The organism is Enterococcus sp. DIV0210g (assembly GCF_050559705.1).
Lineage (GTDB): Bacteria > Bacillota > Bacilli > Lactobacillales > Enterococcaceae > Enterococcus_B > Enterococcus_B faecalis_A.
Window position 1 is genome coordinate 2,287,501 of sequence record NZ_CP187903.1, and the last position, 57,671, is coordinate 2,345,171.

The 57,671-nt window shown below is 40.2% G+C and carries 40 protein-coding genes, 1 rRNA gene and 1 pseudogene (1 of these 42 running past the window's edge); 12 read left to right on the plus strand and 30 right to left on the minus strand.

Annotated elements, in window-relative coordinates:
- Window positions 1-100: 100 nt before the first annotated feature.
- From IGI64_RS10985 to IGI64_RS11035, 11 genes are all read right to left on the minus strand, one after another.
- Window positions 101-1,660: ribosomal RNA gene (locus tag IGI64_RS10985) — 16S ribosomal RNA — on the minus strand.
- A 625-nt stretch (window positions 1,661-2,285) separates the two neighbouring features.
- A complete protein-coding gene (locus IGI64_RS10990; protein WP_429940561.1) occupies window positions 2,286-3,701 on the minus strand; it encodes an MFS transporter in 1,416 nt (471 codons plus the stop codon).
- A 213-nt stretch (window positions 3,702-3,914) separates the two neighbouring features.
- Entirely contained in the window at window positions 3,915-5,477 is a 1,563-nt protein-coding gene (locus IGI64_RS10995; protein ID WP_429940562.1) for a glycoside hydrolase family 43 protein, read from the minus strand.
- Window positions 5,464-5,880, minus strand: coding sequence for a DUF4064 domain-containing protein (locus tag IGI64_RS11000; protein ID WP_429940563.1), 417 nt, complete (start codon window positions 5,878-5,880; stop codon window positions 5,464-5,466). Before IGI64_RS11000 ends, IGI64_RS10995 begins: the two co-directional genes overlap by 14 nt.
- Window position 5,881: 1 nt before the next feature.
- Window positions 5,882-6,775 (minus strand): pectinesterase family protein, encoded by an 894-nt coding sequence (locus tag IGI64_RS11005; RefSeq protein WP_429940564.1) that lies wholly within the window; start codon window positions 6,773-6,775, stop codon window positions 5,882-5,884.
- Between the two features lies 1 nt (window position 6,776).
- Window positions 6,777-7,655 carry a dienelactone hydrolase family protein gene (locus IGI64_RS11010; protein WP_429940780.1) on the minus strand — a complete coding sequence of 293 codons (879 nt, stop codon included), beginning with the start codon at window positions 7,653-7,655 and terminating at the stop codon, window positions 6,777-6,779.
- Window positions 7,642-8,973 (minus strand): glycoside hydrolase family 28 protein, encoded by a 1,332-nt coding sequence (locus IGI64_RS11015; RefSeq protein WP_429940565.1) that lies wholly within the window; start codon window positions 8,971-8,973, stop codon window positions 7,642-7,644. Before IGI64_RS11015 ends, IGI64_RS11010 begins: the two co-directional genes overlap by 14 nt.
- A gap of 2 nt (window positions 8,974-8,975) precedes the next feature.
- Window positions 8,976-10,079: a glycoside hydrolase family 88/105 protein gene (locus tag IGI64_RS11020; RefSeq protein ID WP_429940566.1), complete on the minus strand. Its 1,104-nt coding sequence runs from the start codon at window positions 10,077-10,079 to the stop codon at window positions 8,976-8,978.
- A 188-nt stretch (window positions 10,080-10,267) separates the two neighbouring features.
- Complete coding sequence (locus IGI64_RS11025) at window positions 10,268-11,776, minus strand: extracellular solute-binding protein (protein WP_429940567.1); 1,509 nt, start codon at window positions 11,774-11,776, stop codon at window positions 10,268-10,270.
- Window positions 11,742-12,431 carry a YesL family protein gene (locus tag IGI64_RS11030; protein WP_429940568.1) on the minus strand — a complete coding sequence of 230 codons (690 nt, stop codon included), beginning with the start codon at window positions 12,429-12,431 and terminating at the stop codon, window positions 11,742-11,744. The genes IGI64_RS11025 and IGI64_RS11030 overlap by 35 nt, the downstream gene beginning before the upstream one ends.
- Window positions 12,432-12,449: 18 nt before the next feature.
- A complete protein-coding gene (locus IGI64_RS11035) occupies window positions 12,450-13,421 on the minus strand; it encodes an ABC transporter permease (protein ID WP_016624945.1) in 972 nt (323 codons plus the stop codon).
- 290 nt (window positions 13,422-13,711) lie between these two features.
- Between IGI64_RS11035 and IGI64_RS11040 the strand changes: the two genes are divergently transcribed.
- Entirely contained in the window at window positions 13,712-14,581 is an 870-nt protein-coding gene (locus IGI64_RS11040) for a carbohydrate ABC transporter permease (protein WP_429940569.1), read from the plus strand.
- 138 nt (window positions 14,582-14,719) lie between these two features.
- On the opposite strand, the gene IGI64_RS11045 is transcribed toward IGI64_RS11040, so the two are convergent.
- Complete coding sequence (locus tag IGI64_RS11045; RefSeq protein WP_430596460.1) at window positions 14,720-16,918, minus strand: helix-turn-helix domain-containing protein; 2,199 nt, start codon at window positions 16,916-16,918, stop codon at window positions 14,720-14,722.
- A gap of 242 nt (window positions 16,919-17,160) precedes the next feature.
- Between IGI64_RS11045 and IGI64_RS11050 the strand changes: the two genes are divergently transcribed.
- The 7 genes from IGI64_RS11050 (at window position 17,161) to IGI64_RS11080 (ending at window position 26,100) form a co-directional block, all read left to right on the plus strand.
- Window positions 17,161-18,168: a LacI family DNA-binding transcriptional regulator gene (locus IGI64_RS11050; RefSeq protein WP_429940571.1), complete on the plus strand. Its 1,008-nt coding sequence runs from the start codon at window positions 17,161-17,163 to the stop codon at window positions 18,166-18,168.
- A 165-nt stretch (window positions 18,169-18,333) separates the two neighbouring features.
- Window positions 18,334-19,755, plus strand: a complete 1,422-nt coding sequence (locus IGI64_RS11055) for a tagaturonate reductase (RefSeq protein WP_429940572.1) — start codon at window positions 18,334-18,336, stop codon at window positions 19,753-19,755.
- Window positions 19,748-21,253 carry a UxaA family hydrolase gene (locus IGI64_RS11060; RefSeq protein WP_429940573.1) on the plus strand — a complete coding sequence of 502 codons (1,506 nt, stop codon included), beginning with the start codon at window positions 19,748-19,750 and terminating at the stop codon, window positions 21,251-21,253. Before IGI64_RS11055 ends, IGI64_RS11060 begins: the two co-directional genes overlap by 8 nt.
- 28 nt (window positions 21,254-21,281) lie before the next feature.
- On the plus strand, window positions 21,282-22,673 hold the full coding sequence (gene uxaC / locus IGI64_RS11065; RefSeq protein WP_429940574.1) for a glucuronate isomerase: 1,392 nt from the start codon (window positions 21,282-21,284) through the stop codon (window positions 22,671-22,673).
- Window positions 22,674-22,812: 139 nt separating this feature from the next.
- Complete coding sequence (locus tag IGI64_RS11070) at window positions 22,813-23,499, plus strand: rhamnogalacturonan acetylesterase (protein ID WP_429940781.1); 687 nt, start codon at window positions 22,813-22,815, stop codon at window positions 23,497-23,499.
- Window positions 23,496-24,332: a sugar phosphate isomerase/epimerase family protein gene (locus IGI64_RS11075; protein ID WP_429940575.1), complete on the plus strand. Its 837-nt coding sequence runs from the start codon at window positions 23,496-23,498 to the stop codon at window positions 24,330-24,332. Before IGI64_RS11070 ends, IGI64_RS11075 begins: the two co-directional genes overlap by 4 nt.
- A gap of 13 nt (window positions 24,333-24,345) precedes the next feature.
- The gene (locus IGI64_RS11080) at window positions 24,346-26,100 is read left to right on the plus strand and encodes an ABC transporter ATP-binding protein (RefSeq protein ID WP_429940576.1); all 1,755 of its coding nucleotides are present in this window, start codon (window positions 24,346-24,348) and stop codon (window positions 26,098-26,100) included.
- 62 nt (window positions 26,101-26,162) lie between these two features.
- Here IGI64_RS11080 and IGI64_RS11085 read toward each other — a convergent pair whose 3' ends face one another.
- From IGI64_RS11085 to IGI64_RS11110, 6 genes are all read right to left on the minus strand, one after another.
- Complete coding sequence (locus IGI64_RS11085; protein ID WP_429940577.1) at window positions 26,163-27,650, minus strand: Mur ligase family protein; 1,488 nt, start codon at window positions 27,648-27,650, stop codon at window positions 26,163-26,165.
- A 27-nt stretch (window positions 27,651-27,677) separates the two neighbouring features.
- A complete protein-coding gene (locus IGI64_RS11090; RefSeq protein ID WP_016624958.1) occupies window positions 27,678-27,917 on the minus strand; it encodes a hypothetical protein in 240 nt (79 codons plus the stop codon).
- Between the two features lie 5 nt (window positions 27,918-27,922).
- Window positions 27,923-29,599 (minus strand): hypothetical protein, encoded by a 1,677-nt coding sequence (locus IGI64_RS11095; protein ID WP_016624959.1) that lies wholly within the window; start codon window positions 29,597-29,599, stop codon window positions 27,923-27,925.
- Window positions 29,600-29,665: 66 nt separating this feature from the next.
- Window positions 29,666-32,695: an adhesive domain-containing protein gene (locus tag IGI64_RS11100; protein ID WP_429940578.1), complete on the minus strand. Its 3,030-nt coding sequence runs from the start codon at window positions 32,693-32,695 to the stop codon at window positions 29,666-29,668.
- Between the two features lie 550 nt (window positions 32,696-33,245).
- Entirely contained in the window at window positions 33,246-33,587 is a 342-nt protein-coding gene (locus IGI64_RS11105) for a YlbF family regulator (RefSeq protein ID WP_016624934.1), read from the minus strand.
- Window positions 33,588-33,654: 67 nt separating this feature from the next.
- Window positions 33,655-35,823 carry a PBP1A family penicillin-binding protein gene (locus IGI64_RS11110; RefSeq protein ID WP_429940579.1) on the minus strand — a complete coding sequence of 723 codons (2,169 nt, stop codon included), beginning with the start codon at window positions 35,821-35,823 and terminating at the stop codon, window positions 33,655-33,657.
- 199 nt (window positions 35,824-36,022) lie between these two features.
- Here IGI64_RS11110 and IGI64_RS11115 point away from each other — a divergent pair, with 199 nt between their 5' ends.
- Complete coding sequence (locus IGI64_RS11115) at window positions 36,023-36,877, plus strand: RluA family pseudouridine synthase (protein WP_429940580.1); 855 nt, start codon at window positions 36,023-36,025, stop codon at window positions 36,875-36,877.
- 74 nt (window positions 36,878-36,951) lie between these two features.
- On the opposite strand, the gene IGI64_RS11120 is transcribed toward IGI64_RS11115, so the two are convergent.
- From IGI64_RS11120 to IGI64_RS11130, 3 genes are read right to left on the minus strand one after another with little or no spacing between them, the layout of a single operon-like run.
- Window positions 36,952-37,824 (minus strand): ROK family protein, encoded by an 873-nt coding sequence (locus tag IGI64_RS11120; RefSeq protein WP_429940581.1) that lies wholly within the window; start codon window positions 37,822-37,824, stop codon window positions 36,952-36,954.
- Window positions 37,809-40,508: an alpha-mannosidase gene (locus IGI64_RS11125; protein WP_429940582.1), complete on the minus strand. Its 2,700-nt coding sequence runs from the start codon at window positions 40,506-40,508 to the stop codon at window positions 37,809-37,811. Before IGI64_RS11125 ends, IGI64_RS11120 begins: the two co-directional genes overlap by 16 nt.
- Before the next feature lie 11 nt (window positions 40,509-40,519).
- The gene (locus IGI64_RS11130; RefSeq protein ID WP_429940583.1) at window positions 40,520-41,809 is read right to left on the minus strand and encodes a glycoside hydrolase family 125 protein; all 1,290 of its coding nucleotides are present in this window, start codon (window positions 41,807-41,809) and stop codon (window positions 40,520-40,522) included.
- 150 nt (window positions 41,810-41,959) lie between these two features.
- On the opposite strand from IGI64_RS11130, the gene IGI64_RS11135 reads away from it, so the two are divergent.
- Together IGI64_RS11135 and IGI64_RS11140 are read left to right on the plus strand one after the other, a co-directional pair.
- Window positions 41,960-43,021, plus strand: a complete 1,062-nt coding sequence (locus IGI64_RS11135; RefSeq protein WP_429940584.1) for a GntR family transcriptional regulator — start codon at window positions 41,960-41,962, stop codon at window positions 43,019-43,021.
- The gene (locus tag IGI64_RS11140; protein WP_429940585.1) at window positions 43,002-45,155 is read left to right on the plus strand and encodes a GH92 family glycosyl hydrolase; all 2,154 of its coding nucleotides are present in this window, start codon (window positions 43,002-43,004) and stop codon (window positions 45,153-45,155) included. The genes IGI64_RS11135 and IGI64_RS11140 overlap by 20 nt, the downstream gene beginning before the upstream one ends.
- 81 nt (window positions 45,156-45,236) lie before the next feature.
- Here IGI64_RS11140 and IGI64_RS11145 read toward each other — a convergent pair whose 3' ends face one another.
- The 8 genes and pseudogenes from IGI64_RS11145 to IGI64_RS11180 form a co-directional block, all read right to left on the minus strand.
- Window positions 45,237-46,676: a response regulator transcription factor gene (locus tag IGI64_RS11145; RefSeq protein WP_429940586.1), complete on the minus strand. Its 1,440-nt coding sequence runs from the start codon at window positions 46,674-46,676 to the stop codon at window positions 45,237-45,239.
- Window positions 46,669-48,415 (minus strand): annotated as a pseudogene (locus IGI64_RS11150) (sensor histidine kinase). Before IGI64_RS11150 ends, IGI64_RS11145 begins: the two are co-directional and overlap by 8 nt.
- A complete protein-coding gene (locus IGI64_RS11155) occupies window positions 48,408-49,022 on the minus strand; it encodes a YesL family protein (protein ID WP_429940587.1) in 615 nt (204 codons plus the stop codon). The pseudogene IGI64_RS11150 and the gene IGI64_RS11155 overlap by 8 nt, the downstream one beginning before the upstream one ends.
- Before the next feature lie 124 nt (window positions 49,023-49,146).
- Window positions 49,147-50,607 (minus strand): ABC transporter substrate-binding protein, encoded by a 1,461-nt coding sequence (locus IGI64_RS11160; RefSeq protein ID WP_429940588.1) that lies wholly within the window; start codon window positions 50,605-50,607, stop codon window positions 49,147-49,149.
- A gap of 31 nt (window positions 50,608-50,638) precedes the next feature.
- Window positions 50,639-51,556 (minus strand): carbohydrate ABC transporter permease, encoded by a 918-nt coding sequence (locus IGI64_RS11165; RefSeq protein ID WP_016624922.1) that lies wholly within the window; start codon window positions 51,554-51,556, stop codon window positions 50,639-50,641.
- A gap of 11 nt (window positions 51,557-51,567) precedes the next feature.
- A complete protein-coding gene (locus tag IGI64_RS11170; protein ID WP_429940589.1) occupies window positions 51,568-52,509 on the minus strand; it encodes an ABC transporter permease in 942 nt (313 codons plus the stop codon).
- A 234-nt stretch (window positions 52,510-52,743) separates the two neighbouring features.
- Window positions 52,744-53,460, minus strand: coding sequence for a pseudouridine synthase (locus IGI64_RS11175; RefSeq protein ID WP_429940590.1), 717 nt, complete (start codon window positions 53,458-53,460; stop codon window positions 52,744-52,746).
- Window positions 53,461-53,470: 10 nt separating this feature from the next.
- Window positions 53,471-55,117, minus strand: a complete 1,647-nt coding sequence (locus IGI64_RS11180) for a polysaccharide biosynthesis protein (RefSeq protein ID WP_034862737.1) — start codon at window positions 55,115-55,117, stop codon at window positions 53,471-53,473.
- Window positions 55,118-55,367: 250 nt separating this feature from the next.
- On the opposite strand from IGI64_RS11180, the gene IGI64_RS11185 reads away from it, so the two are divergent.
- Window positions 55,368-56,876: a UDP-N-acetylmuramoyl-L-alanyl-D-glutamate--L-lysine ligase gene (locus IGI64_RS11185; protein ID WP_429940591.1), complete on the plus strand. Its 1,509-nt coding sequence runs from the start codon at window positions 55,368-55,370 to the stop codon at window positions 56,874-56,876.
- A 225-nt stretch (window positions 56,877-57,101) separates the two neighbouring features.
- Here the strand turns inward: IGI64_RS11185 and leuS are convergent, their stop codons facing one another.
- Window positions 57,102-57,671, minus strand: partial view of a leucine--tRNA ligase gene (gene leuS / locus IGI64_RS11190; RefSeq protein ID WP_429940592.1) — the end only. The gene runs 1,845 nt beyond the window's last position; 570 of the gene's 2,415 nt are visible here — the last part of the coding sequence; its start codon lies beyond the right edge, outside the window — the gene reads right to left on this strand; its stop codon occupies window positions 57,102-57,104.

The window sequence follows — 57,671 nt, forward strand, 5'->3', positions numbered from 1 at the left end:
TACTTCAATATCCAGTTTTCAATGAGCAAACATTTGAGAGTAAACCTCTCAAAACTGAACAAAGTATCGACGAATGTGTAGTCTCCGTAATATTCCTTAGAAAGGAGGTGATCCAGCCGCACCTTCCGATACGGCTACCTTGTTACGACTTCACCCCAATCATCTATCCCACCTTAGGCGGCTGGCTCCAAAAGGTTACCTCACCGACTTCGGGTGTTACAAACTCTCGTGGTGTGACGGGCGGTGTGTACAAGGCCCGGGAACGTATTCACCGCGGCGTGCTGATCCGCGATTACTAGCGATTCCGGCTTCATGTAGGCGAGTTGCAGCCTACAATCCGAACTGAGAGAAGCTTTAAGAGATTCGCTTAGCCTTGCGACTTCGCAACTCGTTGTACTTCCCATTGTAGCACGTGTGTAGCCCAGGTCATAAGGGGCATGATGATTTGACGTCATCCCCACCTTCCTCCGGTTTGTCACCGGCAGTCTTGCTAGAGTGCCCAACTAAATGATGGCAACTAACAATAAGGGTTGCGCTCGTTGCGGGACTTAACCCAACATCTCACGACACGAGCTGACGACAACCATGCACCACCTGTCACTTTGCCCCCGAAGGGGAAGCTCTATCTCTAGAGTGGTCAAAGGATGTCAAGACCTGGTAAGGTTCTTCGCGTTGCTTCGAATTAAACCACATGCTCCACCGCTTGTGCGGGCCCCCGTCAATTCCTTTGAGTTTCAACCTTGCGGTCGTACTCCCCAGGCGGAGTGCTTAATGCGTTAGCTGCAGCACTGAAGGGCGGAAACCCTCCAACACTTAGCACTCATCGTTTACGGCGTGGACTACCAGGGTATCTAATCCTGTTTGCTCCCCACGCTTTCGAGCCTCAGCGTCAGTTACAGACCAGAGAGCCGCCTTCGCCACTGGTGTTCCTCCATATATCTACGCATTTCACCGCTACACATGGAATTCCACTCTCCTCTTCTGCACTCAAGTCTCCCAGTTTCCAATGACCCTCCCCGGTTGAGCCGGGGGCTTTCACATCAGACTTAAGAAACCGCCTGCGCTCGCTTTACGCCCAATAAATCCGGACAACGCTTGCCACCTACGTATTACCGCGGCTGCTGGCACGTAGTTAGCCGTGGCTTTCTGGTTAGATACCGTCAAGGGATGAACAGTTACTCTCATCCTTGTTCTTCTCTAACAACAGAGTTTTACGATCCGAAAACCTTCTTCACTCACGCGGCGTTGCTCGGTCAGACTTTCGTCCATTGCCGAAGATTCCCTACTGCTGCCTCCCGTAGGAGTCTGGGCCGTGTCTCAGTCCCAGTGTGGCCGATCACCCTCTCAGGTCGGCTATGCATCGTTGCCTTGGTGAGCCGTTACCTCACCAACTAGCTAATGCACCGCGGGTCCATCCATCAGCGACACCCGAAAGCGCCTTTCAAATCGGAAACATGCGTTTCTGATTGTTATACGGTATTAGCACCTGTTTCCAAGTGTTATCCCCTTCTGATGGGCAGGTTACCCACGTGTTACTCACCCGTTCGCCACTCTTTTTCTTTCGGTGAAGCAAGCTTCGGTGAAAGAAAAAGCGTACGACTTGCATGTATTAGGCACGCCGCCAGCGTTCGTCCTGAGCCAGGATCAAACTCTCATAAAAAGTTCGAAACAATCTTGCGATTGTTAAGCTCAAAAATTGTTTGCTAGCATATTGCTTGCTTTTAAAAATGTTTGTTGTTCTTGATCGAATCAAGAACGCCCTACACATTTGGTTCGTCTTACTTTGTTCAGTTTTCAAAGGTCTACTTGAATTGCCGTAGCAACTTTTATATCTTAGCAAACATCAACTTCGATGTCAACACTTTTTTTAAAAAGTTTTTTTCGCTTGTTTCGCGAAGTGCTTTTAGCAACTCATTTATAATAACTTATCAGTTGTTATTTGTCAAGAAGTTTTTTCAAGTTTTTTATTGATGTATCAAGGAAAAACCAACTTCTCATTTAAACGACTTAGTTATCATAACATGTTGTTAACTACTCGTCAACACATATTTCAAGAAAATTTTCATTTAAATTTCTCTTGCGACAACGTTTGTTACTTTATCATGTATATCGCGCACCGTCAAGGATTTTAGGTGTATTTGTTTAAAATTGTCAAAAAAAACCGAAGAAAGCTTTTTCATTTCGCTTACATCCACCTTTTTCAGTTTCTAAATAGGAAAACGGACGGAATTTTCCCATTCCGTCCGTCTGATTATCTAAGATAAATGAAAATTTTTGCGTATCTATTATTGTGCATTTATTTTCCGCAATTCTTCTCCCATCGCTTTTGTTTTTTCTTTATTTAGCGGATAACCGAAAAGCAAGATCATTGCTGAAACGAATAAACAGAATGCTGGCAATAGATTTGCTAAAGCATAGATTCGGTTTTGGACAAGTAGTGTTTGTACGACTCCTCCGGTTGAAGAAGATTGATAGCCGATAAGCGCCAGCATGAAGCCGCCGATTGCTCCTGCACAAGCTTGCCCTAATTTTCGTGCAAAAGAATTCACACCATAGACTGTCCCATCTTCCCGTAATCCTGTCGTATATTGGTGAAAATCAATAACATCTGTGATAAATGCCCAAATCATCAAGTTGAATAAGCCAGCGCCTAATGTTGCGATAAACAAGAAAATCAAGTAGACCCACGCATTTGTCAAATGCATGAAGTACATCAAAAGATACATTGCTGAAGAAATCAACAGTGCCCAGACACTTGCTTCTTTTTTACCAAACCATTTTGTTAGAGATGTCGCAAAAGGTGCTAAGACAACTACTGTACCGTAAGTAAAAAGAAGTGCGATAGACATTGCTTCTTTATTATGGAAATAATCATTGAATAAATAAGTCATATTTGTTCCTGCTAAAATCTGGTTGATTACAATAAAAATATCTACTACAACTAAAATGATCAATGCTTGGTTAGAAATCAACCCTTTCATCAATTGAGCTGCAGGTACTTTTTCTGTTTTATCGACCCGTACTCTTTCTGTGGTTAAACGGCATGTCAGGATATATGCAGCAAATGCAATCGCAGCGCAAGCAATCGCAATCCAAAAGAAATGTTCTCCTGAAACGACTTGGCGTCCATCTTTAGCCGTTGTATACATAAGGATAGGAATAAAGAAACCTGTTGTAGATCCGCCGATTGCTGAACCGATACTGCGGAACGTAGATAATGACGCACGATCATCAGGGTTAGAACTGATTGCTGCAGCCATCGCCCCATAAGGAATATTGATTGTTGAAAGAAAAATACCGTAGACAATATAAGAAACAAAGATATAAATGATTTTTGCTGTCATTGGCAGATGCTGTACAAATGGAAGAAAAATAATTACTGTAATCAAACAAAACGGATACTTCATTTTTTGGATCCATGGACTAAAGCGCCCAACATCAGTCAATTTTGAAACATCACATAAACGGCCAACTAATACATCTGCAAACGCATCCAAAATCCTTGAAACTAAAAAAAGAATCCCGACAATTGCACCAGAAACACCTAAGACATTCGTGTAGTAGATCATCAAGAAACTATTGACTAATCCTAGAATAAAACAGTTCCCTAAATCTCCGAACATATAACCAATCTTATCAGACAGGCCAAATGACTTCGTTTTTGGTTTTATATTTTCCGTAAGTACATTTTGTGAAAGCATCTAAATCACTCCTCATCAATATTGTTAACGTTTTCAAAATTATAACTCCTTTTTATTTGTTTTTGTATTCACAATATTGACAGATAATTACACTATCTTGGTTCTTAAACATAACACTTGATAACTACCTTCTATCTTATCCTGCTTTAAATAAAAAAAGCTGAGACAGATGATCTGTCCCAACTTTCTTATTACATTTGAACTTTTTGTTTTTTAACGATCTTGTCCATGATAAAGGAAAAAGTCGAAATCTGCATAAGAACCGCCTTTTTTCATCAAATCATGCACAGCGATACCTATGAAATTCCCTGTAAATCCGCCAGAAAGCCCAAGAAGACTTTGTGGATCTCCTACTTGCTGCCAAGGATGGCGTTCATCTTCTCTAACAAAGAATTTCCCTGTAGGTCCGTCTGCTTCTATTTTTAGATACGTTTTCGCTTCTTTCAACGGAAGAATCTCTTTCTCTAGGGTAACTGTTCCATCCTCTGCTTTCAGCATGCGCAGACATTTTCCAGTTTCTTCTTCATAAGTCACATAACAATAAATATAATTTTTTTCATTGAGATATAACACTAACCCGGCCATTTGATTGTAATTTTCTGGTTCATATTCTAAAGCCGTTTGTGCTTCAAAATGAAAATCTGTTTGACGAACAGCTAGCATGTGATGATCAAAGACCGACTGGATCGATTCTCCTGAGATCAACCTTAAGTATCCTGGTCGGCTGGAAAGATCACACCATGAACTACTTGGCATGATTCTTCGTGCATTCCACCCAGCACACAATTCTCCATTGAAATCTTCATAGAAGTCAGAGTTGCTTTCTTGTTTCACTTCTTTTGACACAGAAATCTCTACGTATTGGGAAGGTCCGTTTCCTCCATCTTTTAACCTTAACCAGCTATCTTCTGACCAATAGACTTCTTGGATTGCTGTTTCTCGTCCAAGAATCGCTGCACCATTTAATGGTCTCGTACACAAGTAGACCATATACCACTGTCCTGATGGCGATTGGACAATACTTCCATGCCCTGAACATTGCAAAGGCGAATCTGGTTTATCACTGGCTGTCAACATTGGATACTCTGGGTCCACCTCATAAGGGCCAGTTACTTCTTTCGATCGGCAAACAGTAACAGAATGCCCGCTTCCTGTACCGCCTTCCGCTGTGATCAAGTAGTAATAACCGCCATGATAGTAAATGTGAGGTGCTTCAGTTTTAGCTAAAGAAGTACCGTCAAAAATCTTGTGGATAGATCCTACAAGTTCATTTTTTTCTGGATCAAATTCCTGCATCACGATCCCAGCAGATTTATTTGGCGTTTCTTTTCGGTAATCCCAGATTTCATTCAGAAACCATTTTTTCCCATTTGGATCATGGAACAATGATGGATCAAAGCCGCTGCTATTCAGATAAATCGGTTCTGACCAAGGTCCATCGATAGTTTCAGCAGTAATCATATAATTATGCGCATCTTTGAACGGGCGGTCGACACTTTTGACATCTGTGTAAATCAAATAGAACAACCCATCTGCATAGCTGATTTGCGGTGCCCAAATGCTGCCATTCGCAGGATTCCCTTGTAAAGAAACCTGATCTGTCAAAATATCTGTTTTATACCTCCAATTTACTAAATCTTTTGATTCGTATACTCTGACACCAGGAAGCCATTCAAAAGATGAAACCACGATGTAATAAGTATCTTCTGCTTTGACGATGTTTGGATCTGGGTTGAATCCTCTCAAAATTGGATTTTTGACTTTAGTTAAGTGCATATTCTTTGTCCCTTCTCTTTCGATAAATGCTTAAAACACCTGCTGCAAAATAGAAAAAGGCAAAAGGAAAAGCAATGAATTGCGTACCAAGAAGCAATACCGCACCCGCTATAAAATAGAGGATCGCAGCAGCAAGCAAATATTTTTCTTTCAGTGATAAAAAGACGGCTACGAGAAGAAAAATCAATGAGACAAATAAACTGACCGTAAATAATCCCGTCACATCTTTCAAACTTTCAAATACACTTTCTATAGAAGAAGTGTTTTCGATGCCTAATCTTTGGTAACTTTGCGAAAACTCCTGCAAAGACATATTGTTCAATGTGACGGATAGACCGCCAATGAACAGCATAGATAATAATCCGCCTGTGCCGCCTGTAAATACTTCCCATTTTCGTTTCATGTCACTCTCTCCTTTTGACCTTCACCCAATCTGGCCGCTGTTCTTTTTTGGTATAGTTCTCTATTTCTTGAAATAAAACTGTTTGCTCATTTTTTGGATTTCCCCAGTTGTCCCATCCATGAATATGGATATGTGCGCCGATTCGGCAATTTTTAAACACTATTTTTGCATAGGAACGCCAGGGACGTCCTAAGTAAACATCGGTTGTTCCTGCTTCTGAAGAAACCAAGCAGTTATTGAAAGAATAACCCGGCTGATTTTCGGGTGTAGAAGCTGCTGTGATAAATCCAGGCCCATCTTTTTTCCGGCTCCGCAGTTCACACTCTTCAAATCGCGCATCTGCACCGCCAAAAATAAAATCGATTGTTCCTTCAATCAAACATTGACAGTAGAATTGCTGACAATAATTCGGTGTTGTTTTTGCTGGTGTCACAAAAGGCGTTCCATCCTTTTGCAGTGCCGGAAGCGGACCTGTACATAACGTATCTTGATAGGCACTCAGCTTGCAGTTTTTCAAGGTCGTTCGATGCCCCATATTGAATAGTGCGACAGCCTGTCCGACTTTTTCGCCAGGTCCTGAACGATTTGTTATCCTGACATTTTCGATGGAGATATCTGTTCCTTCCAAGAAAACAGTTGCTGTGCGAAACGTGCCTCTTTGTTCGCCAGTTTCCATTTCTTGCCGAGCATATCGCATACCAGTAATTTCTGCATTTCCAAGACCGACCATTGTAAAATTAGATAACCGGCTTTCGATATATTCTTCGTAAACACCTTCCGCAATCATCATTTTTTTAGGGATATGTTCAGGAAATTGCGATAAATAGTCGATGCCCTTTTGAATAGAAGAAAAATCACAGGTTTCTTCTTTTCCTATCCAGATTTCTGTTTTCATTTTATAGATGCTCCTTTAAAAAGCTTTGCCATTTTTCTCGCATCTCTTGCGTTTCCATGTGTCCGCCTGTCAAGGATTCGGAACGAAAATACTGTGAAGCATCCTGCTTTTCGTAAATGGAATGGAGTTTTTTCGCTAGCTTCTGTACCCCTTTGTCTAAACACATCGTATCGTTTTTCCCGACCAAACTTAATCGAGGTCGCGGTGCGATTTGCGCCTGGATATCTGCTGTTGAATAATAGTTCAGAAGCTTCGGGATATAATAGTAATAGCCGTGATGATCCAGCCTTCGATGTTCCAGCAATGTTTCGATATCGACTTGCGCAGCAATATCGATGCACACGCGAATCCGAGGGTCCAATGCACTAAGCCACCAGCTCATCATCCCACCCATCGACATACCAATAACTGCTAAACGTTGACAATTGATATCTTTTCTTGTCTCTAAATAATCAATCAAGCGCAGACCATCAAACAGACGCATCCCCCAAAGTGTTTTGCCTGTTAAAAGAAATCCCTTGAACAATTCACTTTCGGAAATCCCGCTTCGCTCTTCAAATCCCCAAGCATCAATTGCCCAGACAGCGAAACCCATCCCTGTGATCGTTTCGGCAAAAGAGGGGGTACAAAGATAGTTGGCACCTTGGATCAATTCGCTTTTCCCTGTTGAAAAATCACCGCCGTGAGAATGGAAAAAGAGGACCGTTGGAAACGGTCCTTCGCCTGCGGGATGCGCATATAATGCGGGTACAGTTTCCAAACCATTCAAAACAAGTTGATGATGCTCTAGAATGTACCCCTCTCTCTTTTCGCTCCGCAGATGTTTTCCTGTTACTTTTTCCGCCGGAGCAGAATCACCGAGCAGATCAAACAACGACATTGGCTTTTTCATGGACAAGTTCATCCCATTCTTTTGTTTCAGTTGATCGAAGATTCGTGATTGTGATATCTTCGGTGTTTTCCAATAAGAAAGCAGTGCCTTCATGATTTTCGATCGACAATTGGTTGAAAATGATGTCTTTTGCAAAACCAATATAGAATCCTTGATTTTTCATATCTTCGATTCCAGTCATCATTGCTGGTTTTCCTGGTATCGCTTCTTTTGCCATAGAAATATCGACATTGTTGAAGGTAATCTCTGAAGCATATTGTTCTGCTAAGCCATAGATAAAACCAGCCGACGCATGAACATTCCGCGCAGTGATATTTGTAAAATGGATTCTTCTGAAAGCAGGCGTTCGTTCATCGATTGGATAAGCTTTCTTTTCCCAAACATATGCTTCTTTTCCTCTTGGCCCGCAGAAATAATATAAATTGATGATAAACGGACACATGACATTATCCATAATGATGTTATCGACACGGATATCTTCCACGATTCCTCCGCGGCCGCGTCTAGATTTCAAGCGAATCCCACGATCCGTATCTTGGAAGATACAGTTTGAGATCGTAACATTTCGGATACCGCCGCTCATCTCGCTGCCAAGTACTACGCCGCCATGTCCATGGACCATCGTACAATTTGTGATCGTGATATTTTCACATGGGATACGCTCCACTGTATCTTCTGTTCCAGCTTTGATTGCAATACAGTCATCGCCAACATCGATATGACAGTTGCTGATGCGGACGTTTTTACATGATTCTGGATCAATACCATCTGTATTTGGCGAATCAGCTGGATTAAGGATCGTTACGTTATCAACAGTCATGTTTTCGCATAAAATCGGGTTAACTGTCCAGCTTGGCGAATCGATCATTTTGATTCCTTGGATCGTGATTCGCTCACATTTGTGGAAACTAACTAACTTTGGACGCGGGTAATCAAGTTTTTCTCGCTGTTCTCTGAAAATCTTCCACCATTTCCGGCCGTTTCCATCTAATGTTCCGCTTCCTGTTACAGAAATATTTTCTGCATCTTGCGCATAGAGGCAAGAAGCATAGACTTTTCTGTGCACCCCTTCCCAACGTGAAGAAACAACAGGATAATCTTTCTGGTCATCTGAAAACTTCAAAATGCTGCCTGGTGACAAATGAAGTTCAACATTGCTTTTCAAAAAAAGAGCACCTGTCAAAAATTCGCCGCTAGGGACCCAAACCTGGCCGCCGCCATTTTGATGGGCAGCGTCGATTGCCGCTTGGATCGCTTGAGTGTTCAATTTATCTGTTTCTGCGCCAAAGTCTAAAATGTTGTACATTTCTATAATCCCTCCACTTCGACCAGCGCTTGCAGGAAGGCTCCGACTCCTTTTTGATCATTACAGATGATTGGTTCGCTGATGTAGTATGCATAAGAACCATCTCGTTGCTCTGCTCCCCCAAGTCCGGCTACTTGGCAGTTTTTGTTCAGATTGATCCAATTTTCTTTCGTGATAAGAACAAATTCGTCCAAAAGTCCTTGATGCGATTTTTTGATTTGCTCTAGCCAAGAATCATCTAAAATCCCTAAACGAACCGCTTTTGCCATTGCATACACGAACATGCTGCTCCCAGAAGCTTCTAAGTAATTGCCTTTTCTCTCTGTCTCTGTCGTTACTTGATACCACGTACCGCTTTCTTTTTCTTGATACGGCATCAAAGCAGTCAATGTCGTCGTAACGATTTCTTCCAACAATTCACGATTTGTGTCTGTGCCTTCTAAAAGTTCATACGTATCCACTGCAGCCATTAGATACCAGCCAATCGAACGACTCCAAAAATGATGAGATAATCCTGTTTCTGGGTCTGCCCAAGGTTGGACTTTCTTTTCGTCCCACGCATGGATCAGAAGGTTCGTTTTCGAATCGAACAAATGTCTGTAGCTGATTTCGAATTGACGCATTGGATCTGTGTAATCTTTGTTTTCATCAAATTCGCGGATAAATTCAGTGTAGAAAGGTGTTCCCATATATAAACCATCTAGCCAAATCTGATAGGGATAGATTTCTTTATGCCAGAAAGCACCTTCTGAAGTTCTTGGATGGTTTTCTAGTTGTTGGCGCAGCAGATACGCCGCTTTTTTGTATTTTTCTTCTTTTGTTTCTTTATATAGTAAAAAGAATAATTTCCCAGTGTTTACATGATCAATGTTAAATTCTTCTACACTATATCCGCGGATCGTTCCATCTTCTTGAACAAAATAATCCAAATTTTGTTTGATAAAATCAAAGTACTGCTGATTTTTTGTTTTTTCCCAAAGCAGCTGGAAGCCTTTCAGAACTACACCGTAATCATACGACCATTTGCCGTTGTACCATTTTTCTTCGTATAATCTCGGGGTTCTTTCCATAATCGATTTTGCTAATTGTTCCGACCAATTTTTCACGTGATTTTCTCCTTTGTTGTTAAAATCTTTTCTCAAAAAATGCGGCAGTTTTTTCTCTTAAATAAGCCGGAATATCACAAAAATTTGAGCGACAAATTTCGGATATCCCGGCTTTTATACAGCTTAATAAGAAGAAAACAAACTGCAGATCACATTTGTATCAAAACTGTAAACCAACTTCTGTTCTCTTATTCTTTTGCTGCCTTATAAGCTTCTTCATATTCTTCGACGATCCGATCTCCGCCTTGTGCACGCCAGTTTTCTACAGCTTGTTGGAATCCGTCTTCATCGATTTGGCCCATGATATATTGAACTGTGGCATCGACAATGATTTTCTCGATTTCTGATCCGACTTCATTGTTTGTTGCTGAATCCAATGGAACAGCTGGATTTAATACAGCGAACGCCTCATTTTCTTTGATCAATTGATTAGACAATTCTTTATCTTCGTCTGCATCTTTAAATGAGAATGAGATCTCGCTTGGACGTGAGCTAGACAATGGCTGTACATCTTGCTGCCAAAGATCCATGTCGATATATTCTAGTGCACCATCGTCTGTTAATTGATAATGCGTTCCTTCAATACCGCCAGTCATCAATTTGTAGCTTTCTTCATCTAAAAGATCGTCGATGAACTGCAAGACTCTTCTCAAATGGTCTTCGTCTTTAACTACAGATTTAGGGATCGCCAATAACCCGCCGATACCGTTTCCTTCTGACCATACGTGATAGTCGCCGCCTTCGCCATCAGAGATTTTGTTTACAGGAACAAGTTCCATCTCATCTTGGATACCTTCACCCATTACGCGCAAGTTTCTGATGTCCACCATTCCTGTATAGATACCAGCTCTTCCTTGAGCAAATTGCTGCTGCTGATCTGTTTTTTGCGTCACAGCAAAATCTTGGGCTAAATAACCGTTTTCAAAAAGATCTCTAGAGAAATTCAATGCTTTCATGTAGCCTTCTGTTTCAAATTCCGGCGTAAAGTTGCCATCATCATCTACCCCCCAAATATTTGGTGCCCCAAAGTAAGAAGTAAATAGTTTGAAACTTGTAAAGCGGATATCTGATGGTGCGCGGTCTACGATACCTGTCGTATCATCAACGCCGTTACCGTCAGGATCATTTTCTGTAAATTGTCTTGCTACTTCATATAATTCATCCATTGTTGTAGGAACTTCTAAGCCTAAGTTGTCTAACCAGTCTTTACGAATGACTAAACCGCCTCGTGCATAATCTCTTTGCATCGGTACGCCATATAAAGCACCATTGATACTTGCTGATTCGATTCGGTCTTCTGAGATTTTACTTAGATTATCAAATTCATCCAAATAATCTTTTACATCCCAGAACATCCCTGAAGTCAATGCACTGCGGACAGATGAGTTCTGCAGCATAGCCATCTGCAATGTTACGATGTCAGCTAATTCATCAGAAGCTAATGCAGTCGTCAAACGTTCTTCTTTTGAAGCATCGGGAATCCAGTTGAATGTCAATTCTGTGTTCGTTTTTTCTTCTAGCAGACTGACGATTGTATCTGTCGGCGGAGAAGGTGTGTGCAGGATGTTCATCCAAGTGATTTGCGCTTTTCCGTCTTCTGTTACACCGCCAGCTGAGTTGCTGTTGTTTCCGCAAGCGGCTAATGCAAATAAACCAGCAAAACTAAGACCTAACTTTACGAGCGTTGCTTTTTTCATGTAATTTCTCCTTCACTGTTTTTATGATTGATTTCTGTTTATTTTCTACTTCATAGGCATTTTTCACTTCTAGATTTCTAAAGACTTGATCTGCGACCCATGTCGTTGCATAAAAGTAGAAGCTGCTGCCCATGAAAATTAAAACCCCAGGTGTGACCCGCAAAAGCAATAGGTAGACGCCGGTAACTACCGTCATCAGTACTAATGAATAATGCAGTTGTGAAAAACCAAATAAGAACGCCATTTTGATTTTGAAAAAATAGCCTTTCCAATCATAGTGAGCCATGATTTGGAAGATGTAGATTGCTGAAAGCAAATAGAAGAACGCTGCCAGCAGCATGGCTGCTCTCAAATACCAATTTTGGATATACAGCAAATCAACAACCAAGATGATTCCTGCGATTCCGTAGATCCAACTCATCAATAACGATTCTTTATAACCAGATTTAAAGTAAGAAAAGTATGTCTTCGTTAAAGGGAAAATATCATCTGAACGCAGCCATTGTCTGATTACTGCAACCATTGCATAAGATGCTGGTCCAATCGTAAAGATCCCTAATCCTGCTATTACAAGCCCTCCCCATAAAAAATTGAGATACACGAGCTGCAACATACGATTAAGCACCCGATTCAATTTATCTACTGACTGCAACATGACGATTTCCCCTTTCTATTAATATACGCCGTCTTCGCCTAATTTTTTGGCTAGTTTATTTGCTAGAACAACCATGAATAAACCAACGACACCTTTAAATAATCCCATTGCTGTACTAAAACTCAATTGTCCGTTTTTCAGACCAGCTGTATAGATATACGTATCGAAAATCTCTGCTACATTACGGTTCAATGAGTTCAATAGAAGATACATGTGTTCAAAACCAAGATCCAGTGTTTGTCCGATACGCAAAATCAGCAATGTAATGATTACTGGACGGATCGCCGGCAATGTAACGTGCCAAATTTTTCTCAAACGTCCCGCTCCATCCATTTCTGCTGCTTCATATAACTGAGTATCTACTGCTGTGATCGCAGCTAGATAAATGATTGTCGACCAGCCCAATTCTTTCCAGATAACTTGTCCGATGTAAACGATTCTTGTCCATGCCGGATCTGTTAAGAAACTGATTCTGTCTCTGCCTATCGTTGCCAAGAATTCGTTGACTACCCCGCCATCCACACTTAAAAGTACGAAGGAGATAGAAACGATGATTACCCATGACATGAAATGCGGGATATACATGATTGTTTGGATCCCGTTTTTGAAATGCTTATTCTTTACTTCATTTAATAGAAGAGATAACACGATCGGCATTGGGAAGAAAACAAATATATTCAATCCGAACAAGACCAGTGTGTTTCTCAAAACCATAAAGAATGCTGGTTCTGTGAATAATCGGATAAAATGTTTGAATCCTACCCAAGGACTGCCCATAATTCCTAAAAATGGTTGGTAATCTTGAAAAGCGATCACTAACCCTCCCATAGGAAGATATCTGAAAATAACAAAATACAGGACTCCCGGCAAAATCATGAGATATAAGAACTTGTTTGTTTTGATTCCTGCTAATGTTTTTTTCCTTCTTTTGAGCCGTTCCTCTTTTTTCGATAGTTCAAATCGAAAAGGCTCCTTTTTTACACTTTCCATAAGCTCCTCCTTGCGCCTCTAAATTTTTGTGAATACATTCGCTTATGTATTCATCATAAATAGTTTCACAAATTACGTATATAATCATTTCCACAACACATTAAAAACGCTTACAAAAACCTAGGTTTCTATGAGATTTGTTTAACCATAGATTTTAATGCGTTTACAAAGCAGTTCACAAGTTTTTCTGCAACTAGAAAAATGATTATATACGTAATATTTTTCACATGATAGATTGAGTGTATAAGTTTTCTGTACACTAATTTAGAGATTTCAGGAGGTTAACAAAAATGAAAAAAGTTTCTGCAGGAGAACGAGTTTTTACCATACTTAATAGTACGTTTTTGATTTTATTGGCATTGATATGTATTCTTCCGTTTTTCAATATCATCGCTACTTCTTTTGCTTCTACTCAGGAAGTCGTATCAAATAGGTTCCTCTTATTTCCTACGACATTCTCATTAGATGCTTATCGTTTCATTCTATCAACACCGACGATTTTCCGTGCGATGATGGTCTCGGTAGGCGTTACAGCTGTCGGAACAGCCGTAAGTATGTTTGCTACTTCATTGATGGCTTACGGATTGTCTCGAAAGTATTTGTTTGGACGAGGCGCAATCAATTTTATGGTTGTTTTCTCTATGCTTTTCAGCGGCGGAATGATCCCAACATTCTTGGTCGTTCGTTCATTAGGACTGATCAATTCTTATTGGGCGATGATTTTACCAGTAGCAGTCAATGCGATGAACATGATCATCATGCGAAACTTCTTCCAAGCGCTGCCTAGCAGTTTAGAAGAATCTGCAAAAATGGACGGCTGTACAGACTTCGGCGTCTTCTTTAAAATCATGTTACCGCTCGCTTTGCCGTCAATTGCAACAATCTCACTTTTTTACGCAGTAACTTATTGGAACACTTACATGAGTGCAATCCTTTATATCAATGATTCAGCTAAGTGGCCGATCCAAATCCTGCTTCGCCAAATCGTTATCGTTTCCAGCGGCATGCAAGCAGACAGCAGTTCTGTTGATGTCATCCCTCCTGCACAAACGATCAAGATGGCTGTTATCGTTATTGCAACAGTACCAATGCTGATTGCTTATCCTTTTGTTCAGAAATACTTTGTTAAAGGTGCATTGGTTGGTTCTGTAAAAGGCTGATTTCTCATCAGCTATAATGAAAAAGTCACACTGTCTATCACCCCTCCCAAAAGAAACAGACAATTTCCACTGTCTGTTTCTTTTTCTTTTTAAGAAGCAGCTGGATCAAACATACATGTTCTGATCAGCTGCTTCTATTTATCTGTTCTTTTTGCGGTATTCTCCTGGGGTGCTTTCAACTTTCTTTTTGAAGAAACGGATAAAGTTCTGGGAGTTTCGATAACGCAGTTTTTCTGCAATTTCTTTCACGGACAAGTCAGTTTCTTTCAACCATTTTTTTGCTACTTCCAAACGGTAACTTTGGACAAAGTCACCAAAGTTCTCGCCCGTTTCTTTTTTGAACACACTGCTCAAATAATTGGGGTTATAATGAAGCCGGTCTGCAATTAAGTCTAATGAAAGATCTTGATCATATTCGGTATAAACAATATGGACCATTGCTTCAGAAAGCGACTTGAATTCTTGCTCTGTCAAAGCCTGCGAAGATTGTGAGATAGGCAGGACAAGCTGTTTGAGTATGATATCTTCTAATTCTTGCGGGTCGTAATTATTTAGCGCTTTAAAATAAATCTGTTTGATTTCCTTGAAGATAATAGTGTCTACGCCTAAAAGCTGGCCTAATTGAACGATTTCATTGATCAGCCGCATCGAAACAACTTCTACACTTAAGGGATTTTTGTTGTTCCTAAAAATCTCTACAATCAGTTCATGGACGATTGGTGCTAATTCTTTGTCGCCAGAACGAATGGCTTCGAACAAACGGTTTTGCTGTTCGATTGGATATTTGATCCTCGTTTTTTCACTTTCTGCGGGTGCGATTTCTTTGTAGAAAATAATAGAACTTGGACCAGTATTTACGCGATAATATAACGCTTCTTTTGCTCGGTCTACGGATAATTTGCTTTCACTCAAGCTTTCGAATCGATTACTGATCCCGATACTGACAGAAAGAGACAAGTAATCTTGGATCGTTTCTTGGATTTTTTGACAATAGTCCATAACGATCTTGCTTGCATCCGCTTCGTTTTTATCTACTCTAAAAATCGTCGCCTGCATTTCTTCATTCAATACGATAGGGATCATTCGATTTTCTTCCGGCACCAGTTCAGTAACGATGTTATTGATTGCTAACAAAAGCAGGTCGCGTTCTCCTCCATGACTTTCTTCCAATAAGTCGATTTGAACAAGCGCTGTGTAATAATCTTCTTCCTGATTTCCATAGCCGAATTGCTCTAGACGCTGACTTAACTCTCTTTTGCCGACACGATTTCTGAATAAGCTTAGTACGAACAATGTCTCTAATTGCGGTTTTTGTGAAACAAGATTTGCGCTTAGCAGTCGATTTTCACCAAGGATGCGGTTGATCGATTGAACGACACGGTCTAGTTCACGATCTTTGAAACCATGTGATTTTACGTTTAAGTGTTCTTGGATTTGAGAAATCGGTCGTGCAAAACGATCCGAAAATTTCATCGATAAAATACCGATCAGCGTAATCAATGCCAAGGATACGATCATTAGTCCTGCCCGCAATCCTTGTACAGTTCGGCTGATTGCCTGTTGATCCACTCTTAAACTATAGATCCAATTATTATAGTCTGAGCGCATCAGAATATACGTATGACCGTTTTGTCTGTCTATTTTCGGCTTGTTGAATTCCAAATCTTCTTTTTTAGCGTTAAACAAAACGACATCTTCTGCATCAGGTGCATTGGAAAACAGTTTTCCTTCCTGATTTTCAATCGTGATAACGTCGTTGCCGCGTTTATCGATGATTTGATCAATCGTATTTCTGTTGATTTCTGCGATTCCTAACGCATATTTTTCTTTCTCGAACATCGGGAGCGTAATCGTCATCTCGATGCTGCCGTCTGTTTTTTTCCAGAATAAATTATTATTGCTTTGTATGTACTCTTCTTGAAATTTTTTTACTTCTTCGTCTGTCAGTTGATTCAATGTCCCATTGATCACACCCCACTTGCCAGCCAGACTGATCAAATTATATGTGTTATCGTCCATTACGATTGCTTCAATAAAATTTAGTTCTTTCCTTACCTCTGAATACGTCAAATAATCCTCATATGTCATTGGCTGCGTAAATACTTCCGTAAAGTTGCTCGTGGTCCCATACGTAGAAAATGAGTATTCGATCGTTCGAATCCGCCACTCGATATTGGTCTTGGTCTGTCGAAGCAAACTCATCTTGTCTGACAGATAATTCTTTTCGATCGAATCATACGTATTGGTATAGATATAAATGCTGAAACCGGCAACCAATATTGTTCCTAAGAGAAACATTGGCAAAAAAATCTTATAAAATAAACTATTTCTTTTCATTCCTTCTCTCCTTCAAAAATTTAAAAGGCTTTCATTTTATGTAAAATTGATAACTTTCTGAATTAATGAGTATCTCCATAAACTAGAATAGCATATTCGCAACAAAAAACACAAACTAATTTTTAACGTGTGCAGTATTGATAAATCAACGCTCTATTGACTTCTTTCCTCTAGCGTATTATCATGAAGGCGTTAACAAAATACACTATCAAAAATGATAGATAGCAAGGAAACGAAATTTTATGGTCACAATCAAAGATATTGCTCGGTCTGCCGGTGTTTCCCACACCACTGTTTCACGAGCATTAAATGACAGTCCGCTAATAAAAAACGAAACGAAGAAAAAGATACGCGAAATCGCTGAACAGTTGGATTATGTGCCCAATCTCAGTGCTAAAGGATTAGTGAATCAAAAAAAATATTTGATTGGTCTATTCTTTTCCAGTATCCATCAAGGAACAAGTTCAAGTTTTTTGGCAGATACGATTGCAGGTATTCGTAATGCTTTGGATGGAAATTATGGTTTATCTGTCGAAAGTATCGATACGCTTGACCAAGAAAAAGATGCAAAATTACAGCGATACGATGGCGTCATCGTTATGAGCCAAAGTGACGAAGACCAACCATTCATCGATTATTTAAAACAGCAAGCGATCCCATTTGTCGTGGTCAACCGCTGCATCCCTGACAAGTCCATTTATAACGTCTTTGCCAATGATGCAGAAGGTGTGACACAAGCAATCGATTATGCTATTCGCTTAGGACATAAAAAAATTGCTTATATCGGCGGAAAAGAAAATTTTCGTTCGACGAATGAACGAAAAAAAGGCGTGCTTGAAAGTTTGAGAAAAGCAGGACTTTTAATAGAAAATGATTATTTTTTAACTGGTGATTACAGCTTGCAAAGCGGGCTGGAACAAATGAACCAGCTTTTATCGCTACCAGAACTCCCTACTTTAGTATTTTGCGGAAATGACGACATGGCTATCGGAGCTTTAAGATCTATCACCCTCGCAGGATTTTCTGTCCCTCAAGATATTTCTTTGATCGGATTTGATGATTCACCTGTTGTTTCCTATCTAAATCCACCGCTGACGACCGTTCATAAACCTTTGCGGGAAATCAGTGAGCAAGGAACAAAAATGCTGCTTTCTTTGATTCAAGGAACACCCCCTTCTAAGAAGAAAGTACAGCTGACGACGACATTGAATATTCGGCAATCAGTGAAAGAAGCCAATTCAAGATCATGATACTGCTGTTAAGAGCTGGATACTTGCTTGCAAGTGAGTGACAGCTCTTGCTGATCACCGCACCTTTTCAACACCTAAAGCAGATATGCAGGGAAATCATCATACATAGACCTTCCCTTTTAATATAAAATTGTTAACGTGTGCAAACACGGAAAGGATGGAAAAATGGAAAAATTATCTAAGCAGTTGCGCCCCAAAAATAACGCCCCGGTAAAAGTACTTCAGTTTGGTGAAGGAAACTTTATGAGAGGATTTGTCGACTGGCAGATCCAGCAATTGAATAAACAAGGACATTTCCATGGAAATGTTGCTGTTGTACAACCACTGGAAAACGGACTTTCTAAAATGCTGAATGACCAAGATAATCTTTACACAGTGATTCTGCAAGGATTGATGAACGGGGAGATAATCGATCATTCTGAAGTCATCACGGTTGTTGATCAAGTAATCAATCCTTATTCTGACTGGCAAGACTTTTTGCATTTAGCTGAGAGTGATGATCTTTCATTTATCTTTTCCAATACTACCGAAGCCGGCATCAGTTATCTTCCATCAGATAAATTGACTGATGCACCTCAGCAAAGTTTCCCCGGAAAATTGACAGCTTTTTTATACAAAAGATTCCAAGCTGGCAAACCAGGATTGACCATCATCCCTTGCGAACTGATTGATCGAAATGGCGAACGCTTAAAAGAGATCATCCAGAAATTTGCCGAACAATGGTCACTTGAACCAGCATTTACTGAATGGTTAAATAATGAAAATATTTTCTGCTGCAGTTTAGTTGACCGCATCGTTCCTGGTTATCCACGCGATGAAGCCAATGCCTTAAACGAACGTCATGGCTATATCGACAAATTGATGGTCAAAACAGAACCATTCATGCTTTGGGTCATCGAAGGTCCTGAATCATTAAAAGAAACACTTCCACTCCAAAAAGCGGGTTTGAATGTCGTGATCACAGATGATATGACGCCTTACCGCGAGCGAAAAGTACATTTACTGAATGGGCCGCATACTGCAATGGTGCCGCTTGGTCTTTTAGGTGGTTTAGAAACTGTTGAAGACGTGATGAAAGATCCAGATTTTTATGCCTATATTGATCAGTTGTTCCAAACTGAATTGATCCCAATGCTTTCTTTACCAAAAGAAGAATTAGCTGAATATGCAGAACAAATCAAAGAACGATTCTTGAACCCTTATGCTTTCCATCAATTAAAAGCGATTTCTTTGAACAGCATCTCGAAATTCCAAACAAGACTATTGCCTATTTTTCAGCAGTACACTGAACGTAATAACCAGCTGCCGCTTTTGATGACTGCTTCTCTTTCTGCATTGATCTTAATGTACCGAGGAGACAAGATCCAACCGCAAGATGATCCGAAAATCTCTGCTGCGATCGAAACTGCTTGGCAGAAACCAGAGACAGCAGTCCACGAAATTTTGAAAAACCAAGATATTTGGGGAATCGACTTGACGACTCTTCCTGAACTTGAAAATACGGTTGCGGCAATGATTGCCCAATTGGAAACGGACGGGGCTCGTACATTGATCCGCCAACTGAAAGGAAGTACGGTCTATGCTTGAAACACTTGAACAGCAAAAAGTAATGAAACTAAATCCGCGAGACAGCGTGGTCGTTGCGCTTGCTCCTATCGCTAAAGGAGAAACACTTTCCTTTGAATCTGAAGAAATACAAGTTACAGAAAATATTCCGCAAGGGCATAAAATCGCTCTTGTTCCTTTAAAAAAAGACGATGATGTCATCAAATACGGTTATCCGATCGGTCACGTGACTGCGGATGTTTTACCAGGTGACTGGCTGCACACGCATAATGTAAAAACGAATCTTTCTGGCGAATTGACCTACAGTTATCAAAAAGAAGTCCACCCTGTCCACTATCCAGTCGAAAACTTGACCTTTAAAGGCTACCGCCGATCCAATGGAAAAGTTGGTATCCGCAATGACTTGTTTATCGTTCCTACTGTAGGATGTGTCAACGGTATCGCCGAATTGATCGTCCGTGAATTCAAGCAGAAACACCCAGATTTAGGACCTTTCGATCACGTGACTATTTTAAAACACCCCTATGGCTGCTCCCAACTTGGAAAAGACCACCAAAATACGCGTGAGATCCTAAGTGCTGCAGTCAATCATCCAAACGCTGGCGGAGTCTTAGTATTTGGTCTAGGCTGCGAAAACAATACTGTACCAGAATTCAAAAAAAATCTAGGCGAGCATGACGAAGAACGAGTAAAGTTCCTTGTTGCTCAAGATGTCCTTAATGAGATTGAAAAAGGAACAGCTTTGCTGGAAGAACTTCTTCAAGCTGCAGCAGACGATGAAAGAGTAGATATTCCTTTATCTGAATTAAAGGTCGGTTTGAAATGCGGCGGTTCTGACGGACTTTCAGGAATCACTGCCAACCCGCTTTTAGGCGCCTTTTCAGATTATTTGATTTCCCAAGGCGGAAGCACGATTTTGACTGAGGTACCTGAGATGTTTGGTGCCGAACAAGTATTGATGGCTCGTGCCGAAAATGAAGAAGTTTTTGAAGACATCGTTCATTTGATCAATGATTTCAAGCAGTACTTTTTATCCTATGGCGAACCGGTCTATGAAAACCCTTCTCCAGGAAACAAAGCTGGCGGCATCACTACATTGGAAGATAAGTCTTTAGGCTGTACCCAAAAAGCCGGCTCTTCCCCAGTGGTTGATGTTTTACAATATGGAGAAAAAATCCGCAAAGCTGGACTTAGTTTACTCCAAGCACCTGGAAATGATTTAGTAGCGGCTTCTGCACTTGCCTCTTCCGACTGTCACTTGGTTTTATTCACCACCGGTCGCGGAACGCCATTCGGCTCCTATGTTCCGACAGTGAAAGTGGCTACGAATACTACTTTGTTCGAACGAAAAGGCCATTGGATGGATTTCAATGCCGGTACTTTGCTGGAACAGCCGATGGATCAGATTTTGCAAGAATTTATCGCGAAGATCCTTTCTGTAGCAAGCGGTGAAGAAACAAAAAATGAACTAAACGATGTTCGTGAAGTTGCTATTTTCAAAAACGGTGTGACTTTATAGTCCAATATCTAAGAAAGAAGGATAAAAAATGTTTTTAAATGACGATTTTCTATTAAAGGATGAATGGGCAAAAAAACTTTACCATGGTTATGCAGAAAAAATGCCGATCATCGATTACCACTGCCACTTGGACCCAAAAGAAATCTACGAAAATGAACAATTCAAAAATATCACAGCTGCTTGGCTTGGAGGCGACCATTATAAATGGCGCTTGATGCGCGCTTGCGGTGTGCCTGAAGAAAAAATCACCGGAAATGCTTCGGACTATGAGAAATTTCTTGCTTGGTGCGAAACCGTACCAAAAATCATCGGCAATCCTCTTTATACCTGGTCTCACCTTGAACTAAAACGTTTCTTTGGCATCGATTTACAGATAAATGCTGAAAATGCACCGGAGATCTGGGAAAAAACAAATGCCAAACTTGCCACAGAACCTTTCAAGAAACGCGAATTGATCAAGAACTCGCAAGTTAAAGTGGTTTGTACAACGGATGATCCAGCAGATGATCTTTCTTACCATCAATTACTGGCGCAAGAAGAACCTGATTTCAAAGTACTGCCTTCTTTTAGACCCGACAAAGCATTGAACATCGATAAAGCAGGGTTCAAAGAATGGTTGGATCTATTATCAAAAGCAGCAAATCAACCTGTCTCTTCTTATGAACAATTGATTTCTGCATTAGAACAAAGAGTCGTTTTCTTCCATCAAACAGGCGGCAGACTTTCAGACCATGCACTGGATATTTTGCGCTATGAAGAAGCGGATGAAGCACAGTTAGAAGAAATTTTCCAAAAAGCAGTCGCTGGACAGCCTCTGACGGACAAAGAAGTGGATGCCTACCGTACAGAAACATTGGTACGTTTGATCCGAATGTACCATGAACGCCAATGGACGATGCAGCTGCATATCCACGCTTATCGAAACTGTAATTCTGCAATGTTTGATCAGTTAGGACCAGATACTGGTTATGATGGTATCAATGATTTATCCGTGACGATCCCGCTGCAAAAATTACTTAATCGTGCAGAAGCAACCAATCAGCTGCCGAAAACGATCCTCTATTCATTGAATCCAAATGATTATCCGGCAATGATGGCATTACTTGGCTGTTTCCAAAAAGATGCACCTGGAAAATTACAATTAGGATCTGGCTGGTGGTATAACGACACACGTGCAGGTATGAGAGAACAATTGACACAATTCGCTGATGGCAGTGCTTTGGCAAACTTTGTCGGCATGCTGACAGATTCCAGAAGTTTCTTATCTTATACTCGTCATGAATACTTCCGTCGTGTCCTTTGCGAATTTATCGGCGAAATGGTCATGCGCGGCGAAGCACCTGAAGACGAAGAATTACTGGGCAATTTAGTGAAAGCAATCAGCTATACAAATGCAAAAAATTATTTTGGCTTCCTCTAAAATTTAAAAATCAATAGAGGTTGCGGAGGAACTAATGGTTCTTCCACAACCTCTTAATAAATGGTGTTCGAAAGCTAGCCTCTTCTTTAATGCTTGAGACTGAACAGCTTTTTCACAACCTCTTAAAGGAGATGATCTTATCCTCACGATACACATTGCTAGTGATTCTACAGCTTCTATAAAAAATGAAAATAAACGGCCAGAAACTGGCTGGGGTGAAAAAATCGGTGCTTTTTTCACTGAAGATGTTCGGATAAACAATCATGCAATGAACGGACGAAGCACCAAATCGTTTTTAGCTGAGGGCCGCTTGGATGCTTTGAGCAAAGAACTGAACAAAGGCGATTATTTGTTTATCCAGTTTGGGCATAACGATCAAAAAAAGGATAGTGAACGAGGAACAGATCCTTTTACTGATTATGTGGAGAATTTAGCTGTTTTTGCACAAACGGCTGAAAAAGCAGGTGCAATCCCTGTTTTCCTTACTTCTGTTACTCGAAGGAAATATTTGCCAAATGGTAAGCTAGACCCGCAAGCTGTCGGTCACTATCCAGAAGCAATGCGGACGTTTGCCGAAAAAAATCAGTTTCCCTTACTAGATGTTTTTCAATGTTCCCAAGAAATGTTGCAACTGCAAACTCCAGAAGAAACAAAGAAACTCTATTTGCATCTGGCACCCGGAGAGTCGCAAAATTATCCTGAAGGTCTGTGCGACAATACTCATTTCAGTCCTGAAGGCGCATATTTTACCGCCCATTTGATCACTGATTTGATAAAGAAAACGAACCTGCCACTAACTAGTTATCTTAAAGGAGAAAATAAATGATCCCTTTTAATCTTGGTATTCGAGCACATGACATTGCTGCCGATACCTGTGAGGAATTAACTAAAAAAATCAATAAATATGGACTTTCGCATATCCAGTTTGCCCCTCAAAAATCATTTCCGAAACTGGTTCCTGCCATTCAAAAAAGTTCTTTTGGGACAGCGTCTTACTTTCATAAACAGTTTCAAAAAAACGAATTGGATTTATCTATTTTAGGCTGTTATGTCAATATCTCTAGTCAAGACCCTTCCATCCGAGCAAAAGCACTTGCTGATTTCAACCACCAGCTTTCCTTAGCCTCCACCTACCAAGCTTCAATGGTAGCAACTGAAACAGGCAGTGTAGAAAAAGGTTATACCACGAAAAACTTTACCGAAGAAGCCTACCAAACAGCCCGCGATTCTGTCATCCAAATGGTCCAGCAAGCGGAAAAATTCGGTGCTGCTGTAGCAATTGAAGCAGGAATGAACCACCCTCTCTATACGTATCAGCTTGCCAAACGATTAGTAGATGAAGTCCAGTCTCCTAATTTAAAAATAATCATCGACTGTGCAAATCTTCTAAATATGGAAAATCATGATCAGCATACCGTTTTGATCCAAGAAGCATTGGAGACTTTAGACGAACACATCGCAGCTATCCATTTGAAGGACTATCAAGTCAAAGAAAATAAAATCACTTTTGTTCCTGTTGGTACTGGATCAATGGATTTTCGTCCGCTACTCCGTTATGTAAAATCACGTCCGCTTTTATTTGCTTTACTGGAAGCTACGCCTGAACCATTTGTCCAGCAAGCACAAACGCACTTGCTTTCGCTCTACGAACAATGCTGATTGGGAGTTGACTATGGAAGAACGTATACAGAAAAGTTATCAAAAGTACCACAAAAATACATTTAAATTACTCTTGAATCTCTATCAAGGCAATTATTGGCGGTTTACGCTGTCGACGATTTTTTTCATCATTAAACATATCCCTTCTTGGCTGATGCCGCTTGCAATTGCGAATGTGATCAATGCCGCAGCTTCCCATGATATGTCTCAAGTAAGGACGATCTATTTTAATGCTATTCTGATGGTCGTTCTGATTGGACAAAATATCTTGACCAATTATTTTCACGTCAAGTATCACAGTACTTCGATTCGACAAGTAGAAGCTGGATTACGTGCTACATTGATCAAAAAAATCCAAGAACTGTCGATTCCTTTCCAAAAAGAGCTTCAATCTGGACGTTTGCAATCAAAAATCATTCGAGATGTTGAAGCGATCCAAACACTTTCTTCCCAAGTTTTCGTTAGCGGATTGAATATTGCTGTCAATTTGATCGTTGCTTTAGGGATCACGCTTTACCGAAGTCCTATCGTCTTTTTATTTTTCCTAGCGACTGTCCCGCTTGCTGCGCTGGTAGCTGTTTTTTTCCGTAAAAGAATTCGCGAATCCAATTCTGAATTTCGCCAAGAGATGGAAGAAACTTCTGCTAAAGTGATCGAAGTGATTGAATTAGCCCCGATTGCTCGCGCGCATGCGTTGGAAAAACATGAGACAAACCGTTTAAACCATCATTTTACTCAAATCTATCAAAAAGGATTTCATTTAGATATTTTGCAGTCTGTTTTCGGTTCTGTCAGCTGGGCAAGTTTTCAAGTTTTTCAATTGATTTGTTTGATTTTCACAGGTATCCTTGCCCTGCAAAATCGAATCCAGCCGGGCGATGTTGTTATGTATCAGACGTATTTCACGACAGTTGTAAATTCTGTTTCCAGCATGATCACTTTGATTCCGACAATTTCGAAAGGAATGGAGTCGATTACATCTATTGGTGAGATTTTAGTTGCCGGTGATGTAGAGGATTATCAAGGTAAGAAAAAAATCACGGATGTCACTGGTGATTTCCGTTTTGAAAATGTAACGTATCGTTATCCAAACGCTGTGACACCTATTTTGAAAGGAATAAATCTTACCGTTCGTGCTGGTGAAACAGTGGCTTTTGTCGGACCATCCGGCTCTGGAAAGACCACATTACTGAACTTATTGATTGGCTTTATCCAACCGACAGAAGGAACGATTTACTTGGATAACCAGCCCATGGATACGCTGGATTTAAGAAGTGTGCGAAACTTTTTGGCTGTTGTTCCTCAAACGACTTTGCTGTTTTCTGCTTCGATCAAAGAGAATATCACCTATGGACTGAAAAACGTATCCGAAGAAAAACTAGCAGAAGTTATTGAAGCTGCACAATTGACTTCGCTAATTGCAGAACTGCCAGATGGATTAGACACGATTGTTGGCGAGCATGGGAATAAACTTTCCGGGGGGCAACGCCAGCGTATCTCGATTGCTCGCGCGCTCGTACGTCAACCCAAGCTTATTTTGCTGGATGAGGCGACTTCCGCATTAGACAATCAATCCGAGAAGAAAATACAGCGGGCACTGACCTATTTGACAGAAGCGCCTACGACATTCATGGTCGCCCACCGATTATCAACGATCAAAGAAGCAGACAAAATCGTGGTGATCAATGAAGGTTCAATTGTTGAATGCGGAACATACGATGAACTTTTAGCTAAAAAGGGCTTCTTCTATCAACTTAAAAATGAATAATCAAAAAACGGACAGGCAAAGAAAATGCCTGTCCGTTTTAGGTGGTGCAATCTCACAAAAAATCAACTTTTAATTGGTATATCTTTTTGGATTGTACCGATTTTTTTGATGTATTTATCAATGTTTTGGAAATCACTGCCTGTCACAGAACCTTTAGCTAAAATCAAACTATCATCGTTGAGGAATTGAGTGATATGATTAGAAAGATCCTGTAATGTTTCGAACCATTGATATTTTGGATCTTCACTTTCTTCTTCAAATATTTTTCTGAATTGTTCACCATAACCTAACACATGATCTGCAAGTGCTTCACGCATATCTGCTTGCAGCATACGGTGGATTTTTTCTCCTGCATCGCCCAAATCAGCAATTTGCCCCAAAACGAGAAAACTCTTTCCATTATAATAAGGTCGTATTTCGTTAAAATAGTCGATTGCGTTTTTCATTGCGGGCAAAGAAGCGTTGTGCGTATCATCAATGAATGTAAACGCGCTTCCGTCATCAGCAACAAAATTTGTCTTTTCCAATGTTTTGCTGAATGGACGGAATGTTTCAAATCGCTGCAAATAAGGATGAATGTCTTTTTCTGTTTTCCATACGACCAATAAACTAGCTAAAGCGTTAGAAATCATTCCAGTAGAAGAAACGGCCAATTTTAATAAAAGTTCTTCTTCAAAAAACGAGACTGTTACTTCGCAATAATTTCTTGTTTGCTGCCATTCCTTCACATACACATCAGCGAGGGGATCATGCAAAGAATAAGTCAAAATCTCGGCTTCTCGTTTCGTTGCCGCCTCTAATAGAATCGATAATTCTTTGCTGCCTATATCTTTATTGATGATAGCTGTTCCATTCTTTTTTAATCCTTCAAAAATCTTCGCTTTGTGGGTGGCTACACCAATCGTATCTTTTAGTGTGCTTAAATGGGCTTCACCAATAGAAGTTACTAAAGCGATATCTGGCTGGATCAAATTAGACATAGAGCCCGTATCATAAGAATTTAAGGCATTGACCGAGACTTCAAGATTTAAAAAATCTGGTTTCGAAAGAAGTTTACTCATATATAAAGGTATAGCAAACCGTACGTTATGATTTCCTCTGTTTTCTAAAATCTTTTTTTCTTGAAGCAAATGAGTAATCATCATACGGGTCGATGTTTTCCCAGCAGAACCAGTGATTGCGACCACTGGTTTTGTGAAATCGCTGCGGAGCTTTGCTGATAATTCCAAAAGAAATTTCCAAGCATCTGGAACAATAAATTGCGGTGTATCTACTGATGGATCATTGATTGGCTTTTCTGTGACGATCAAGCCAAATTGATTTTCTTTTCCAGTAATCTGACTATTTCCGTCTGTCCAACGAACAGGTTTGCGATTGATATATGTCCGTCTTTCAGGTGTGATACAAACAAAAATCGTTGCGGAATAATCGGTTTCTTTTTTTAAATGACCAGAAAAGTATTCAACGTTCGTTACTTCCTGATCTAAGTTTTTATATTCCTTGTAAAAATCCCCATCCAACCCTGTCAATACTTCTTGAATTGTACTCATTTTCTCTCCCTGCCTTATTTCTTATTTTTACCAGCGTCCACGTCTTGGTCGAGCTTGATTGACATATCGAGTCGCTGTTTTTTCGATTCGCTGTGGTGAATCATCTTGGTCTGCTTCCCACGGATACAAGCCATTTTCATCTTTTTCGTATTCGTTTAAGTTTGTCATTCCATCATTTTTTTTGTGTTCATTTTTACGGTGGATTTTGTAAATAAAATAAGAAAGACCAATAATAGACAAGGCTGCAAAACGAATAAATGCTACCATTTTTCTCACTCCTTTTTCGTATAATGAAGGCGGTAATTGATCAGTCCTGATAAAAAGTGCTCTGCATCATCGATTCTCATTCGGAAGCGATCGTGGCGGGCAAAAAAGCCATACGCGATTTCACTTGGATTTTGAAAGAACTGTGCAAATTCTGGGAACATGACACCAGTTGTGATTTCATGGGCGGCTCTTTTTTCCATTACTGTATTTATTTTTAATCTTGCTTGAAGAAACTCTTCTTCAGTTGGGAAAATTTCTTCTTTAAATTTGCTGACTGCCAATTTATCCATCATTTTAGATGCTGCAACTAACAACTCAAGCATTGTAGGATAAGCTGTGTCGCGTTTATTGATGAATTCGATATTTTCTAAAGCATTTTTTACACCAAATTCGTAGTATTCTTTTTTCTGTTGATATTTCAATAATTCATTGGTCGCATAACTTAACCAATGATCGTGGTATTTTTGATAATTATTTTTAACGAATTGCGCCATCAGCCCTTCGCAAATAGCAAAGATCTCTGGTTCTTTTAAGATTTCATAGGCGCGAAGCAGTGCAAATAAAATTTCGCCATCATAGTAAACGATGCGGAAACGTTCTTTCATTTCCAATTTCCCATTCAGCACATGAATGGTTTGTTTTTCTTTGGTCATAAATTTATTTTCGACACTATGGATCAATTGTTTGAGAAAAGAAAGATAATGTTTGTCTTGTGTTAACTCGACGTATTTTGCAATTGCTAAAATAGCCGTTGCTTGTGCACCTAATTTCAATTCTACTTCAGAGGCAAGGTCCTCTTTTATGAATACCAAATCTTGAATCTTAACAGTGAGATTATCGATACCCCAATCTAATCCTTTTTTTACGGATTCAAGCATCTTTTGATCGGAAAAATATTCGGCTGATTCTCCTAATGCGTATAAAGAAGAAAAATGACGGACAGAATTGTACCCTTTGATTTTCTGCCCATAACATGGATAATATCCATAAATAAATTGGCCAGTATCAGTTAACTGGTTCTGCAAATAATGGCTTCCTTGTTCGATGACTAAATCTGTTTGCTGATTTAAATTTGACTGGGTTACTTCTCTGACGCGGTTCCCGTTTCCGTAGTCTTTCAACGGTAGGATTTGTCCGTTTTCCAAATAATACGCATTCGTCTTGAATAAATAAAAATCTGAACGCTGCAAGTAGCTTAAATCTTCCTCTTGTCGTCCATATTTTCGTTTCACGTACCCACGATAGTTTTGCGGATCAATAGTTAAGTCTGGAAGATTCTTTCCAACTTTATGTGCTTTACTTGGTTTTAAAATAGCATTTGCTGCAAGTTCTTCCATCAGAAAGCTGCGTTTTCGTATTCTATCGATTCGCAGATTGAAAGTTGCGTAATTATTTCTTTTGACTTTTTTCAATTCCTGCTGCAGTTCACTATAATTCAGTTTTGTTTCTTCTGTTAAAATATCGATTCGCAAATAAGGCGCTTTTGCCAATTTGTTTACTTTATAAGCAGTCAAAAAATTATTCCAAATCGTTGTAAAACTATGTCCATAAAATTCAAAAACACGTCCACGTTCTTGAAAATTCCCCACACTGACGATCATTAGCTGATTGGTTACGTTTGTTTCAGTATTATCTAATAGTTCTTTTAGCCCAGTTAAGTAGTCTTTTTCTTTTACAAACATTTTCCCACCTCACAAAGATTGATGAAGAGGGGGATCCCTCTTCATCAAAGTCATTATTTTGATTGCTTATTTATTCTTTTTTTCTTTTCTTGTTTTACCCCAAAGTCCTAATCCGGAAAGGAAAGCAACTAGTGCACCTAGTAGCGAAACAGAAGATGTAGATTCATCAGCTGTTTTAGGATACATCGTTGGCGTATGATTAGATGCTCCTTTTCCACTATAGCTGCTTCCATGACTTCCGTTATTACCACTACTTAGATGATGCAGCGGCAATTGAGGTGTCGTGCCAGTTCCAGAGGAGTTTCCAGGATGATTGTTAGAAAGGAAAGCCACGCCGTTCGAACTATTATCTGTATCCGGATCATCTAGTATTCCTGAATGGTTACCATGTAGTCCGTCAGCATCAGAATCGGCATCGGCGTCAGAATCGGCATCAGCATCTGCATCGGCGTCGGCATCCGCATCAGCATCGGCGTCAGCATCAGCGTCAGCATCGGCATCCGCATCTGCATCCGCATCTGCATCAGAATCGGCGTCAGCGTCAGCATCGGCATCCGCATCCGCATCGGCATCAGCATCGGCATCCGCATCAGCGTCGGCATCCGCATCGGCATCGGCATCGGCATCCGCATCCGCATCAGCGTCAGCATCGGCATCCGCATCGGCATCCGCATCAGAATCTGCATCGGCATCGGCGTCAGCATCCGCATCCGCATCAGCGTCAGCATCGGCATCAGCATCCGCATCGGCGTCAGCGTCAGCATCGGCGTCAGCATCAGCGTCAGCATCGGCATCAGCATCGGCGTCAGAATCGGCATCGGCATCAGCGTCGGCATCAGCGTCAGCATCGGCATCAGAATCGGCATCGGCGTCGGCATCCGCATCCGCGTCCGCATCAGCATCAGCGTCAGCATCAGCGTCGGCATCAGCATCGGCGTCGGCATCCGCATCAGCGTCAGCATCAGCATCGGCATCCGCATCAGAATCAGCGTCCGCATCCGCATCGGCATCCGCATCCGCATCGGCGTCGGCATCCGCATCCGCATCAGCGTCGGCATCCGCATCAGCATCAGCGTCCGCATCGGCATCCGCATCAGAATCGGCATCGGCGTCAGCATCCGCATCGGCATCGGCGTCGGCATCAGCATCCGCATCAGCGTCCGCATCCGCATCGGCGTCAGCATCAGCGTCAGCATCGGCATCCGCATCTGCATCGGCATCAGAATCGGCGTCAGCGTCAGCATCTGCATCTGCATCAGCATCGGCATCGGCATCCGCATCCGCATCAGCGTCGGCATCAGCATCAGAATCGGCGTCGGCATCAGCATCAGCATCAGCGTCAGCATCTGCATCAGCATCGGCATCCGCATCCGCATCGGCGTCAGCGTCAGCATCCGCATCAGCATCAGCGTCAGAATCAGCATCGGCATCAGCATCCGCATCGGCGTCAGCATCGGCGTCAGCATCAGCGTCAGCATCGGCATCCGCATCGGCATCCGCATCGGCGTCAGAATCGGCATCGGCATCAGCGTCGGCATCGGCATCAGCGTCAGCATCGGCATCCGCATCAGAATCGGCGTCGGCATCAGCATCAGCGTCCGCGTCCGCATCAGCGTCAGCATCAGCGTCGGCATCCGCATCCGCATCGGCGTCAGCATCAGCATCAGCGTCAGCATCAGCATCGGCATCCGCATCCGCATCAGAATCAGCGTCCGCATCCGCATCAGCATCAGAATCTGCATCAGAATCTGCATCAGCGTCCGCATCCGCATCGGCATCCGCTTCGTCGTCGTCAGGGATTACTGCTGGTGTTGGTAAGCTTGGCGTATTGTCGTGGTCGTAAGCAATTAATTCAATTTCATCTAATGGGTCAACAAGATCCGCTGAAACAGGAATAGTAAAGTTTCCATTTTCGTCCGCTAAACCTTCACCCACTACTTCACCATCTTGGTAGATTCGTACTCGTGCATTTGGATCAGCCATACCTGTCACTTCATAATTATCTGTAGAATTTCCAGTCACTTGGACATTGTAAGGTGGAGTTACTTCACTTGCTTCATAATAAACAGGGGTATAACCATCGCTATTAGAGGCAATAGATAGAGAAAGTACATCCGATTTCACAATCGTTGCTAAAAATCCTGCTTCATAAGGACTCCCTATATCAACACCCGCGTCTAGCAAACCTTGATAAGTTGGATCTTGGATCGTTGTAGGAATTGATACATTTGTTTCACCTAACACGCTGGCATCAGCAAGCGTACCAATCAAATCTGAACCTACATTTACTAAGGCTTCTGCTGTACCGATAGCCGTTGCAAATATAGGTTTAACAGTTGTTGATAAAGCAAGGTCAACGGCTGGTCCTGCAATTCCTGTAGCATCCAAGCTTTGAACTGCATTATTCAAATCTGTTAAAATCGTTACCAATGATTCTCTAATAACTGTTTCTAACGCTCCATCAAGTTCAGCGTAAATATATTCGTCACCTTGCATTTGTAAAGGTACAGAAACTTGGGCTGAAGTAATGTTGCTTAAATTCTCTAATAAATCCAATTGCTCATAAACTTCATCCAGATTCACGCTTGCTAATGGGTTTGAAGCCAATAATCCGTCGATAGTATCTACCAACGTACCTACAGCTCCATCCACAACACCTAAAAGAGGATCTAACGCGTTAGCTGGAAGTAAAATATCTGTAGAAAAAGTTGCTGTACCATTCGGAGCAACTAGCCCTTGCATCTCTTCTGGGATCGCCAAAACGGCATAGCGCCGCCCATTTACTACACTAAGATCAATCCCGCTGTCGGCAGTAATGTTAAAAGTAATGTTACGTGCAGCATTTTCAAGCGGATAAGCATTAGCTTCGCTCGTTCCGCTATCATTGGAAGAACTTAAATTACTGAACAATTGACCACTTATCACGTCCGCGTAAGCATTGTGCGACTCTACCGTAAACAAAGGCGTAGCGATGGAAATCGGCGCCAACCCAAACAACATACCAGCAGCTAATGAAGAACCAACAAATAAATACTTTTTAGAACGACGCTTCATTTTCGCTTTTTGGTCCATCCATTTTTTATAATCCCTTTTCATCCTTCATCCTCCCTGACAAATAAATTCAATTAGCCAGCTAGCTGTTAACCAAAAACCATTTTCAACTTAAGTTGAGAGAAATATATCAAAATATTCATAAATAAACTAATCAAACGCTCATTTTTCTTTATCAATTTTAATCTCCTCGGAAATCCCTTTAATTTTAAAGGGTTTTATATATCGTTTTTTTAAAGGTGGAAAATCAAAAATAACATGCCCTACAAAAGTTGATACATAGGTAAAAAAAGCACATCCACCTGATAAATACCACCTGAATTTTCATTATAAAATAAAAAAGTTCAACTTAATAAAAGTGGAAAATCATAGAAACAAAGGAAAAAACCTTTCATAAAATATAAAAATTTTTATACTTTTTAATTGCAATTTTATTCACAAATTGTATATAGATAAAGTTTATCCATTAAATAGGCATTAAAAAAAACAACCATTTTTTATTCGAATTTCGTCGTTTTTAGACAAAAAAATAAGACAGACAAAAGGAATACTTTCGTCTGTCTTAGAATCTTGTTCTTATCTTTGCTAAGAAATCTTATTCGCTGTATAGGTCGCGAACTGGTGTCATGATGATGCGGTTCAGATCATTGATGATTGTGCTGAAGCCTTGTTCTTTTTGCATCAAGTCGTTGATCACTTCTTCTGCTTGGATTTTCATTGACATTGCCTGTGCATTCATTGCATCTTCATCAGAAAATTCTTCTCCGCGCATTTGTTTCTCTTGCAATTCTAGCTGCATTGCTTGGAAATCTTTGAACAATTTATGTGCTGATTCGTTTGCTTTTACTTTGTCGTACGCAGCTTGTAATTCTTTAAATTCAGGTAATTCACGAATTTCGCGTTCGATTTGATTGGCGCTGTCATAGATATTTGTCATTTTTTCTGCCTCTTTTCTGCTTTAGTTTCTCTTTCATTGTACCATGAGGATTCTGGTTTTCAAAATCCTACTGTCCCTGATAACTATCCCAGAGATTCCTTGCTGCATCACCGATTCCTCGAATTCCTTCTCGCAGCATATCGCCAAATCCTTTTAATCCTTCTTTGGCTTGTTCACCGTAACGATCGATATTCTCTCGCCACTGGCTGCTGTTATCTTCGCTTGAAGAATTTGTTTCATCCACTGGTGTTGCACTGCCTCCCGTAGTATACGCGTTCGCTACTTCAAAAGGTGTTTGTTCTGTGTAAGGCAGGATTCCTTCAGCAGCTGATTTGAAAACTTTTCCTACAACATTCCCGCTTGTTCCTTCTAAAAAGTGAAGTTCGCTTGCTTCTTCAAAGCCCATCCATGTAGAGATCACAACATCTGGCGTATACCCTACGATCCATTGGTCATTGGCTTTTGTTGCATCAAAACTTGTCTCAGTTGTCCCTGTTTTCCCAGCGACTGTAAACCCATATGGATTAGCGGCTACTCCGGTCCCATTTGAAAAAGTGCCCAACATCATGCTGGTCATTTCGTCCGCAGTTTCTTTCGAGACAACTTGCTTCGACTGTGCATCCGTATTATCTATAATCACGGCACCTGTTGAATCAACGATTTTCGTAATCAAATGCGGCGTATAGATTTTTCCATCATTTGCAAAAGCACTATATGCACTTGCCATAGTCAAAGGAGAAGTTCCTCTTTTCAGTCCGCCTAATGCCAAACCATAATACTTATCTGAGTCATCTAGCGGCAAACCGAATTCTTCCGTTTTATCAAACCCTTTTTGCAAGCCGATCTCATGAAGAAGCCAAACAGCAGGCAAGTTCAAACTCTGTGCCAAAGCTTGATACATTGGGACTTCGCCTTGGTATGTCCCATCAAAGTTATGTGCTTCATAGTAGCTTTGCGGCTCATCTTTTAAAATACTATCTGGTTTGTATCCTGCTTCCAAAGCGGGTGCATATACACTCAACGGTTTGATCGTTGATCCAGGCGAGCGACGCATTTGTGTTGCAAAGTTGAATCCTCTAAAAACATGATCGCCTCTTCGACCAACTAATGCTCTAACACCGCCTGTTTTCGGATCCAGTGCCACTGAGGCGGATTGGACCATTGCGCCATCTGAAGCATTCGGTGGAAACAGCTGATTATTTTGATAAGTTGCTTCCAATTGCTGCTGGTAATTTTGATCAAGAGAAGTATAGATTTTAAAGCCTTTGTTCATGACATCTTCTTCTTTTAATCCATATTCTTCGACTGCTTCGTCGATCACCGCATCAAAATAGTAAGGGTAACGATAACCTGTTTCAGAATTCGTGTACGTATCGTTCAGATTATTTGCGATGTTCGTTTGGCTTTCGGCCGTTTCTTGTTCTTTTGTGATTTTTCCATTGTCTGCCATCACACTCAACACAGTATTTCGGCGGTTATTCGCATTTTCAGGATGATCGATCGGATTGTAGATTCCTGGTCCTTTCAGCATCCCAGCCAAAGTCGCTGCCTCGCCTAATGTCACATTCGCAGCATCGACACCAAAGTAACGTCTTGAAGCATCTTGCACACCCCAGACACCATTTCCGAAATACGCATTATTCAAATACATAGTCAAGATTTCTTCTTTACTGTATTTCTTTTCTATCTCAATAGCTAAAAAGAGTTCTTTTGCTTTTCGGTCAAAGGTTTGATCCAGCGTCAAGTAAGCATTTTTTGCTAATTGCTGGGTGATCGTACTTCCGCCGCCGCCGGACGTACCGCCTTTGGAAAGAACCATTCGGACAGCGGCTCGTGCAATCCCTTTGATATCAAATCCATGGTGATGATAAAAATTCCGATCTTCTGTTGAGATGACCGCATCTTGTATGTACGGCGATATTTTATCTAATTCGACATACGTTCCTTTTTGGGCATAGAGTGTTCCTGCCTCTTCATTATTCTTGTCATAGATGACCGTCGATTGGCTCAAGCCTGATTTCAACGTCTCGACGTTCGCCTGTTTTGCCAAAATAAAAAGATAAATACTCATAACCAGCACAACGATTAATCCGAGAAGCAAAATGATCTTATTGACATGGTATTTCTTCCAGATTCGTTTGCGCCACTGATGAAATTGGCTGAGGTATGGTTTGAGCCAACGCCAAAAACTGACCAAAGCAGTTTTTATCTTTCCCCAAATGCTTTGAAAATCCATTCAATTGTTCTCCTATTCTGTTTTGTTTCATGTTTTCTAGTGTAGCATAAAAAAAGACTGACTTCTCCCGTCTTTAGACTGAACTTTGAGTAACCAAATTCAGTTTACCAATGGTTTCCTAGGAAATAACTGTTTTTTTCTTAAATATCTTTTAAAAATGTTACAATGAAGCTGTATTTACAAGGAAAGGAACAAACAAATGGACATTACCATTACTTTACCGAAAGATCATCCAACTGCTACGATCCGTGAACTACTGGAAAAAGAATGGCTCGTTCCTCGAAAAGTCCGGCATTTTTTGCGTATACGCAAGAATGTTTGGATCAATCAAGAACCCGCCCTTTTTCATCATGAAGCTGTTGGAGGCGATCAGATAACGCTTAGATTTGAAGAAACAGATTATCAACACCAAGAGATTCATTTAGGCAACGCTGAAAACATTATGCCTTTATATGAAGATGACCAGCTGATCATCATTAATAAACCAGCAGGAATGAAAACACACCCGAACCACCCAGATGAAAAGGATACACTGTTAAATCATCTCGCTGCTTATCTTGAGCCGAAAGATCAACGACCTTATGTTGTCCATCGCCTGGACAAAGAAACGAGCGGAGCGATTTTATTTGCAAAAAATCCCTTTATCTTACCTATTTTAGGACGTTTATTGGAACAAAAAGCCATCTATCGACGCTATCAAGCAATTGTTTGGGGCAAACTTTCTCACGATCAAACCATTCGAAAGAAAATTGGACGAGATCGGCATGACCGCCGAAAACGCGTGATTGATCCAAGAAATGGTCAACCAGCCGTCACTCATGTCTCGATAGCAGGACATCAAAACGACAAGACCTTGGTTTATTGCGTACTTGATACAGGTCGAACCCATCAAATCCGCGTTCATCTTGAAAGCATTGGGCATCCAATCGTCGGCGATCCTCTTTACCAAAAGAAACCAGCGAAACGGCTGATGCTCCATGCCAAAGAACTTCACATGACGCATCCTTTCACACAGGAAGAAATCATTGCTTCCGCTGATCCAGGTTTATGGTAACAGCTATTTATTTCTGCGAAAAAACCTCTGAAAAAATTTTTTCAGAGGTTTCTATTTTATTTATTTCTTAAATGTTACACAAACGCATTGGCCTTTGCTTCCGCTTCTGCCAACATCAAAGCACCTTTGATCCCACTCTCATTTGGTAATCCCCAGCGAACGATATAATCTTCTGGCGCTGGTGTTTCCATGTAGCCTGCCATCAATTCTGTAAATTGTGTACGTATTTTTTGCAGCAAATGATCTTGATTCATTACACCGCCGCCCAAAATAATGACTTCAGGAGCAAGCGTCAATGTATAATTGATCAGCGCTTGCGCAATATAATATGCTTGAATATCCCAAACTGGATGGTCTTCCGGAAGATCTTGTCCTTTGATTCCTGTTCTTTTTTCTAAAGATGGACCTGCTGCCAAACCTTCTAAGCAGTCTTTATGATAGGGACATGTCCCTTCATACGTATCATCAGGATGTCTTTTTACCCAGATGTGTCCCATTTCCGGATGAGCGATCCCTTGAAAAATCTCTTGGTTTTGCACGATGCCCGCACCGATCCCTGTTCCGACAGTCAAATAAATACAGCTGTTCTTTCCATGTGCAGCTCCTTGTTTCAATTCGCCGTAAGCCGCAGCATTCACGTCCGTCGTCCAAGCCATAGGAATCGCATATCGTTCTTTTATTTTTCCAAGAAAATCGAAATCGCTCCAGCCTTTTTTAGGTGTTGCTAATACATGCCCATAATTTGGATTTTCTGGGTTGATGCCAATAGGACCAAATGATCCAATGCCTAATGCATCTAAAGAAAATCGGTCAAAAAAAGCAAAAACCTGCTCCAATGTTTCTTCTGGATGTGTTGTAGGAACACTGACTTTCTCAATAATCGTTTGTGTTTCGTCTGAGACAGCGCATACAAATTTTGTGCCGCCAGCTTCTATTCCGCCGTACATGTTGTTTCCTCCTCAAAACCAATTGTTCGAATCTCGTGAGGGTAAATCGTCATTGGAGGTGTCTGCTGGCAATCTTCTTCCAACAGATTCAGCAATTTCCCGTTTTTTTGCTGCTTGGTGATCGTCAAAGGCATCTCTTTTTCTGACATGTTATATCCTCGCAAGATTGCTTCATTCATTTTACCACGTTTTAAAGCAGTTGGTGCAAACGTTTTCCCATTTATTTCTAAATATTTCTTTTTACTTGGTTCTTTTCCTTCTTTTTTTGGCAATTGGATCGCAGAGAAAGGAATTTGCGCTGCATAGGCATGTTTATAAGCTGTATAACGTTCTTTAGCAGAAGTGATCTCTAGACTATAGTGGAAGATATGTTTTCCTAAACATTGCGCTTCTGGTGTCGCAAAATACCCCCAATCACCTAGCTCACCGACACAGCGGAGCAAGGTCAAAGCAATTGTGTCTCCACTAAAAACCTCGTACTCATTCAAACCATAATTGCCGACAGTAACGCTGATTTTTTCATCATGCAAATTGACAAACGCATGCTGATGTTGAGGATTTTCCGGATTTTTCCAAGAAGACGACACTTGATTTGGTCGTTTTACCACTTCAAAAATACTGTCTGCTTCGTGATGTTCCACATGTAACTTTGTTGGGAACAAGATTCGCAGTCGATGATCCTTCATTTGATTGTTTATCTTTGTTTCAAAATCGATTTTTCTGCTATTTTTTCTCAAGGTTATGACTGTTTCTATTGGAAATATTGCCGTTTCTTCTGAGCGTTGTGCTTTACGTTCACGAAATTCGACCATCATTTGCTGTTCTTTGGTTAACTGTTCATCCGCAGAAACAGGAAGCAGCATGTTTTGATTGATTTTTATTTGTGCTTGTTCTGGACTATTTTTCAGGATCTGAATTACAGCTTCACCTTCTGTAGATAAAATCGGCTGCGTATTTTCTGGCTTTTTATAAACATATTCATTCCCGATATCTCCTGTATCTTCAAAAACATGCAAACCAGAAAAAATCTCGCCGCTCTCTTTATCCTTCACTTCTAAAGAACCATTTTTTTGAACAGCGAGCTGGACCCATTCGTTTTCTAAACCCCAGCCGTCATTTTGGATAAGCAAATTTTGTTCTTGTTCTTCTTCAATATAGGCTCCTTCTGCTAAGGCAAAAGTTTCCCAAGAAAAAGCAGGCATGTCATGGATAGGCAAAGTAACCGTAACTACTCGCGCAACATAAGGGATACGGAAGCTTTCATCCGGCAATTCATATCCAAACACTGTCTCAACTGGAGAAAATTCTGCTGGTACGTATTCTCCGTCTTTTGTTTCAACATGATAATCCATTAAAGGAAGTTTTTCTAATTCGTCATATAAGAAAGGTGGTGCACCTTCTGCGAATGTTTTTCTTGTCAATTCGATCGTGATGGAGACTTCTCCTGTTTTTTCAAAACCGCTTGTATTAAAAATCGTAAATGGATAACTGTTTTTTGGAAAATCCTTTGTATCGATTGATTGCCCAATCTCCTTTAACGCTTTTTCGGCGAGAAATTTCCCTACTTGATCGGCTTTTTCAAACCGAGTAATCATTTCTCGATGGACATCATCGATCGAACAGCCGCAAATGCTGTCGTGCGGGTGGTTTTGCATCAATGTTTTCCAAGCATAGTCTAATTGATCATGCGGGTACTTCCCTGTTTGTTCATAGGCAATCGTTGCTAAAGGTTCCGTGATATTTTCTAATTGTCTTTGGACTCGTGTATTCCATTGTTTCAAATAAACACGGCTAGAAGCAGTATTCGCTAATGTATACCAGCCATCTGTTTCTTGACTCGTTAATTCTCCCGCAACTTGACCTATTTCTTCTGGCAAATCGCTTTTTAGTGCTGCAAGATAGTCAGTAAAATTAGAATGGATAAATTCATATTCTGGATATAACTTATTAGCTAACGCTATAGCCTTTGATATATCTTTTTGAACTGGTTGATGATCGACCCCGTTCATCATCAATAAATGATCCGTCGAAACAAATTTTTCAGCATCTGCTAATTTTTGATCCCAAAATAGTTTTGCTTGTTCTTCGTCTGAAGGAATCTCATTGCCGTTACTGTACCAATTTGCAAAAAGCAAACCGAAAATCTCTGTTTGATCTGGCCCTTTCCACCACATTTCTGAATACTGAGAAGTATAATTTTCATCCTCTAAAATCTCGTTGGCGAAGCCGATTGGTTTTACTCCTCGTCCAAAAGCTGCTGCATCTAACCCTGCCTTTTTCATTAATTGCGGTGTTTGCCCCATGTTGCCGAACGTATCGGGAAAATACCCCAGTTTGACAGATGCTCCCCATTTTTCGCTCTCTTTGTGCCCAATCAGCATGTTTCGAACGTTGGCTTCTGGACTTACTAAAAATGCATCTTGCAAAATATAAAAGGGACCGATTCTCAGCTTTCCAGATTGGACTGCTTTCTTTACTGCTTCCTTTTTTTCTGGACGCACTTGAAGATAGTCATCTAATATAATCGTCTGTCCGTCTAAATGAAAACTGTCGAAATCAGGATCTTTCTCAAATAGTTCCAGCAAATCGTCCATTAATTGGATCAAACGCATATGGTGCTGCTCATAAGATAAGTACCATTCGCGATCCCAATGACTGTGGGAAATGATATATACTTTTTTCATCGAAGTTCCTCCTATTTCTTCACTCGGATATCAAAATAATCCATGACTAATTCACAAAACATCATATTTGCCCACGAAAACCATTCACGTGTATATTGATTTGGGTCATTTACATCAAAGCCTTCGTGCATCATTTTTGTCCCAGCATCTGTCGCTGTCAGCAAATCAAGAATCCGTTCTTTTTCTTTTTTGTCAGAGGCAGTCAATCCTTCCATCGCTAAAGCAATCGGCCAGATATAGCTTTTTGGTGTATGAGAAGAACCGATTCCTTTTGCGTACTTTCCTTCATAAAAATAGGGATTTTCTTTGCTCAATAACGTTTTTCGCGTTTGCTGATAAATCCGTTCTTCATTTGTCCCATAGCCTAGATAAGGAGCCGATAACAAATTGGGTACATTGCTGTCGTCCATCAATACGGCATTTCCTTGACCATCTACTTCATAAGCATAGACCTCTTCTCCAGCTTTATTTGCAATGATTCCATGCTGTTCAATCCCTGCTTGAATCTGTTTTCTTAAACTTTCGGCTTCTTTTGCCAAAGCTTCATCTTTCACCACAGATAGAAACAGCTCCTCGATGTACTCTAAGATAACAACTGCAAACATATTCGAAGGAATCAAATACCCATAGATACACGCATCATCACTTGGTCGGAATCCTGACCATGTCAAACCAGTTTGCACTACTTCTGCACCTTTCCCATCATTGACCAATGTGTCTTCAAATCGCGTTGTTTCTCGGACAAATGAATAAGAGGATTGTTGATGATTTTGTTCTGTTTTGAATACTTTGATGATTTTTCGAACACCGTTTTTAAATGTTTCATCAAAGTGATCCGTGCGGCCAGTATTTTTGTAAAAAAGATACGCGAGCTGGACTGGATAGCAAAGCGAATCGATCTCATACTTTCTCTCCCAGATCCAGTCGTTCATTGTTGTGTGGTCTTTTTGATGCCCAGCCCCATTCGCTTCTTCATTAAATGCATTTGCATATGGATCAATGTTGATATAAAAGAACTGTTTTCTTATCAATCCGCAAATCATATTTCCTAAATCTTCATCCTCTTTTGCTAAAACAAGATAAGGTCGGACTTGTGCGGTGGAATCTCTCAGCCACATTGCTGGAATGTCTCCCGTAAGTAAGAAAGTCGTTCCATCAGCATGCCGTTTCACTGTTGTCAGCAATGTATTCGCAAATCCTGCATTAAAGTTTTCTGCCCATGCAGCATGGTGTGTACCGCATTTTTTTGTTATTTCCACCATAAATGATTCCACTGAATTTGGTATATCTTTATAAACCATTTTTGTTTCACCCCTTCTATTTGATATATCATAAACATTATATAGCTCTGTATAAATTTTGTCTACGCTTTCAAAAATATTTATTTTTCTTTTCTTTTACTAAGTTTATGGTATTATTAAAATATGATATATCATTAAGAGGTGGAAACAATGAACCAACCATTATATAAAAAAATATTTACAGATCTTCATACTGCCATATTAAACGGTACGCTTCCTGTAGATAGCCAAGTTCCTACAGAAAAAGAGTTATCCGAACAATATCAAGTAAGCAGGATCACTTCGAAGCGTGCGTTGACTGAACTTGAACAGGCAGGTCTTATTTACCGATTACGAGGCAAAGGAAGTTTCGTCAAAGCGAATGCCCAAGAAAATCACAAAGAAATCGGGTCAAAGCGGATTTTGTTTTTACTTCCGTTTTTGAATGATCTTTCTGTCGGAAACTTCACTGATGGTTTAAATCCTGTCATGAAAAAACAGCAATTCGATGTCATGATGATGACCTTAGATTTTTTAGAGGGGAAAACCGCTCAGGATATCATGAACGAATTCGATGGTTTGATTTACTATCCCCTTCAAACAGAGCAGCATCTGGCACTTTTATTTGAGCTTTCTTTGAAAAGATTCCCTGTAGTTATTTTAGATAAAAAAATCTATGAATTAGACTTTCCTGCCGTACTTTCTGACAACTTAAATGGCGGAAAAATAGCAACAGAATATTTGATCCAAAATGGACATAAAAATATTGCTTATCTTTTCGGAAGCAAAGAACATCCACAGTCTGTCAGACAGCGCTATCTGGGATACTTGCAAGCATTGAATAATGCAAAAATAGACGTTCATACTTCATTAGATGATTATTTTATTGAAACCCAGGAATTTATCAATTCTATTCAGCAAAATAACACAACAGCTTTTGTCTGCGAAAATGACCTGACAGCTATCCAAACAATCAATCGTTTGAAAAAGTCCGGCTACTCTTTTCCAGAAGATTTTTCTATTGTCGGTTTTGATGACATCCAGGCTGCAGCATTGATTGATCCGCCTTTAACAACGATTGCACAAGACTTCGAACAATTAGGTTCACTTGCTGGAGAAAAACTAATTGCACTCATCAACGGAGAAATCGACATTACCGACACCAATGTCCCGGTTTCACTAATCAAAAGACAAACTGTAAAGGAGAGAAAACATGAACATCCAAGAGATTGATACTCGTCACGGAACAGCGAATCAGCCTCAATTTTCAAATGGCAATTGCCTGCCCTACACAGGCGTGCCATTTGGTATGAATTATTTTGCCCCGCAGACTTCTGATCAACGAGGAAGCTGGTGGTTCCATCCAGAAGACCGCATCTTCCAAGGGTATCGTTTGACGCATCAGCCAAGCCCTTGGATGGGGGATTTTAGTCATTTGCTTCTTACCCCTGTCAGCGGTTCATTTAAAGAACACACACTTTCACAGGTCCAGAGTTCTTATCGTCCAGAAGAAAGTATTTTTCAGCCTTGTCAGTTATCTTTGACTCAATTACGTTATGGTATTCATTCTTCGCTATTTCCTAGCATGTATGGTGCCAACCTTGTCATTCGTTATACACAGCAAAAAAATGGTCTGGTCCTCACTCTTCCTGGTCGTTATGAAATAGAATTGATTGATCCACATACCTTACAAGGAAAAATCATCAATTTTTCTGGTTGCGAAGATCCCAATTTTTCTTTTTATTTTTCGCTCCATTTTGAAAAGGCTTTCTATAATGATTTAAAAATATACACTGGTGAAGATGGCTTTTTGAGTTTAGATTTCGGACAAGAACGCTATCAGAACATTCGTCTAGGCACTTCTTTTTTAAGTCTGGAACAAGCGGCCTATCATTTGGAACAAGAAAAGCAGTTTTCTGCTGAAGAACGATTGGCAAACACGATTCAAGAATGGCAAACTTATTTTGACAAAATCCAAATAGAACACCATGATCTGGCACAAACAAAGACGTTTTATCATAATCTTTATCGTGTGTTTCTTTTTCCGCAAACCTTTTATGAAACCGATCGAAATGGGAAAAAATATCATTATGATACGATAAGCAGATCGATCCAACCAGGAGTGTTGTACACAAATAACGGATTTTGGGATACTTACAAAACTGTTTATCCTTTCTTTTCTCTTTTTGCCCAAGAAAAATACGAAGAAATTTTGGAAGGTTTCTTGAACAGCTATTATGAAACAGGTTATTTGCCAAAATGGCTTTCACCAGATGAACGAGGAATGATGCCTGGTACTTTGATTGATGCAGTGATTGCAGATGCTGCGGTAAAAGGGATACGAACAGATTTAATGTCTGAGTTTTTAGAAGCAATGATAAAAGGTGCAGAAATTCCTAGCGAAAAAGAAAACTATGGACGACAAGGAACCAAAGATTATTTAAAACATGGTTATGTTCCTATTACTCATCATGAATCAGTAAACCATACATTGGATTATGCTTATAGCGACTTTTGTATCAGCCAAGTCGCCGAGGTACTCGATGCAGCTTTTGAAAAAGAAAAGTATCGAACACGCTCCCTTAATTATCAAAAAATCTTTGATAACGAAACTGGCTTTATGCGAGGAAAAGACAAACAAGACCAGTTCAGAAAAGAATTTGACCCGATTCGGTGGGGAACGGATTACGCAGAAGGAAGCGCATGGCAAAGCAGTTTTGCCGTTTATCATGATTTCAATGGACTGATCCAATTAACCTCGCAAGAAGCATTTAAGAAACAATTGATCAAACTTTGTAATCAAGCTCCTTATTTTTCAGTTGGCGGTTATGGGATGGAAATCCATGAAATGAGCGAAATGGCGGCAATGGAATTTGGCCAGTTGGCGATTTCTAATCAACCTAGTTTTCATTTTCCTTACCTATTCACTTATCTTGACCAGCCAGAAATGGCACAGCCGCTTTTGAAACAATTGATGACGCAAGCGTTTGATCATTCTGTCTCGGGCTACCCTGGTGATGAAGATAACGGCAGCATGGCGGGCTGGTTTCTTTTTAATGCGATGGGCTTTTATCCAGTTACTCCCGGTACAGGCGAATATGTGATTGGATTGCCGTTGATGGATAAGATGACTTTAACATTCTCAAATAATAAAAAGTTGCAGATCACTGCTGCACCAAATCAGCCGCAACAACAATTTATCCATCAAATCAAACGAAATGACGAGATTTACCGCAAACTTTTTTTCACCCATGATGATTTGTTAAAAGGCGGATCGATCCACTATCATTTGGGGATCGTCCCTAATCCAGAAGCTTTTGAAAGCAAAGAAAAACCTTATTCAGTCACTAAAAATTTGGAAAAATAGTAAAAAAACCCACCTATACACGTATTCCGTTCGTTGTACAGGTGGGCATTTGCTGCATTTTTTATCCGCTTGTTTTACTAACTAGAAAGAATCACGAAAATCTTTTGGTGTTTGTCCAGTAAGTTTTTTAAAGAGTCTGGAAAAGTAAGTCGTATTCGTATAGCCTACTTCATTGGCTATTTCATTGACATTTTTCTCACTATGCAAAAGAAGCCATTTTGCTTGCTCTATCCGAAAATGATTCAAATAAGCAGAAAAACTTTTCTTTGTTTCTTTTTTGAATAGCTGGCCTAAGTACATCACATTCAAATGAAGGGTTTCAGCAACATTCTTAAGTGTCAAAGCCTCTTGATACTGTTCATGCAAAATATCCAGTACATTTTTGACATTTTTACTATATGCTTTTTGCGCCTGCTGTCTTTTTAAAAGCGAAAGAATCAATTCTTGCAGCTCATGGACCGTTTCCGCTTGATTGATACACTGAATACCTTTCAAGTATTCTTCATCTTCCAAATTTGCTAATTCCCGCTGCACATCCATTAAAAGCAAGAAAGTGAAATGACGGACATCTTCAGGGGCGAATGCGAAAGAATGAAACTGATCAAAAAATTCATGGATCATTTTTTCTGCATAATCGATTTGTTTCTTTTGAAGAGCACGACTGAATGCAAGAAAATCGATTGTCTGATCATCCAAACGTTCAATAGTAGAGTAAAAGATCCTGCACTGTCTTTCCCCGTAAAATTGATGCAGTTTCAGATTATCCTTGGCACGCTGGTAGGTTTCTGGCAGCTGATCGATATCTTCTGTTTCCTCTCCTACACTGATCAGCCAATTTTCTTTATGAGCAACTTCTGAAAAATCACGACAAAAACATTCTGCTTGTCGTTTAGACAACAAAATCGTGAATACTTGCTGTTCACCGTAATTTCGCTGATAGTAAAACTTTTCCTTGTTGTCCTTAAGCCAATTCAAGATCGGCTGTTCTTCTTCTCGAGGAATCTGAGCTAGCAATATGCGATAACTTTGATTGGTGCAGATCGACCGCATCAATTCTTCTTCGCTTTCTTCATCTAGTTCTTCATTCAACCACTGACTGAACAAGACTTCTTGATAAATTTCCTGCTGGTTTTTCTGTTTTTTTCGCTGGTCTAAACGATGTTTCACTTTTGTCAAACTATCGATCAATTCGATTTTATTGACTGGTTTCATTAGGTAATTGACTGCTCCAAGCTGCAGCCCGCTTTTTAAATAATCGAATTTTTGATAACCGGATAAAATAATAAATTCAAAATACTGCTGCTCTTTCTGGGCTGCTTCAATAAATTCCAAGCCATTTATTTCCGGCATGGTAACATCTGTGATCACAAGATCGATGCTGTTTTTTTCCATAGCAGCCAATCCCGCCAACGCACTTTCTGCCACAGCTGTCACTTCAAATCCCAATGCTTGCCAATCCACGATTTTTTTCAGTCCATTCAAAATCATGTATTCATCATCTACTAATAACACGCTATACATGCCCAGCCTCCACCTTTCTAAAAGTAATCTGAATTGTCAATCCACCTTCTTTGTTGTTATACAATTGCAGTTCACAGCTTTTCCCAAAATAAGCATGCAGCCGTTCATAGACATTTTGGATACCAATAGATTGATTCGTCTGCCTTTTAGGATCGGCCAGGCGCTGTTCAATCAGCTGCAGTTGTTCTTCTGTTATGCCTTTCCCATTATCTTTGATTTGGATAACAACTTTATTTTGTTCACAATAAGCTTTAACACTCAAAGCATTATCATGGCGAGTAAAATCGATCCCATGTTTAAAATAGTTTTCTACTAGCGGCTGAATAGCAAATTTAGGCAGCTGCAGATCCTTTAATGCCGGCTCAATGGTAAAGTGATACGCGACACGATTCGGATACCGCATTTGATAAAGATAGACATACTTTTCGCAAAAACTTAATTCTTCTGCTAACGTCGTTGTCTGTTCCTGCGTTATGTTGTTTCGCAAAAGTGCGGAGAACGCATAAACGACATCAGCTAATTCTTCGCTCCCCTCACTCAGCGCGTACATTCGAATATATTCTAATGTATTGTACAAAAAATGTGGATTGATCTGCGCTTGAAGCGCGCGCATATGCGCATCTTGTTGTTTGATTTTTAATTTATAGATATCTTCTACATAACGATCAAGACTATCCAGCATGTGATTAATTCCTTCTGAAAGGTCACGCAGCTCATATTCCGTCTGATCCAAGTCGATCCGCGTGTCAAGATTTCCTTTAGAGGTTTCTGACATTTCATGCATAATAATCTCAATTTGCTGCGAGTAGCGTTTAAAGGTTTGGTACAAAAAAAGCAGCAGCAAGTTATCCAATAAAATAACCCCAACGATCAATGGTGCTAAGTTTTTAAGGGTTTCACTCGTCAATTTTTGTCTGTCTAGTAATGCGAGTATCCGATATTCACCAGTCAATTTCTGATATTGCACGATATTTTGATCAGAGAAAGTTTCAATAGGCAGACTAGAATTCTTTTGCAATCCTGATGTGACTGCTTTTTCCTGTTGATCGATCTTGCGTTTCGTTATTCCACTGTCATGAAATGTGTACAAACGATTGGCCGTTCCTGAAATCATATAAAGGGACAGACCGCCGAATGTATTCAAATTTTCTAGACTGCTCTCCAAGTTCTTTTTTTGGAATCCTACAAACAAACTGCCCAGTTCACTTCCTCCTTGCGTGATCGGCATCTTTATATAAAAAGCATTCATCAAGTCAGGTGTTCCTTTTTTTATTGAACCGCCTTTATGGTAAATAGAAGATTCAAAGTACTCCGGCACTTGGTTCAACACAATGTAAATCGTCTGAAGCTCTTCATAGTCCACGTACATATCTTTGATTTGATTCGAAAAAGAAAGCAGATCTTTCGATTCATTCTGCTGCTGATAAAGGTACATCAAATACTCATCGATTGGTTTTGTCAAATACGTCGTTACATTTTCGATTTTGTCCGTATTTCCCAAAAGCTGGTCTTTAATGATCCTGCTCAGTGTCGTTTTGTCATCCAGCATTCTGCTTGTCGTCTGCAAGGCCTTCTTTGGCAGCATTTTCTGCCTGTCTTTGATTTTGGCGCCACGTATGCATACTGATGATTACTGCGGCAATCGTGGTTAAAGAAAGCATGACAAACGCATATTTTCTCAACAGCCGATTCAACAGTGTACCTTTAGAAAACAAAATACGAAATGGATTTTTACTCATAATTTTCCAAACGCCTATCTAATTCAACCAGCCACTTTTTGACTGCAAATTGATTCCAAATAACAACTAAGCCAGCAAAACCAAACAAAATCAAGCCTTTGTATTGCCAGGTAAACCAGAAAAGCACCCCATTTCCAATAATGATCTTCAAAAAAGCACCAAAATCAGAAAAACTTGAGATCACACTTAGCTTCAATAAATCAGTAAAAGACATTTCATATTGACACGCTAAAATAACCCCTTGATGAAACGCTGTCCAGCCATAGGCCATTGTAAACAACAGTATAAAATCGACCATCAAAAAAGCTAAGCCTTTGATTTGAAGCGAAAGATATAAATTGTAAATGAGCAGCAGAGAAAAAAGTACAAAAAGACCAAAAAATTGATTGCTGCGGATAAATGTTTCTTTATATATCTTCCAGCTTTTTCCAAATGACATTTCTTTTGGTTCGAAACCGCATTCAAAAAACAGCGCATTAACGGTCATCCACGCTGGCCCTACCCCGAAAATAATTGCTCCTATACTGCTGAACAGCCAGAAAAAAAGCGAAAGTTTGACGATTGTCCAAATACGTATAAAAAGAGTTTCTAATGCTTTACCTGCCATTTTTTACCACCATCCTTCACTTGAGATTATACAGAAATAAAAATAAAGACAGAACCTTCCTACCTCAAAAAACAAGTGATTTGCCACATTGTCCTTGAGACAGAAACGTTCTGTCTGTTAATGATCAAGCACTTGCTTGAAACTCATCGAATTGACGCTGCATCTCTTTCAATACTTTCTCATAACCGGCTTTTTGCAATGCTTCATTTAATTTAGGCAGTGTTTCGTCCGGGTCAACAGTTCCTGTATTCACGCCATCCAGATATTGGCTCATCACATTCGAGATATTACTGATTTCTGTTTTGACGCTGTCTGTATTGAAGCTGAATCCTAAAATAGGAGAAGTTTCTGCCTCTTCGATTGATTGATCTCTTTTTTCGATCATTTCATCGGTAATAGAATCTTGCGTATATAAGATACGATTATTCCCAGTATTCCACGCTGCCATATGATTATTCGGCTTGTAGCCGTCTAATAATTTGATTTTATCTTCCGCATCTGGCAATTTTTCCCAAGCCTCTCCTTCGACACCCCATACTAAGCCGTTCAATAGTTCTGCATCGCTATTCAGCAATCCTAAAAATTCGACTGCTTTTTCTTTGTTTTTCGATGTATTCGAAACAACAAAATTGGCCATCTGTGCTTGTGCCGTTGATTTCAATGGAACGGTGATGGATTTAGAAACAAGTTCCTGGTTTGCTGCATTCGTCAAAATCGTATCACCATAATCATAAGGTCCTTGTGTTTCTCCTCGCATAAGCCAAGTATTGCCTTCTAAAGGATAATCGCGGTTGCTTGTCGCCGCATCTTTAGGAATAAGTCCTGCTTGATACCAGCTGTGCATTGTTCGTAATAAATTAATATAGTCTTCATTCTCATATTGATTGATGATTTTTGTTTTGTCTCCGTTCAAGTCGACTGCAAAGGGTAAAGTATTCCCCAATGGATAATCGAAGTCTCCTTGGACTTTAAACCCTTGTCCGATAGCAAAAGCTGCTGTATTTGGTTCTTTTTCGTGAAAAGCTTTTAGTACAGATTCTGCATCAGCATAAGATTCAATACCATCAATAGATAAGTTGTATTTGTCTAAAAGTGCTTTGTTAAAGGTCAATACTTGTTGTGCGAAAACATTCCCATTGACTGGAAAAGCATATAATTTTCCATTGACCAGGTTTCCTTTGATGTAAGCTTCATCTAAGTCATCATAGGCTTTTTTGGCATATTTAGGCGCAAGTTCTGTCAAATCAGCAAATGCACCTTTTTGCGCATTCGAAACGTAATTATTCGCAAAAGCGATATCATAGTTTTCTCCTGAAGAAATGATGACATTCATTTTTTTCTCGTAGTCACCCCAACCGATATAGTTGATATTGACTTTTACGCCCATCTCTTTTTCGATACGTTTATTGGCAATCTCCAATAATTTATCATAGTTTTCAGGTTTGTCGCCAATTTGATACATTTGCAGTGTTGTCACATCATTTGCCTCTGCGCTGTTCGATTTGTCTGAATTTCCGCATGCTGCCAAACTTCCTGTTAATAATGCCGAAACCCCAAATAACGCTGCCTTCTTCCATAACTTCATTTCTTTCATTCCTCCCTTTTATTGGTTGAAACTATTCTTTCACGCCGCCGATCGTCAATCCTTTAACAAAATGTTTCTGGAAAAATGGATAAGTAATCGCGATCGGAAGAGTTGAAATCACTACGATTGCCATACGCGCTGATTCTCCCGGAACAGAAGCTAGACCGCCAGCTAATTGGCTCCCGGCACCTGAATTTTGGGTCAGATATTGGATGTTGCTTTGGATTTTCATCAAAAGATACTGCAATGGTACAAGTTTATCATCTTGGATATATAAAAGTGCATTAAACCAATCATTCCAATAACCTAATGCAGCAAATAAACTGATTGTTGCAATTCCAGGTACTGCGAGCGGTAAAACGATTTGAATAAAAATCCTCAACTCACTTGCACCATCGATCCGTGCAGATTCAATAATCGAATCTGAAACAGAACGTTTAAAAAATGTTCGCATCACAATGATATTGAACGGACTGACTGCCATGGGCAAAATCAACGCCCAAATCGTATCTTTCAACTGAAGCAAGTTAGTCATCACTAAATAATTTGCCACCATCCCTGGAGAAAAAAGCATCGTAATCAAACATACTACAGTGAAAAAACGGCGAAATGGAAAATTTGAACGCGAGATCGCATAAGCATAAAGCGAAGTCGCTGTACTATTGATCAGCGTTCCTACAACTGTCACCAAAATCGTTACAAACAAGGATTGGATGATTTTCGCCTGCATTTGGTCAAAAAGATACGTGTAGCCAAATGTACTGAATTCTTTCGGCCAAAAACGATAACCATTTACTGCCAGAGAAGACTCATTTGTCAAAGAAATAACTATGACGAATACAAAAGGCAAAATACAAGAAACCGCAAATAAAGCAATCATGATATTCGAGAAGATATTCATTGGTCTATTAAATCCGCGCACTTGTACATGCGCCACTTTTTTCTTCATCTTCTTCCTCCTTAAAACAATGCAGAGTCGCTGTCAAGCCGCCGTGCTGCTGCATTCGTGATCAACAAAAGTAAAAGTCCTACAACCGATTGATACAATCCTGCTGCAGCTGTCATGCCAAAATCCCCCGTAGCCGTCAAGCCGTTATAGATATAAGTATCCAATACCTGTGTGACATCATAAAGCGCCCCGGAATTTCGAGGAATGTTGAAAAACAGGCCAAAATCTGCGCGGAAAATGTTTCCGACTGCCAAAATCGTCAGGATCGTCATCAATGGAACCAATTGCGGGATCGTTACATGCTTGATTTGCTGCCATTTACTTGCCCCATCTACTTTTGCCGCCTCATAATATGTAGGATCAATACCCATGACAGAAGCAAAATAAATAATACTGTTATATCCGATTCCTTTCCATGTACCAATAAAGACAAGAATAAACGGCCAATATTTCGGCTCATTATACCAGTTGATCGGTGTGCCTCCATGACCTGTTATCCATTGGTTAAAAATCCCTTTATCTGGGCTTAGAAAAGCATACACAAAATAGCTGATAATGACCCATGATAAAAAATAAGGAAGCAGCGACATCGTTTGATAGACTTTGACTAGCCGCTTGTTTCTGATCTCACTCATCACGATGGCAAAAACGACAGAAATAATCAAATTAAGTGTAATAAATGCTGCATTATACAAAATCGTGTTTTTTGTAATCAAAAATGCTTGATCTGAGGCAAATAAAAATTTGAAATTGTCCCAGCCTACCCAAGGACTTTCTTTCAAACTAGCCATAAACCCATCCGGAGAAATATGGAAATTTTTAAACGCTACGACATTCGCTAACACTGGGATATAAAAGAAAAAAATCATCCAGATCAGACCCGGAACTGCCATGAGCGTCAATGCTTTATATCGCCAAAGCTGCCGAAAAAAATGTTCTGTGCTTTTTTTCATGGGAAAACTCCTTTCTTCTTCACTTGAATAATAGCGCTTACAACTAAAATAAGAAATAAACAAAGTATAGGGAAAACTATACAAAATATAGAGTCCCTATTTCCCAAAACTAAATCCACAAAAAAAGCTTAGCTTCTTTTCAATCAGCATTTCTCAAAAAATATCTCACTTTTTGTGCTGTTTGTTTTAGAAACTAAGCTTTCTTGGTTATTCTGTTTTCAATTTAACTGTTGATCAACGTTCCTTCAATTTCGCCAACTCGTCTTCTGTCAGCGGGCGGTATTCTCCTTTTGCTAAATCCTCTGGCAGAGTGAGTGCGCCCATTCGCAAACGTTTCAAGTACAAGACTTCTTTTCCGACCGCTTTTACCATCCGTTTGACTTGGTGGAATTTTCCTTCGTGGATAATCAGCCGAATTTCTGATTGATCATTTTCTGTGTCTACCGCATCAATGAATAATTCTGCTGGCATTGCCTGTTCGTCGCCTATTGCCACACCTTCAGCAAAAAGCTGCTGATCTTCTTCTGTCATGATTCCTGAAACAAGTGCATAGTATTCTTTTTCCACATGTTTTTTGGGCGAAAGCAATTGATGCGCAAGCACGCCGTCATTTGTCAAAACTAAAAGCCCTTCTGTGTCCTTATCCAATCTGCCTACAGGAAACAAATCTTCCCGATAGTCTTCATCTGAAAGTAAATCAACCACCGTCTGATCATAGTTATCTACAGTAGCAGAAATGACACCATCTGGTTTATGCAAAACATAATAAAAATATTTCTGATAAAAAATCTGTTCTCCATCTGCAACAATACTGTCTTGATTTTCATCAATTTGGAATTTGTCGCTTTTTACAACTTCTCCATTTACTTGGACTTGTCCTTTTTTGATCAGTTGTTTGACTTCTTTGCGGCTTCCTAACCCTGAAGCAGCTAAAAATTTATCTAAACGCATAGTATCCCCTCTACTTGATCCGTAATTTATGTCGCAGGCGAACCATCCCGCTGCCTAATAATTTTTCTGCCAAGCGGAGTTTCAATGCCAGATAGCCATAGACAGCTCCGCCGATCCCTGCTACAAAGACAACCAGAAGCAAGGACTGGAATTTGCTTTCTTGGCTTAAAAATAATCCGAAAAACTGTTTGGCAATAAAAGCTGCTGCAAGCATGATCATCGACAAAATAAAAATCAACAACGTTCTTCTTAAAACAAACGATGCTTTGAAACGAGCGACTTTTTGCATTTTTCTTAGTATCAAATAACAAGAAACAGCAAAACCGATAATCGTAGCAGTCAATGGACCATATACTTCAAATAACATGATTGCTGGATATTGAAGAATCAATTTGATCAAAAATCCAACACCAAGATATTTCATTGCTGCTTTATTTTCGAACATCCCTTGAAGCATATTCGACGCTAACATATAAAGTCCTAAAAAGAGACCCGCAAAACTTGCCTGGACCAACACGCTGCTTCCTAACGCGTCTGGAGCATAAAATAAAGTATTCAATGGATACGCCAACAAAATCATGCCGAAAGCTGCTGGAAACATCACAAATGAGAATAACTGAAGATTATCACTAGTCAGTTTTGCTAATCCGCGGCGGTCTTTCAAAGTAATCGCTTCGGTGATCAGCGGTAGTCCTGTATAGGCAATCGATGTGGCTAAAGCAATCACGACCATTGTCAATTTATCTGGATTGGCGCTGAAAATAGAAAACAAATCTAAAAGCTGTGCATTAGAATAATCCGTAGTACTTCCCATGATCCGAATAAATGTAAACTGATCGACCAATTTAAATAACGTGACTCCTGATCCTACGATGATGAAAGGAATCGCTTCTTTGATCGTATCTATTAATAATTCTTTCGTTTCGACAGTTATTTTTCCTGCACTATGCTCAATAAATACATCCATGCGGAGCTTTTGCTTTTGTAAATAATAGACAAGTACACCCAAGCTTGCCAGCATCCCGATAAATGCAGCAAATGTAGAATGAGTGACTGCTGTGACATAATCGCCTTGGACTACTTTCATGATAATGAAGGTAGAAAGCAGCATATAAAAAATCCGAGCAATTTGCTCAACGATCTGAGATAACGCATAAGGCATCATCTCCTGATTTCCCTGGAAGTATCCCCGGATAACACTCATGATAGGAAAAACTAAAATCGCGATACTTAATGAACGCATGGTCGGGATCAATTCTTCTCCGCCGCCTGAAGCTTGAGCCAGCCACGGTGAAGCTATGTACATAAATAACGCAAATACGAGTCCCAAGCCCCCCATCATCTGCAAAGCTCGAATGAATAATTTTCGAGAAGTACCATATTCATTCAATGAATTATAACGTGCTGTCTGCTTCGCGATTGCTGCAGGAATGCCTGCGGTCGAAACGAGTAAAAAAAGCGCATAGATATTGTACCCCATATTGAACAAACCATTGGCCGCCTTGGCATTTTCGCCCATCCAAGCATACCAAGGAATGATGTAAACAGCGCCGAGCAAGCGTGATAAGATATTGCTGGCTGTCATCCAGGCAGAACCTCTAGCCATTTTTTCTTGATTTGTTAACTTTTCTGTTGCTGGTTGTCTGTGACTATTCATCTGATGAGATCCCAACTTTCTTCGAAACATTATCCCCATTTTAATTGGAAAAATGGAAACTGGCAATCTATTTTACTGGTATTTTAATGAATAATTTTTCTTAAAGAATTCGTTTTCTTGTATAAACAAGGCATATTCGCCTTTCGTTTAACCTTATGGATGCTGTTTTTCCTCGCCATGAAGCAGGTTGACTTATGTCCCAGACCCTATGCTATAATAAATTATTATCAATGAAACGAGAGGTGTTTAAATGAGTTTCACTTTAGAAGATATCCGTGAATTGCTGTTAAAAGAACAATTGTTGAAGGAATTTGTTTCTGAACAAGGCTGGCATCTTGAATTGCCGGAAACGTTCAATTTCACTCGCTTGAGTTATGATTCACGGCAAGTAGATGCCTCTACTTTATTTTTTTGCAAAGGGTTGAATTTTAAAGAAGAATACCTAGATTCAGCGATTGAGCAAGGTTTACGCTTTTATGTAGCTGAAGAACCTTATGAAAATAAAGCATCTGGTATTATTGTAACAGATATCCGCAAAGCGATGGCAGTTTTAGCGATGGCTTTTTATGACTACCCGCAAAATAAAATGAAGCTGATCGGTTTTACCGGAACAAAAGGAAAAACGACTGCTGCTTATTTTACGAAGTCGATTTTAGACCAGACTACCCAAAAGAAAACAGCATTATTTTCAACAATGAATACAACGCTTGATGGAACGACTTATTTCAAGTCTAATCTAACGACACCGGAGTCACTTGATCTTTATCGCATGATGGCTGAAGCGGCTGCGAATGGTATGACACATTTAGTGATGGAAGTTTCTTCCCAAGCATACAAAACACAGCGCGTTTACGGACTGACATTTGATGTTGGGATTTTCCTAAATATCTCACCAGATCATATCAGCCCAATCGAGCATCCGACATTTGATGATTATTTCTATTGCAAACGTCAACTAATCTTGAATTCAAGGATTGCAGTCTTGCACCATGAAAGTGATCATTTTCCTTTATTGAAAGAAACAGCAGAGATCAATGTGATTCCATACATCACTTACGGACGTGAAGACGGCAGTATGTATCAAGTGACTTCTTTAGACGGACCATCTCATCCCTTCTCGATTACTGCCCATGATTCTCGTTTGCCAATCAATGGAACCTACGATATTTTGCTGGCAGGAGATTTTAACCAAGAAAATGCTTCAAGTGCTGTGATTGCTGCTGCACTAGTCGGGGCAACAATCGAGGACAGTCAAGAAGGATTGAAAAATGCACGGGTGCCCGGACGCATGGATCAGCTGATACGCAAAAACGGCGCGCATGTGTACGTTGATTATGCGCACAATTATCTAAGTTTGAAAACATTGCTGAACTTTGCCAAAGAAGAACATCCAGAAGGCCGCGTCATCGTTGTTTTAGGCAGTCCTGGAAACAAAGCAATCTCTAGACGTGCAGACTTTGGAAAAGTGTTATCAGAAGGTGCAGATATTGTTTATCTGACAGCGGATGATCCAGCTTTTGAAGATCCAATGAAAATCGCAGAGGAAATTGCTGCGGCAGTCACAAATGATGAATTAGTTATCAATTACGAAATTGATCGAACAAAAGCAATCGAACAAGCTTTACTGGAAAGTCTTCCAGAAGATTCTGTGATCATTGCCGGAAAAGGCGTTGATCCTTATCAAAAAGTCAACGGTGTCGATGTGCCTTATGAAGGAGATTATCACGTTGCAAAACGCCTGATTGAATCAGGCTTATAAGAAACAAACCATACTATAAAAGAGACTGGACATTGGATGTCCAGTCTCTTTTAGGTTGCGCATAAAGGGATTAAAAATGTAAGAGGCTGTTTCGCGACTTTTAGATAAACGTTGTTCACAAAGCTGTCCTTCGGCATTAAGCTTTTATCAGCTGAAATGTGAAAAGCCATTTCTGCTGATAAAAGAGTCTTAACGCTCAGGCCAGAGCGCTTTGTTCACAACCTCTTAGTTCGCCACAATATTCACTAGTTTATTTGGAACTACAATGACTTTACGGATTGTTTTTCCTTCGATTTGCGCTTGAATAGTTTCATCTGCAAGTGCTGCTTTTTCCAGCTCTTCTTTTGGCAGATCACGTGATACACTGACTTTTGCACGAACTTTTCCGTTTACTTGGAAAACAACTTCGATTTCATCTTCTACTAATGCTGCTTCGTCATAAGTTGGCCAAGGTACATAAGCAAGACTTTCTTCATTGCCAAGGATCGCCCATAGTTCTTCGCCGATATGAGGAGCAATCGGTGCAAGAAGCTGTACAAAACCTTCCACATATTCATAAGGTAACGCATCTGTTTTGTAGGCTTCATTGACAAAGACCATCAATTGAGAAATGGCTGTGTTGAAGTGAAGATTTGCGTAATCTTCCGTCACTTTTTTCACTGTCTGATTGTAGACTTTTGTCAGTTTCCCGTCGTTCAGTGTTGTAATACGGTCACGCATCTTGTTGTCTTCGTCAACGATCAAACGCCATGTTCTGTCTAAGAATTTACGGCTTCCTTCAAGACCGTTTTCGCT

Excerpts from the sequence above, each read along its gene's own strand:
- IGI64_RS11090 (WP_016624958.1), bottom strand. The coding sequence starts at position 27,917 with ATGGTAGCATTTATTCGTTTTGCAGCCTTGTCTATTATTGGTCTTTCT.
- IGI64_RS11135 (WP_429940584.1), top strand. The coding sequence starts at position 41,960 with ATGAACCAACCATTATATAAAAAAATATTTACAGATCTTCATACTGCC.
- IGI64_RS11125 (WP_429940582.1), bottom strand. The coding sequence starts at position 40,508 with ATGAAAAAAGTATATATCATTTCCCACAGTCATTGGGATCGCGAATGG.
- IGI64_RS11170 (WP_429940589.1), bottom strand. The coding sequence starts at position 52,509 with ATGAAAAAAAGCACAGAACATTTTTTTCGGCAGCTTTGGCGATATAAA.
- IGI64_RS11115 (WP_429940580.1), top strand. The coding sequence starts at position 36,023 with ATGGACATTACCATTACTTTACCGAAAGATCATCCAACTGCTACGATC.
- IGI64_RS11060 (WP_429940573.1), top strand. The coding sequence starts at position 19,748 with ATGCTTGAAACACTTGAACAGCAAAAAGTAATGAAACTAAATCCGCGA.
- IGI64_RS11185 (WP_429940591.1), top strand. The coding sequence starts at position 55,368 with ATGAGTTTCACTTTAGAAGATATCCGTGAATTGCTGTTAAAAGAACAA.
- IGI64_RS11045 (WP_430596460.1), bottom strand. The coding sequence starts at position 16,918 with ATGAAAAGAAATAGTTTATTTTATAAGATTTTTTTGCCAATGTTTCTC.
- IGI64_RS11075 (WP_429940575.1), top strand. The coding sequence starts at position 23,496 with ATGATCCCTTTTAATCTTGGTATTCGAGCACATGACATTGCTGCCGAT.
- IGI64_RS11080 (WP_429940576.1), top strand. The coding sequence starts at position 24,346 with ATGGAAGAACGTATACAGAAAAGTTATCAAAAGTACCACAAAAATACA.
- IGI64_RS11095 (WP_016624959.1), bottom strand. The coding sequence starts at position 29,599 with ATGTTTGTAAAAGAAAAAGACTACTTAACTGGGCTAAAAGAACTATTA.
- IGI64_RS10990 (WP_429940561.1), bottom strand. The coding sequence starts at position 3,701 with ATGCTTTCACAAAATGTACTTACGGAAAATATAAAACCAAAAACGAAG.
- IGI64_RS10995 (WP_429940562.1), bottom strand. The coding sequence starts at position 5,477 with ATGCACTTAACTAAAGTCAAAAATCCAATTTTGAGAGGATTCAACCCA.
- uxaC (WP_429940574.1), top strand. The coding sequence starts at position 21,282 with ATGTTTTTAAATGACGATTTTCTATTAAAGGATGAATGGGCAAAAAAA.
- IGI64_RS11040 (WP_429940569.1), top strand. The coding sequence starts at position 13,712 with ATGAAAAAAGTTTCTGCAGGAGAACGAGTTTTTACCATACTTAATAGT.
- IGI64_RS11130 (WP_429940583.1), bottom strand. The coding sequence starts at position 41,809 with ATGGTTTATAAAGATATACCAAATTCAGTGGAATCATTTATGGTGGAA.
- IGI64_RS11000 (WP_429940563.1), bottom strand. The coding sequence starts at position 5,880 with ATGAAACGAAAATGGGAAGTATTTACAGGCGGCACAGGCGGATTATTA.
- IGI64_RS11015 (WP_429940565.1), bottom strand. The coding sequence starts at position 8,973 with ATGTACAACATTTTAGACTTTGGCGCAGAAACAGATAAATTGAACACT.
- IGI64_RS11145 (WP_429940586.1), bottom strand. The coding sequence starts at position 46,676 with ATGTATAGCGTGTTATTAGTAGATGATGAATACATGATTTTGAATGGA.
- IGI64_RS11055 (WP_429940572.1), top strand. The coding sequence starts at position 18,334 with ATGGAAAAATTATCTAAGCAGTTGCGCCCCAAAAATAACGCCCCGGTA.
- IGI64_RS11110 (WP_429940579.1), bottom strand. The coding sequence starts at position 35,823 with ATGGATTTTCAAAGCATTTGGGGAAAGATAAAAACTGCTTTGGTCAGT.
- IGI64_RS11165 (WP_016624922.1), bottom strand. The coding sequence starts at position 51,556 with ATGAAGAAAAAAGTGGCGCATGTACAAGTGCGCGGATTTAATAGACCA.
- IGI64_RS11160 (WP_429940588.1), bottom strand. The coding sequence starts at position 50,607 with ATGAAGTTATGGAAGAAGGCAGCGTTATTTGGGGTTTCGGCATTATTA.
- IGI64_RS11035 (WP_016624945.1), bottom strand. The coding sequence starts at position 13,421 with ATGGAAAGTGTAAAAAAGGAGCCTTTTCGATTTGAACTATCGAAAAAA.
- IGI64_RS11180 (WP_034862737.1), bottom strand. The coding sequence starts at position 55,117 with ATGAATAGTCACAGACAACCAGCAACAGAAAAGTTAACAAATCAAGAA.
- IGI64_RS11010 (WP_429940780.1), bottom strand. The coding sequence starts at position 7,655 with ATGTCGTTGTTTGATCTGCTCGGTGATTCTGCTCCGGCGGAAAAAGTA.
- IGI64_RS11030 (WP_429940568.1), bottom strand. The coding sequence starts at position 12,431 with ATGTTGCAGTCAGTAGATAAATTGAATCGGGTGCTTAATCGTATGTTG.
- IGI64_RS11175 (WP_429940590.1), bottom strand. The coding sequence starts at position 53,460 with ATGCGTTTAGATAAATTTTTAGCTGCTTCAGGGTTAGGAAGCCGCAAA.
- IGI64_RS11005 (WP_429940564.1), bottom strand. The coding sequence starts at position 6,775 with ATGAAAACAGAAATCTGGATAGGAAAAGAAGAAACCTGTGATTTTTCT.
- IGI64_RS11025 (WP_429940567.1), bottom strand. The coding sequence starts at position 11,776 with ATGAAAAAAGCAACGCTCGTAAAGTTAGGTCTTAGTTTTGCTGGTTTA.
- IGI64_RS11140 (WP_429940585.1), top strand. The coding sequence starts at position 43,002 with ATGAACATCCAAGAGATTGATACTCGTCACGGAACAGCGAATCAGCCT.
- IGI64_RS11085 (WP_429940577.1), bottom strand. The coding sequence starts at position 27,650 with ATGAGTACAATTCAAGAAGTATTGACAGGGTTGGATGGGGATTTTTAC.
- IGI64_RS11155 (WP_429940587.1), bottom strand. The coding sequence starts at position 49,022 with ATGGCAGGTAAAGCATTAGAAACTCTTTTTATACGTATTTGGACAATC.
- IGI64_RS11120 (WP_429940581.1), bottom strand. The coding sequence starts at position 37,824 with ATGTACGGCGGAATAGAAGCTGGCGGCACAAAATTTGTATGCGCTGTC.
- IGI64_RS11105 (WP_016624934.1), bottom strand. The coding sequence starts at position 33,587 with ATGACAAATATCTATGACAGCGCCAATCAAATCGAACGCGAAATTCGT.
- IGI64_RS11050 (WP_429940571.1), top strand. The coding sequence starts at position 17,161 with ATGGTCACAATCAAAGATATTGCTCGGTCTGCCGGTGTTTCCCACACC.
- IGI64_RS11100 (WP_429940578.1), bottom strand. The coding sequence starts at position 32,695 with ATGAAAAGGGATTATAAAAAATGGATGGACCAAAAAGCGAAAATGAAG.